The organism is Cupriavidus oxalaticus (assembly GCF_004768545.1).
GTDB lineage: Bacteria > Pseudomonadota > Gammaproteobacteria > Burkholderiales > Burkholderiaceae > Cupriavidus > Cupriavidus oxalaticus_A.
Genome location: NZ_CP038635.1, coordinates 1,473,392 through 1,529,195, shown reverse-complemented (window position 1 = coordinate 1,529,195; position 55,804 = coordinate 1,473,392). Strand labels below are relative to the sequence as shown.

At 67.2% G+C, this 55,804-nt stretch carries 51 protein-coding genes and 1 pseudogene (2 of these 52 cut by a window edge); 26 read left to right on the top strand and 26 right to left on the bottom strand.

Annotated features, from left to right (window positions below; translation table 11 throughout):
• The 5 genes from E0W60_RS17910 to E0W60_RS17890 form a co-directional block, all read right to left on the bottom strand.
• Window positions 1-1,201 carry the 5' portion of a PQQ-dependent methanol/ethanol family dehydrogenase gene (locus tag E0W60_RS17910; RefSeq protein WP_135705112.1) on the bottom strand. The gene continues 551 nt to the left of window position 1, outside the view, so only the first 1,201 of its 1,752 coding nucleotides appear in the window; the start codon lies at window positions 1,199-1,201; its stop codon lies beyond the left edge, outside the window.
• A 208-nt stretch (window positions 1,202-1,409) separates the two neighbouring features.
• Window positions 1,410-2,219 carry an ABC transporter permease gene (locus tag E0W60_RS17905; RefSeq protein WP_133098317.1) on the bottom strand — a complete coding sequence of 270 codons (810 nt, stop codon included), beginning with the start codon at window positions 2,217-2,219 and terminating at the stop codon, window positions 1,410-1,412.
• Between the two features lie 10 nt (window positions 2,220-2,229).
• On the bottom strand, window positions 2,230-3,420 hold the full coding sequence (locus tag E0W60_RS17900; RefSeq protein ID WP_135705111.1) for an ABC transporter substrate-binding protein: 1,191 nt from the start codon (window positions 3,418-3,420) through the stop codon (window positions 2,230-2,232).
• Window positions 3,413-4,417 (bottom strand): PQQ-dependent catabolism-associated beta-propeller protein, encoded by a 1,005-nt coding sequence (locus tag E0W60_RS17895; RefSeq protein ID WP_135705110.1) that lies wholly within the window; start codon window positions 4,415-4,417, stop codon window positions 3,413-3,415. The genes E0W60_RS17900 and E0W60_RS17895 overlap by 8 nt, the downstream gene beginning before the upstream one ends.
• Window positions 4,414-5,226: an ATP-binding cassette domain-containing protein gene (locus tag E0W60_RS17890; RefSeq protein ID WP_135705109.1), complete on the bottom strand. Its 813-nt coding sequence runs from the start codon at window positions 5,224-5,226 to the stop codon at window positions 4,414-4,416. The genes E0W60_RS17895 and E0W60_RS17890 overlap by 4 nt, the downstream gene beginning before the upstream one ends.
• A 159-nt stretch (window positions 5,227-5,385) precedes the next feature.
• Between E0W60_RS17890 and E0W60_RS17885 the strand changes: the two genes are divergently transcribed.
• Window positions 5,386-7,815: a TonB-dependent receptor gene (locus E0W60_RS17885; RefSeq protein WP_135705108.1), complete on the top strand. Its 2,430-nt coding sequence runs from the start codon at window positions 5,386-5,388 to the stop codon at window positions 7,813-7,815.
• A gap of 180 nt (window positions 7,816-7,995) precedes the next feature.
• Here the strand turns inward: E0W60_RS17885 and E0W60_RS17880 are convergent, their stop codons facing one another.
• From E0W60_RS17880 to E0W60_RS17865, 4 genes are all read right to left on the bottom strand, one after another.
• Complete coding sequence (locus E0W60_RS17880; protein ID WP_135705107.1) at window positions 7,996-9,156, bottom strand: acyl-CoA dehydrogenase family protein; 1,161 nt, start codon at window positions 9,154-9,156, stop codon at window positions 7,996-7,998.
• 24 nt (window positions 9,157-9,180) lie between these two features.
• Complete coding sequence (locus tag E0W60_RS17875) at window positions 9,181-10,029, bottom strand: FAS1-like dehydratase domain-containing protein (protein ID WP_135705106.1); 849 nt, start codon at window positions 10,027-10,029, stop codon at window positions 9,181-9,183.
• Between the two features lie 106 nt (window positions 10,030-10,135).
• Window positions 10,136-10,951: an HpcH/HpaI aldolase/citrate lyase family protein gene (locus tag E0W60_RS17870; RefSeq protein ID WP_135705105.1), complete on the bottom strand. Its 816-nt coding sequence runs from the start codon at window positions 10,949-10,951 to the stop codon at window positions 10,136-10,138.
• A gap of 62 nt (window positions 10,952-11,013) precedes the next feature.
• Window positions 11,014-12,192 carry a CaiB/BaiF CoA transferase family protein gene (locus E0W60_RS17865; RefSeq protein ID WP_135705104.1) on the bottom strand — a complete coding sequence of 393 codons (1,179 nt, stop codon included), beginning with the start codon at window positions 12,190-12,192 and terminating at the stop codon, window positions 11,014-11,016.
• A gap of 249 nt (window positions 12,193-12,441) precedes the next feature.
• On the opposite strand from E0W60_RS17865, the gene E0W60_RS17860 reads away from it, so the two are divergent.
• The 6 genes from E0W60_RS17860 (at window position 12,442) to E0W60_RS17835 (ending at window position 18,918) form a co-directional block, all read left to right on the top strand.
• Window positions 12,442-13,368 (top strand): LysR family transcriptional regulator, encoded by a 927-nt coding sequence (locus tag E0W60_RS17860; protein ID WP_133098308.1) that lies wholly within the window; start codon window positions 12,442-12,444, stop codon window positions 13,366-13,368.
• A gap of 747 nt (window positions 13,369-14,115) precedes the next feature.
• On the top strand, window positions 14,116-15,339 hold the full coding sequence (locus E0W60_RS17855) for a polyhydroxyalkanoate depolymerase (RefSeq protein ID WP_135705103.1): 1,224 nt from the start codon (window positions 14,116-14,118) through the stop codon (window positions 15,337-15,339).
• A 331-nt stretch (window positions 15,340-15,670) separates the two neighbouring features.
• Complete coding sequence (locus E0W60_RS17850; RefSeq protein WP_133098306.1) at window positions 15,671-15,922, top strand: DUF1488 domain-containing protein; 252 nt, start codon at window positions 15,671-15,673, stop codon at window positions 15,920-15,922.
• Window positions 15,923-15,933: 11 nt separating this feature from the next.
• Window positions 15,934-16,728 (top strand): hypothetical protein, encoded by a 795-nt coding sequence (locus E0W60_RS17845; protein WP_135705102.1) that lies wholly within the window; start codon window positions 15,934-15,936, stop codon window positions 16,726-16,728.
• Window positions 16,725-17,867, top strand: a complete 1,143-nt coding sequence (amrS, locus tag E0W60_RS17840) for an AmmeMemoRadiSam system radical SAM enzyme (protein ID WP_240745952.1) — start codon at window positions 16,725-16,727, stop codon at window positions 17,865-17,867. The genes E0W60_RS17845 and amrS overlap by 4 nt, the downstream gene beginning before the upstream one ends.
• A 25-nt stretch (window positions 17,868-17,892) precedes the next feature.
• The gene (locus tag E0W60_RS17835) at window positions 17,893-18,918 is read left to right on the top strand and encodes a TGS domain-containing protein (RefSeq protein ID WP_135705101.1); all 1,026 of its coding nucleotides are present in this window, start codon (window positions 17,893-17,895) and stop codon (window positions 18,916-18,918) included.
• A gap of 335 nt (window positions 18,919-19,253) precedes the next feature.
• On the opposite strand, the gene E0W60_RS17830 is transcribed toward E0W60_RS17835, so the two are convergent.
• The 3 genes and pseudogenes from E0W60_RS17830 to E0W60_RS17820 form a co-directional block, all read right to left on the bottom strand.
• The gene (locus E0W60_RS17830) at window positions 19,254-19,556 is read right to left on the bottom strand and encodes a hypothetical protein (protein ID WP_133098303.1); all 303 of its coding nucleotides are present in this window, start codon (window positions 19,554-19,556) and stop codon (window positions 19,254-19,256) included.
• A 165-nt stretch (window positions 19,557-19,721) separates the two neighbouring features.
• Window positions 19,722-20,679 (bottom strand): annotated as a pseudogene (locus E0W60_RS17825) (tripartite tricarboxylate transporter substrate-binding protein).
• Window positions 20,680-20,902: 223 nt separating this feature from the next.
• Window positions 20,903-21,145 (bottom strand): hypothetical protein, encoded by a 243-nt coding sequence (locus tag E0W60_RS17820; protein ID WP_218959717.1) that lies wholly within the window; start codon window positions 21,143-21,145, stop codon window positions 20,903-20,905.
• A gap of 332 nt (window positions 21,146-21,477) precedes the next feature.
• Between E0W60_RS17820 and E0W60_RS17815 the strand changes: the two genes are divergently transcribed.
• The 6 genes from E0W60_RS17815 to E0W60_RS17790 all read left to right on the top strand — a co-directional run bounded on the left by E0W60_RS17815 (window position 21,478) and on the right by E0W60_RS17790 (window position 26,023).
• Window positions 21,478-22,128: a DUF1345 domain-containing protein gene (locus E0W60_RS17815; RefSeq protein WP_135705100.1), complete on the top strand. Its 651-nt coding sequence runs from the start codon at window positions 21,478-21,480 to the stop codon at window positions 22,126-22,128.
• A 78-nt stretch (window positions 22,129-22,206) separates the two neighbouring features.
• Window positions 22,207-23,055, top strand: a complete 849-nt coding sequence (gene phnC / locus E0W60_RS17810) for a phosphonate ABC transporter ATP-binding protein (RefSeq protein ID WP_135705099.1) — start codon at window positions 22,207-22,209, stop codon at window positions 23,053-23,055.
• Window positions 23,056-23,116: 61 nt separating this feature from the next.
• A complete protein-coding gene (gene phnD, locus E0W60_RS17805) occupies window positions 23,117-24,115 on the top strand; it encodes a phosphonate ABC transporter substrate-binding protein (RefSeq protein WP_135705098.1) in 999 nt (332 codons plus the stop codon).
• A gap of 74 nt (window positions 24,116-24,189) precedes the next feature.
• Complete coding sequence (gene phnE, locus E0W60_RS17800; protein ID WP_133098298.1) at window positions 24,190-25,002, top strand: phosphonate ABC transporter, permease protein PhnE; 813 nt, start codon at window positions 24,190-24,192, stop codon at window positions 25,000-25,002.
• A gap of 5 nt (window positions 25,003-25,007) precedes the next feature.
• Entirely contained in the window at window positions 25,008-25,544 is a 537-nt protein-coding gene (locus tag E0W60_RS17795) for a phosphonate degradation HD-domain oxygenase (protein WP_135705097.1), read from the top strand.
• A 5-nt stretch (window positions 25,545-25,549) separates the two neighbouring features.
• Window positions 25,550-26,023, top strand: a complete 474-nt coding sequence (locus E0W60_RS17790) for a GNAT family N-acetyltransferase (protein ID WP_135705096.1) — start codon at window positions 25,550-25,552, stop codon at window positions 26,021-26,023.
• A 1,263-nt stretch (window positions 26,024-27,286) separates the two neighbouring features.
• Here the strand turns inward: E0W60_RS17790 and phnN are convergent.
• From phnN to phnF, 4 genes are all read right to left on the bottom strand, one after another.
• Window positions 27,287-27,862, bottom strand: coding sequence for a phosphonate metabolism protein/1,5-bisphosphokinase (PRPP-forming) PhnN (gene phnN / locus E0W60_RS17785; RefSeq protein ID WP_135705095.1), 576 nt, complete (start codon window positions 27,860-27,862; stop codon window positions 27,287-27,289).
• Complete coding sequence (locus E0W60_RS17780; RefSeq protein ID WP_135705094.1) at window positions 27,859-28,581, bottom strand: DUF1045 domain-containing protein; 723 nt, start codon at window positions 28,579-28,581, stop codon at window positions 27,859-27,861. The genes phnN and E0W60_RS17780 overlap by 4 nt, the downstream gene beginning before the upstream one ends.
• Window positions 28,578-29,780 (bottom strand): alpha-D-ribose 1-methylphosphonate 5-triphosphate diphosphatase, encoded by a 1,203-nt coding sequence (locus E0W60_RS17775; RefSeq protein WP_135705093.1) that lies wholly within the window; start codon window positions 29,778-29,780, stop codon window positions 28,578-28,580. Before E0W60_RS17775 ends, E0W60_RS17780 begins: the two co-directional genes overlap by 4 nt.
• A 69-nt stretch (window positions 29,781-29,849) precedes the next feature.
• Window positions 29,850-30,584, bottom strand: coding sequence for a phosphonate metabolism transcriptional regulator PhnF (phnF, locus tag E0W60_RS17770; RefSeq protein WP_135705092.1), 735 nt, complete (start codon window positions 30,582-30,584; stop codon window positions 29,850-29,852).
• Between the two features lie 173 nt (window positions 30,585-30,757).
• On the opposite strand from phnF, the gene phnG reads away from it, so the two are divergent.
• Genes phnG through E0W60_RS17735 form a run of 7 tightly spaced genes read left to right on the top strand, consistent with a single transcriptional unit; the run spans window position 30,758 to window position 36,687 of the window.
• Window positions 30,758-31,258, top strand: a complete 501-nt coding sequence (gene phnG / locus E0W60_RS17765) for a phosphonate C-P lyase system protein PhnG (RefSeq protein WP_135705091.1) — start codon at window positions 30,758-30,760, stop codon at window positions 31,256-31,258.
• A 1-nt stretch (window position 31,259) separates the two neighbouring features.
• On the top strand, window positions 31,260-31,874 hold the full coding sequence (phnH, locus tag E0W60_RS17760; RefSeq protein WP_135705090.1) for a phosphonate C-P lyase system protein PhnH: 615 nt from the start codon (window positions 31,260-31,262) through the stop codon (window positions 31,872-31,874).
• 1 nt (window position 31,875) lies between these two features.
• A complete protein-coding gene (locus E0W60_RS17755; RefSeq protein ID WP_135705089.1) occupies window positions 31,876-33,039 on the top strand; it encodes a carbon-phosphorus lyase complex subunit PhnI in 1,164 nt (387 codons plus the stop codon).
• Complete coding sequence (locus E0W60_RS17750; protein ID WP_135705088.1) at window positions 33,036-33,938, top strand: alpha-D-ribose 1-methylphosphonate 5-phosphate C-P-lyase PhnJ; 903 nt, start codon at window positions 33,036-33,038, stop codon at window positions 33,936-33,938. The genes E0W60_RS17755 and E0W60_RS17750 overlap by 4 nt, the downstream gene beginning before the upstream one ends.
• A complete protein-coding gene (phnK, locus tag E0W60_RS17745; RefSeq protein ID WP_133098234.1) occupies window positions 33,935-34,711 on the top strand; it encodes a phosphonate C-P lyase system protein PhnK in 777 nt (258 codons plus the stop codon). The genes E0W60_RS17750 and phnK overlap by 4 nt, the downstream gene beginning before the upstream one ends.
• Window positions 34,712-34,716: 5 nt before the next feature.
• Window positions 34,717-35,454 carry a phosphonate C-P lyase system protein PhnL gene (gene phnL, locus E0W60_RS17740; RefSeq protein ID WP_135705087.1) on the top strand — a complete coding sequence of 246 codons (738 nt, stop codon included), beginning with the start codon at window positions 34,717-34,719 and terminating at the stop codon, window positions 35,452-35,454.
• A gap of 24 nt (window positions 35,455-35,478) precedes the next feature.
• Window positions 35,479-36,687, top strand: a complete 1,209-nt coding sequence (locus tag E0W60_RS17735; protein ID WP_135705086.1) for an alpha-D-ribose 1-methylphosphonate 5-triphosphate diphosphatase — start codon at window positions 35,479-35,481, stop codon at window positions 36,685-36,687.
• A gap of 19 nt (window positions 36,688-36,706) precedes the next feature.
• On the opposite strand, the gene E0W60_RS17730 is transcribed toward E0W60_RS17735, so the two are convergent.
• From E0W60_RS17730 to E0W60_RS17715, 4 genes are all read right to left on the bottom strand, one after another.
• Entirely contained in the window at window positions 36,707-37,942 is a 1,236-nt protein-coding gene (locus E0W60_RS17730) for a T6SS immunity protein Tli4 family protein (RefSeq protein WP_240745951.1), read from the bottom strand.
• Window positions 37,927-39,768, bottom strand: a complete 1,842-nt coding sequence (locus E0W60_RS17725) for an esterase/lipase family protein (protein ID WP_135705085.1) — start codon at window positions 39,766-39,768, stop codon at window positions 37,927-37,929. Before E0W60_RS17725 ends, E0W60_RS17730 begins: the two co-directional genes overlap by 16 nt.
• Complete coding sequence (locus E0W60_RS17720; RefSeq protein WP_135705084.1) at window positions 39,758-42,367, bottom strand: type VI secretion system Vgr family protein; 2,610 nt, start codon at window positions 42,365-42,367, stop codon at window positions 39,758-39,760. Before E0W60_RS17720 ends, E0W60_RS17725 begins: the two co-directional genes overlap by 11 nt.
• Window positions 42,368-42,604: 237 nt before the next feature.
• Window positions 42,605-42,988, bottom strand: coding sequence for a hypothetical protein (locus E0W60_RS17715; protein ID WP_133098347.1), 384 nt, complete (start codon window positions 42,986-42,988; stop codon window positions 42,605-42,607).
• Between the two features lie 379 nt (window positions 42,989-43,367).
• On the opposite strand from E0W60_RS17715, the gene E0W60_RS17710 reads away from it, so the two are divergent.
• A complete protein-coding gene (locus E0W60_RS17710) occupies window positions 43,368-44,270 on the top strand; it encodes an acyltransferase (protein WP_135706253.1) in 903 nt (300 codons plus the stop codon).
• A 28-nt stretch (window positions 44,271-44,298) separates the two neighbouring features.
• Here E0W60_RS17710 and E0W60_RS17705 read toward each other — a convergent pair whose 3' ends face one another.
• Genes E0W60_RS17705 through E0W60_RS17695 form a run of 3 tightly spaced genes read right to left on the bottom strand, consistent with a single transcriptional unit; the run spans window position 44,299 to window position 47,798 of the window.
• Window positions 44,299-46,146, bottom strand: a complete 1,848-nt coding sequence (locus tag E0W60_RS17705) for an NAD(P)-binding protein (RefSeq protein ID WP_135705083.1) — start codon at window positions 46,144-46,146, stop codon at window positions 44,299-44,301.
• 42 nt (window positions 46,147-46,188) lie between these two features.
• The gene (locus E0W60_RS17700; protein WP_135705082.1) at window positions 46,189-47,523 is read right to left on the bottom strand and encodes a cytochrome c; all 1,335 of its coding nucleotides are present in this window, start codon (window positions 47,521-47,523) and stop codon (window positions 46,189-46,191) included.
• Between the two features lie 50 nt (window positions 47,524-47,573).
• Window positions 47,574-47,798 carry a DUF2970 domain-containing protein gene (locus tag E0W60_RS17695; RefSeq protein ID WP_133098345.1) on the bottom strand — a complete coding sequence of 75 codons (225 nt, stop codon included), beginning with the start codon at window positions 47,796-47,798 and terminating at the stop codon, window positions 47,574-47,576.
• A gap of 164 nt (window positions 47,799-47,962) precedes the next feature.
• Between E0W60_RS17695 and E0W60_RS17690 the strand changes: the two genes are divergently transcribed.
• Window positions 47,963-49,378, top strand: a complete 1,416-nt coding sequence (locus E0W60_RS17690) for a PLP-dependent aminotransferase family protein (protein WP_135705081.1) — start codon at window positions 47,963-47,965, stop codon at window positions 49,376-49,378.
• 78 nt (window positions 49,379-49,456) lie between these two features.
• Here E0W60_RS17690 and E0W60_RS17680 read toward each other — a convergent pair whose 3' ends face one another.
• A complete protein-coding gene (locus tag E0W60_RS17680; RefSeq protein WP_135706252.1) occupies window positions 49,457-50,974 on the bottom strand; it encodes a glycine betaine ABC transporter substrate-binding protein in 1,518 nt (505 codons plus the stop codon).
• 207 nt (window positions 50,975-51,181) lie between these two features.
• Between E0W60_RS17680 and E0W60_RS17675 the strand changes: the two genes are divergently transcribed.
• Genes E0W60_RS17675 through E0W60_RS17660 form a run of 4 tightly spaced genes read left to right on the top strand, consistent with a single transcriptional unit; the run spans window position 51,182 to window position 54,828 of the window.
• Window positions 51,182-52,192, top strand: coding sequence for a LysR family transcriptional regulator (locus E0W60_RS17675; protein WP_133098343.1), 1,011 nt, complete (start codon window positions 51,182-51,184; stop codon window positions 52,190-52,192).
• Entirely contained in the window at window positions 52,185-53,651 is a 1,467-nt protein-coding gene (locus tag E0W60_RS17670; protein ID WP_135705079.1) for an FAD-dependent oxidoreductase, read from the top strand. Before E0W60_RS17675 ends, E0W60_RS17670 begins: the two co-directional genes overlap by 8 nt.
• Before the next feature lie 50 nt (window positions 53,652-53,701).
• Window positions 53,702-54,235: a CMD domain protein gene (locus E0W60_RS17665; protein ID WP_240745950.1), complete on the top strand. Its 534-nt coding sequence runs from the start codon at window positions 53,702-53,704 to the stop codon at window positions 54,233-54,235.
• Window positions 54,232-54,828: a peroxidase-related enzyme gene (locus E0W60_RS17660; protein WP_133098340.1), complete on the top strand. Its 597-nt coding sequence runs from the start codon at window positions 54,232-54,234 to the stop codon at window positions 54,826-54,828. Before E0W60_RS17665 ends, E0W60_RS17660 begins: the two co-directional genes overlap by 4 nt.
• A gap of 57 nt (window positions 54,829-54,885) precedes the next feature.
• On the opposite strand, the gene E0W60_RS17655 is transcribed toward E0W60_RS17660, so the two are convergent.
• Both E0W60_RS17655 and E0W60_RS17650 read right to left on the bottom strand, forming a co-directional pair.
• The gene (locus tag E0W60_RS17655) at window positions 54,886-55,227 is read right to left on the bottom strand and encodes a cupin domain-containing protein (RefSeq protein WP_133098349.1); all 342 of its coding nucleotides are present in this window, start codon (window positions 55,225-55,227) and stop codon (window positions 54,886-54,888) included.
• A 26-nt stretch (window positions 55,228-55,253) separates the two neighbouring features.
• Window positions 55,254-55,804 carry the 3' end of an FtsK/SpoIIIE family DNA translocase gene (locus E0W60_RS17650; RefSeq protein ID WP_135706251.1) on the bottom strand. It continues 2,956 nt past the right edge of the window, so 551 of the gene's 3,507 nt are visible here — the last part of the coding sequence; its start codon lies off the right edge, out of view; the stop codon is at window positions 55,254-55,256.

Here is a 55,804-nt window from a genome sequence, read left to right as displayed (position 1 = left end):
TGCCCTTTTTCGCGTCGGCGACGGCGGCCGGGTCGCCGGGACGGCCTTCGCTGATAAAGTCGGGCCGGCCGGTCTTCAGGTCGATGCCGCTGGCCCAGGTGATCTTCCTGACGAAGGGAAAGGCGTTGACCAGCTTGCCGCTGCGCGCGTCGTTGACATAGAAGAAGCCATTGCGGTCGGCCTTGCCGCCCATGCGCTTGCCATCGAGGTCGAAGGTCACGAACTCATTGACGCCGTCGAAGTCCCAGCCATCGTTCGGCGTGTTCTGGTAGTGCCAGACGATCTTGCCGGTGGCCGGATCGATCGCCACCGTCGACGCCGAGTAGAGATTGTCGCCCTTGCGGATATGGCTGTTCCACGGCCCCGGGTTGCCCGTGCCGAAGTACACCAGCCCGGTGGCCGGATCATAGGTGCCGCCCAGCCAGGTGGCAGCGCCGCCGGTCTTCCAGGTCTCGCCAGGCCAGCTGGCGTTCTCGGCGCCGGTCACGCCGATCTCGGTCTTGTTGCCGTCCTTGTCGTACTTGTAGCCCATGTGGCCTTCCACGACCGGGCGCGACCACACCAGTTGGCCGGTTTTGGCATCGCGCGCATCGACGCGGCCGACCACGCCGAATTCGCCGCCCGAGATGCCGGTCAGCACCATGCCCTTGACGATCAGCGGCGCGGCCGTGTACGAGTAGCCGGCCGCGTAGTCCTCCAGCTTTTCCTTCCACACCACCTTGCCGGTCTTCTGGTCCAGCGCCACCAGCTGCGCATCCAGCGTACCGAAGATGACCAGGTTGTCGTAGAGTGCCGCGCCGCGGTTCACCACGTCGCAGCACGGCATGATGCCTTCGGGCAGGCGGTGCTCGTACTTCCACAGCTTGGCGCCGGTCTTCAGGTCGAGCGCGTAGATGCGCGAATACGATGCCGTCACGAACATCTTGCCGTCGTGGATCAGCGGCTGCGCTTCCTGGCCGCGCTGCTTCTCGCCGCCAAACGAGAACGACCACGCCGGCACGAGGTTGCCGACGTTTTTCGTATTGATGCGCGCCAGCGTGGAGTAGCGCTGCCCTTGCGGGCCCATGCCCCACGACAGCACGTCGCCGGGGGTCTTTGCGTCGTTCTCGATCATGGCGTCGGTCACCGCCGCCTGCGCGGCCACGCTGGCCGTAGCGGCCGCGACTGCCGTGGCAACCATCACTGCTCGTAACGTCCTCATTGCCTTCTCCTCTCTTTGTTTTGGTTTCCCACCGGTGCGCCAATGCACCACACACCAGACACGAACACGGCAATTCCCATGCCAATCGGATTGCCGCGCGAGCACGCCGGATGCGGCCGCATTGCGTGCCGGCGGCCGTGTCACCACGCAACACTGCGTTGCACCTGCTCCAGATCTGAACAGCCATCCATGCCGGGCGCGGCACGGTTCAAGCCTGCCCCCGGCGGGCCATGCCGCGCTGCGGGTCGTAGCCGTGCAGCGCCAGTGCAAAGAACACCGCCGCGCAGCCTGCCACCACCGCCAGGCTTACCGGAGCCACCTGCCCGTACAGCGCGAAGCGGATGGCCTCGACCGCATGCGTGAAGGGGTTGAAGCGCGCGAGCTGATAGACGATCTCCGCCCCCGATTCCTGCAGCTTCCACAGCGGATACAGCGCCGAGCTGACAAAGAACATCGGAAAGATCACGAAATTCATGGTGCCGGCAAAGTTCTCGAGCTGGCGCACATGGACCGACAGCAGCAGTCCCAGCGCGCCCAGCATCAGCGCAGCCAGCGCCATGGCGCCGCTTGCAAGCAGCAGGTGCAGCGGCTCGAAGCGGATGCCGAACATCATCGCCACCAGCAGGAACCCGGCCATCTGCAGCAGCGACAGCACCGTGCCCGCCACCAGCTTGCAGCCGAGCAGCCAGCCGCGCGGCAACGGTGCGGTCAGCAGCAGGCGCATCACGCCCATCTCGCGGTCGTACACCATCGCCAGCGACGACTGCATGCCGTTGAACAACGCGATCATGCCGAGCAGCCCGGGCGCCACGTAGACCTTGTATTCGATGTAGGTCTCATACGGCGGCGCGATCGCGACGCCGAGCGCATTCTGGAAGCCGGCCGCGAACACCAGCAGCCACAGCAGCGGCCGCACCAGCGACGACAGCAGGCGCCCGGGCTGGCGCAGGTACTTGCGCAGCTCGCGCCCGCAGACGGCGCGCAGCGCGCGCCAGCGATGGATCAGCACGGTGGCCATGGGTTGCGCCTTACGAGGACGGGGCGCGGCACGGGGTGTCGGCCTCGTCCGCGCCCAGGGTGTCGAGGTTGTTCTTCGGGTGCAGCACGCCTTCCACCGGTGCCACGGCAACGACGCCGTCGGGGTGCGCCAGCATGACCGGCTGGCGCAACTGGCGGTCCCAGTGCCGGAACGACAGCGGCGGGCCCTTGAAGCCGTCCACCACCACCTTGCCGGTGACCAGCGCCTGTGCCTGCGCGGCAAAGCCGGCCTTCGGCTGCCTTGCCACGCTTTCCGCGATCGCCTTGATGGCCACCCATGCGGCCCAGTCGTAGCCCGTCATCGGGCGCCCCGCCGCGCGCGTGAAGCGCCGGTTGAGCTGCGGCCCGCCATTGCGCTCCCAGGCCCAGTGCCAGGCCTGGGCGCCGAGGCCGCTGGCACCCGCCACGGGGCGCGGCAGCTGCGTGGCATAGGGCACGCCGCGGGCAAACTCGCCGTCGGCATCGGCGACCACCACCACGTCGTAGTCGGTGCCGCTGGTCAGCAGGTTCAGGTTGGCCTGATCGCGTTCGTGCGGATCGTTGGACAGCCTGAACGTCCGTTGCGCCGACCACGCGATGCCGAAGCGGCGCGCGGACTGGACCAGCGCGTCGCGCTGCGCCGCGTCGCCCGCCGACGGGCCGCTCAGCAGCAGCGCGCGGCGCCACTTGCGCTGCGCCAGGTACTGCATCAGGGCGTCGGCGCGCATGCGCAGGCTGGGCAGCGTGTGCAGCAGCACGGGCGAACAGGCGGCGCCGCGCAGGTCGTCGTCATGGGCCGAGACGTTGAACAGCAGGGCTTCGCCCGGCCTGACGGCGGCCGCCGCCTGCCGCACCGACGCGGCCGGCAGGTCGAGCAGGATAAAGCGCGTGCCCTGCCGCGCCAGTGCCGCGACCATAGTCCCGACTTCGGCTTCGCTGCGCGCTTCCTGCGCATCGAGCCTGAGCGACTGGCCCATCGCCTCCAAGGCGAAACGCGCCTCCGACGCCGCCACCTGTGCGCCGTCGAGTGCCCGGCCTTGCGGCTGGCCCGGATAGCGCTGCGCGAGGCGGCGGGGTTCATGGCGTGGATCGCCGGCCAGCGACACCACCGCCACGCGCACCTCTGCGGCCTGCACGGTAGCCGCGAGCAGGCCAAATGCGGCGGCAACCGCCTGGCAGCGCGAGCGCAGGCGTTCAGTCATCGATCGCTACCGAGTGCGGCACCCGGCCCGCCCTGAGGGTTGCGATCGCCTTGCCGCTGGCGGCATCCACCACGCTGACATCGTCCGACAGGCCGTTGGCGACATAGAGCCTGGCGTTGTCGCGGCTCAGCGCCAGCCCCCAAGCGCGCCGGCCGACCAGCACATAGTCCAGCACCCGGCGCGACGCCACGTCCACCACCGCCACGTGATTGGCACGCCCGAGCCCGACATAGGCACGCGTGCCGTCGCTGCTGGCCGCCATCCCCACCGGGGTCACATCCCCGGCGCGGAAGCCCCGCGGCGTGAAGTGGATGGTATGGGCCACCTCCAGCGTATCGGTGCGGATCACGCTGACGCTGGCGGACAGCTCGTTCGAGACCCACAACTCCTTGCCGTCGCGCAACAGCAGCAGCCGGCGCGGCCGGTTGCCGACCTGGATATTGCTCACCACCTTGCGCGTGGCCACGTCGATCACGTGGACCAGGTTGGCCACCTCCGAGGTCACGTAGACCCGCTTGCCGTCCGCGCTGACCTTGACGCCCTCCGGCTCCTCGCCCACCTTGACCGCGAACACGCGCCTGCCCGAAGCGGTGTCGTAGGCCGAGAGCAGGCCATCCTCTTCGTTCGAGACATAGAGCATGCGGCCGTCCAGGCTCAGGTCGAACAGCTCAGGGTCGTCGCCCACCGGCAGCGAAGCCAGCGTCTTGCGGCTGGCCACGTCGACCACGTCGACGCGGTGGTCGTCGCTGCAGGCTACATACAGGCGCGCACGATCGGGCGAGAGCTGCAGGTGGCGCGGCCGCTTGCACTGGCGCCACACGGCCAGCTGCTGCCGGCTGCGCGCATCGAAGGCGGCAATGGCATCGTCCTTCTCGCTCGACACGAACACCTGGCCAGTGGCCACGCGCGCCGCTTCGGCCAGCCCGGCGGCCACCAGCAATGCCGTCACCAGCAGCAGCGTGATGGCGAACCACTTGGGCGATGGCATCTTGTTCATGCCGGGACGCTCCTTTCCGTGTTGTTGGCAGAAGTGGCCGGTGCCCGCGTCATGGCCAGGAACGCGCTCTCAACGTCGTCGCGCCCGGCCACGCCGCGCAGCGCCGCCGGCGTGCCGTCGAAGCGCACGGTGCCGCGGTCCAGCACGATCACGCGGTCGGCGTGCTCCACCTCCTGCACCAGGTGCGTGGCCCACAGCACACCGGCTTGCGCCTGCGCGGCGAGCCGCCTGGCAATGCCGACCAGCTGCGCCCGCGAAGCCGGATCGAGGCCCACGGTAGGCTCATCCAGCAGCAGCAGCGCCGGTTCGTGCAGCAACGCTCGCGCCAGCTCCACCTTGCGCCGGTTACCGCCGGATAGCTCGCGCACCGGCGCGCGCGCCCGCGCGGCGAGGCCGAAGTCATCGAGCAGCCGTGCGATGCGCTGCGTGGCGACGCGGCGCGGCAGTCCGTGCAGGTCCGCGTGGAAGCGCAGGTTGGCCAGCACGGGCAGGTCCAGGTCGATGGCCGGCTGCTGGAACACGATGCCCAGGCGCGCCAGCGCGCGCACCGGATCGCGCCGCATGTCGTGATCTTGCCTATCGCTGCCCAGCACCGTCACGCGCCCGGCATCGGCGACGAACAGGCCGGTGAGGACCTGGAACAGCGTGGTCTTGCCCGCCCCGTTGGGCCCGAGCAGCGCCACGAACTCGCCGCGCCGCACTGTGAGCGAGACCCCCTCGAGCGCCACGCGGGCGCCGAAGGCCTTGCGCACGGACTCACAACGCAGCGCCTGCGGTGACTGGGTGGCGGTGATGTCAGCCAATGCCATGCTCCTGGGGATGGTGGTCGGCGTTGGTGGGCGGAGTTCCGGGCCCAGGCCGGAGTGTTTCCCGATACCCGAGGTACAGAACCTGCTCACTCCTCAGCCAGTTCGATTTCAGGTGCCGCCCGATGCAGGCGGCGCCGTGTACGCCCGAGGAGATGCAAGATGCCAGCCAGCCCGTTCCCTGCCGCGCGAAAGCAGGCTTTCCGCCATGCCGCAGCCCGCCGCCGCTGCGCTGCCACGGCCATCGCCATGGCCGCGGGGCTGCTGCTCCAGCGTCCCGCTGTTGCACAACTGGACAGCGCTGCTCAAAAACAGGACAGCGCGGTGCTGCCCGAAGTACTGGTGGTCGCCGCGGCGCCGCTGCCCGGTATCGGCGTCGCCAGCGACCTGGTGCCCTACACCGTGCAGACCGTGCGCGGCGACGAACTGGACGGCACCCGCGCGGGCAACCTGGCCGACTACCTGGCGCGCAACCTGGCCGGCGTCAACGTCAACGACATCCAGGGCAGCCCGTTCCAGAGCGACATCACCTACCGGGGCTTCCGCGCCTCATCGATCCCCGGCGTGCCGCAGGGGCTCTCTGTCTATCTCGACGGCATTCGCGTCAACGAGCCCTTTGGCGACGTGGTCAGCTGGGACATGATCCCGGAGGCCGCGCTCGCCAGCGTATCGCTGGTATCCAGCGGCAATCCGGCCTATGGCCTGAACAGCCTGGGCGGCGCACTGGCCATGACCACCCGCTCCGGGCTGGACTCGCCGGGCTTTACCGCCGACCTGTCCTATGGCAGCGGCAGCCGCAAGCGCGCGGACCTGTCGGGCGGCGTGCGCAACGACAGTGGCTGGCACGCCTTCGCCGCCGGCACGCTGTTCCAGGAGCACGGCTGGCGCGACCAGTCGTCGGGGCGGCTCGGCAACGTGTTCGCCAAGGCCGGTTATGCGGGCGATACGGACAGCGTCGACGTCTCGCTGCTGCACGGCCGCAGCACGCTGACCGGCAACGGGCTGGTGCCGTCCTACCGGGCCGACGGCAGCGCGACGCTGCCCGATATTTATCAATCGAACCGCCGCGCCGTGTATACCTACCCGGACCAGACCCGCAACCAGGTGACCCAGGTTGCCGTCAACGGCCGCCACTGGTTCGACGACAAGACCAGCGCCGCCGCCCTCGCCTACGTGCGCAACAGCCGCCGCGACACCACCAATGGCGACGTCAATCCCGATTACGAGGAATATGCGGAAGCCTGCGAGGACGGCTTCAATGCCGACGGCAGCCCGCGCAGCGGCGACTGCGGCGTGACCCGCGCCGAAGGCGCCGCGCTGCATCCCGCCGTGGTCAACACCACCCATATGCGGCAGCAGACCGTCGGCGTGGCGCTCAGCCTCTCCCGGGAAACCGATCGCCACGTGCTCAACGCCGGCGTCAGCCTGGACCGCAGCCGCCTGACCTATTCCCAGTTCGAGCAGCCCGGCACGTTTACCGCGGACCGCGGCGCCGTGGCCGACCCGGCGGAGCCGAATGCGCTGTTCTCCGGCGTCAGCGGCAACGCGCGCACCTTCGGCGCCTACCTGGCCGACACCTGGTCGCTGACACCCAGCACCTTCCTGACGGCGTCGGCGCGGTGGAATCTCGCCACCGTCAGCAATACGCTGCGCAACAGCGACGGCAGCGAGCAGCCGCGCGAGAACTTTACTTACCGCCGCCTCAATCCCGCGCTGGGGCTGGTGCAGAAGCTGGGCGGCGGCGTCACGGTTTTCGGCGGCTACGCGCAGAACAACCGCGTGCCCACGGTGCTCGAACTCGGCTGCGCCGACCCCGCGCGCCCGTGCCGCCTGCCGGCCGGGCTGCAGGCCGATCCCTACCTGAAGCAGGTGGTCTCGCACGCCTATGAAGCCGGCGTGCGCTGGCGCCCCGGCAAGGACACCGAGGTCACCGCCACGCTCTACCGCATCGACAACCACGACGACATCCTCTTCCTGCGCGCGCCCGACACCCGGCTCGGCTATTTCGCCAACTTCGACCGCACCCGCAACCAGGGGCTCGACCTGAGCGCGCGCCAGCGGGTTGGCGACGTTACGCTGCGGCTGGCCTACAGCTACCTGCAGGCCACCTACCAGGCGGCAGGCCAGCTGGCGGTCGGCGAACGCACCATCGAGATCCAGCCCGGCATGCGCATGGCCGGCCTGCCGCGCCATACGCTCAAGCTTGGCGCCGACTGGCAGCCGCTGGCCGGGCTGACGCTGGGCGCCGACCTGGTCGCCGTGTCCGGCAGCGTCGCCAGCGGCAACGAGGACGGCCTGCGCGGGGATACGCAACCAGGCCAGCCGCCCAAAACCGCCGACTGGCATGTGCCTGGCTACGCCACCGTCAACCTGCGCGCCGCCTACAAGGTGAACAAGCGCTTCGAGGTCTATGCGCGCGTGGCCAACCTGTTTGACCGGCGCTACGAGACCTATGGGCAAGTGGCGAACAACGTCTTTCCCGGCGGCAGCCTGGTGCAGCCGCATGTGGCGCCCGGCGATGCCGCGACGGCGTTGTTCGTGGCGCCGGGGGCGCCGCGCAGCGTCTGGGTGGGGCTGGTGTACCGGATGTAGATGGCCTTCAGGAGGCCGCCTGCAAGCTGCGCCGCCCCCCAGTTTTCGGCCTGCCGTTCGAGGTGCAGGCAGATGAAATCCATCAGCGTGCGAGCGCCGGCCCAGCGAGGCCCCGCGCGCGGGAGAAGGGAGCGTTTGCGCCGGGGTGGTGGCAAGCACCAGCGCTCGCGCGTAATCGCCTCAGAACGAGCGCGGCATCCCCAGGATATGCTCGCCCACGTACGAAAGAATCAGGTTCGTCGAAATCGGCGCCACCTGGTACAGGCGCGTCTCGCGGAACTTGCGCTCGACGTCATACTCCGCCGCGAAGCCAAAGCCGCCGTGGTACTGCAGGCAGGCATTAGCCGCTTCCCACGACGCATCCGCCGCCAGCATCTTGGCCATATTGGCTTCGGCACCGCACGGCTGGTGCGCGTCGAACAACTTTGCCGCCTTGAAGCGCATCAGGTTGGCAGCCTCGACGTTGACGAAGGCCCTGGCGATCGGGAACTGCACGCCCTGGTTCTGCCCGATCGGGCGGCCGAACACCACGCGCTCGTTGACGTACTTGGTCACCTTGTCGATAAACCAGTAGCCGTCGCCGATGCACTCGGCAGCGATCAGTGTGCGCTCGGCGTTAAGGCCGTCGAGAATGTACTTGAAGCCCTTGCCTTCCTCGCCGATCAGGTTCTCGGCCGGAATTTCAAGATTGTCGAAGAACAGCTCGTTGGTTTCGTGGTTGACCATGTTGAGGATCGGCTGGACGGTCAGGCCCTTGCCGATCGCTTCGCGCAGGTCGACGACGAAGATCGACATGCCTTCCGACTTCTTTGTGCACTCGGCCAGCGGCGTGGTGCGCGCCAGCAGGATCATCAGGTCCGAATGCTGCACGCGCGAGATCCACACCTTCTGGCCGTTGACGACGTACTTGTCGCCCTTGCGCACGGCGGTGGTCTTGATCTTTGTCGTGTCGGTGCCCGTGGTCGGCTCGGTCACGGCCATCGACTGCAGGCGCAGTTCGCCGCTGGCGATCCTGGGCAGGTACAGCTTCTTCTGCTCGGCCGAGCCGTGGCGCAGCAGCGTGCCCATGTTGTACATCTGGCCGTGGCAGGCGCCCGAGTTGCCGCCGGCACGGTTGATTTCCTCCATGATCACGGAGGCCTGCGTCAGGCCCAGGCCCGAACCGCCATACTCTTCCGGGATCAGCGCGGCCAGCCAGCCGGCCGCGGTCAGTGCATTGACGAATTCCTCGGGATAGCCCCGCACTTCGTCAACCTTGCGGAAGTACTCCGACGAGAACTGCCCGCACAGGTCGCGCACGGCTTCACGGATTTCCTGGTATTCATCGATTCGGTTCTGCACAGCCTTGTCTCCAACTTGCCGGGGTTAGTTCAGTTCTGCCGACGCGCTCATCGCGAGGGCGCCATCTTCATGGCGGATCCACAGCTCGACGGACTTGCCGTCCGCGCTGCGCTTGCCGCAGACGTATATGCGTTGCGGCACGAAGGTGGGGCGGACACCGCGGAAAGAGAAACTCCTGACCACCGCATCCGGCAGGTTGTTGCGCACCAGTTCCATCAGCAGCATCGCCTGCAGCGGGCCGTGGACGATCAGGTCCGGGTAGTGCTCGACCGCCGTCACGTATTGCTTGTCGTAGTGGATGCGATGGCCGTTAAAGGTCAGCGCGGAGAAGCGGAACAGCAGCACGGGGTCGGTCGCCACCTCCTGGACCCACTCCTCGTCCGTCGGCGCCGGGACCGGTTCCGGTGCGGGCGCGTTGGGCGAGGCGTTCTCGCGGTAGACGATGTCATGCTCTTCCGTGACCGCCAGGCCATCGGGGCCCGAGTACTTGTGCTCGACCGTGACAAAGGCGAGCGACCCGGTGCGGCCGGTCTTGGCGCTCACATCGAGAATGCGCGACACCTTGGAGACCGCATCGCCGACGCGCAGCGGCTGGTGGAACCAGAGCCGGCCACCAGCCCACATGCGGCGCGGCAGCGGCACCGGCGGCAGGAAGCCGCCGCGGCTCGCATGGCCGTCCGCACCCAGCTCGGACTGGCGGTGCAGCGGCAGGAAGTACAGCCAGTGCCAGAGCGGCGCGATGGCCGTGCCGCGGACCGTTACGGGGTTCTCATAGTCCAGCGTTGCCGCCAGGGCCTTGACGGGATAGGCAGTGATCTCGTCATGGCTTTCCGTGGTCCTGCCGATCCATTCCTTCAACTTCACAACGTCCATCACATCTCTCTGGTGTTGATTGCGTGGGTTCCACTATGCGCGCTGCGGCGCTGCGTTCCAATTCGAAAGTTCGGAACGAGCCATTCGCCCGCGCGGAAAGCAGTCTTCAGCCGGCGCGGCCCGCCTGGCGCAGCAGGTCGGCCGCGCGCGCGATCACAGGCGCGTCGACCATCTCGCCATCGAGCTGGAAGGCACCGGGACTCGACTTTGCGCCCTCGATCACACGCGCGGCCCATGCCAGCTGCGCTTCCGACGGGCGATATGCCGTGTTCACCGCCTCGACCTGCGACGGATGGATGCAGAGCTTGGCGCCGAATCCCAGCCGCCGGCCGCGTGTGCTGGCGGCGCGGAGCTCATCGGCATCGGCAATGGAGACCGTCACCCCGTCCACCGGCGGTGCAATGCCCGCGGTCCTTGAAGCCAGCACGAGCATGGAGCGGAAGAACAGTAGCTCCTGGTCGTCGCCCTCGATGCCCAGCTCCGTGCGGAAGTCCACGGTGCCGAAGATCAGGCGCTCCACACCCGGCGCCGCCGCGATCTCCGCCACGCTGGTCATGCCGGCGGCCGTCTCGATCAGGGGCAGCACCTTGATCGCCGGTGGCAGGTGCCGGGTCACCTGCGCGACCTGCGCGGCACTCTCCGCCTTCGGCAACACCACGCCCTGCACGCCAGGTTTCAGGCAGGCGCGCACGTCGTCCTCGAACCAGCGTGTCTGCGTAGCGTTGATGCGTACCAGGCCGGTACCGCCTGCCGCCAGGTAATCGGCGAGCAAGTGCCGGGCGCGGTCCTTGTCTTCTTCCGATACGGCATCCTCGAGATCGAGGATGACCCGGTCGGCGCCCGAGGCGTGAGCCTTGGCAAAGCGCTCCGGGCGGTTGGCCGGGACGAAAAGATAGGAGCGGGCGATAGCGGTGGTTGTCATGGAAACTCTGCTGGCGGGAAGATGGCAAAAACAGAAAAACAGGCGGAAGGAACCGGCGCGGACTAGATCGCGCCCTCCGCATGCAGCCGCGCAACGTCATCGCCGCTGTAGCCGAGCTCGCGCAGGATCGCTTCGCTGTGCTCGCCCAGCGCTGGGATGGCATCCATGCGCGGCTCGAAAGCATTCGACAGGCCAGGCGGCAGCATCGCGGGGATCATGCCCACCGGGGACCGGACCGAGGTCCAGCGCTCGCGTGCCTTGAGTTGCGGATGGTTCCACAGGTCGCGCATGTCGTTCATGCGCGCGTTGGCGATCTGCGCGCGCTCCAGCCGCTCGACCACGTCGTCGATCGTCAGTGCGGCGAAGACCTCGGTAATCACCTGCGTCAGCTCGACCCGGCTCTTCGAGCGCAGGGAGTTGGTGACGAAGCGCTCGTCGCTGGTGAGTTCCGGCCGCTCCAGCACGACACGGCAGAAGGCCTCCCATTCGCGCTGGTTCTGCAGGCCCAGGATGATGGTCTTGCCGTCGCCGGCGGTGAACGGCCCATACGGGAAGATGGTGGCATGCGAGGCGCCGGCGCGCGGCGGCGGCGTGGCGCCGTCGAAGGCGTAGTACAGCGGGAAGCTCATCCACTCGGCCATGCTTTCCAGCATCGACACATCGATATGGGCGCCCTTCCCCGTCTTGCCGCGCTGCAGCAGCGCCGCCAGGATATTGGTGTAGGCATACATGCCGGCCGCGATATCCGCGATCGAGCAGCCCGCCTTGGACGGGCTCTCCGGCGTGCCGGTGATCGAGACGAAACCGGACTCGGCCTGGATCAGCAGGTCATAGGCCTTCTTGTCGCGGTACGGACCGTCGTTGCCATAGCCGGAGATGTCGCAGACGACGATGCCGGGATAGCGCTGCGACAGCGCTTCGTAGGACAGGCCCAGCCGGTCGGCGGCACCCGGTGCCAGGTTCTGCACCAGCACATCGGCCTGGTCCAGGATCTTCTGCAGGATTGCCGGCGCTTCCGGATGCTTCAGGTCCAGCGCCAGGCTTTCCTTCGAGCGGTTGGTCCAGGCGAAGTGCGACGACATGCCGTCGACGCGCTCGTCGTAGCCGCGCGCGAAGTCGCCGACCTTCGGCCGCTCGATCTTGATGACGCGCGCACCCAGGTCTGCCAGCTGGCGGGTACAGAACGGCGCAGCAATCGCATGCTCCAGGGAAACCACGGTAATGCCATCAAGGGGACGCATAGCAGCCTTTTCGTGAAGATTGCGCTCGCACTGCCATCGCGGCACGAACGGCGGGGATCCGGTCGGCGGCCCGCTTCGCTAGTCGCATCGCCAGCCGCTTCGCTGCAAGTCTCGCAGCCCCGGCATGGCCCGTAAATCTCGTTTTCTCGAAGCAGCCGTTCACCCACGCCGAAAGCACCGCCCTGGCGTGCCCGGCAACGGTTTACGCTCCATGCGGCACCTTGATAAAGTTACGCCCAAGGAGCCCCCATGCATTTTGATTTTGCCGACCTGAGGCTGTTTGCGCGCATCGCCGAAGAAGAGAACCTGTCGCGCGGGGCGAGAAAGGCATTTCTGTCGCCCGCGGCGGCCAGCGCGCGACTCAAGGCGCTGGAAGACCAGCTCGGCACCCGGCTTTTCTACCGCGAAAGCAAGGGCCTGGCCCTGACCCCGGCCGGCGAGCGCCTGCTGCGGCATACACGCGTGATCGAACGCCAGTTCGAGCACGTGCGCAGCGAGTTCGAGGAATATTCGAAAGACTCGGTCGGCCATATCCGCATCTTTGCCAACACGACGGCGGTCACCGAGTTCATGCCCGAGGTGCTGGCCCGCTTCATGGCGGAGCGCCCTGCCGTCACCGTTGACCTGCAGGAACGCCTGACGCGGGACATCATCCGCGGGATACTGGACGGCAGCGCGGACCTTGGCATCATCTCCGGACCGCTCAATGCGGAAGGGCTGGAGGTCATCCACTTCAGCACCGACAAGCTGGTGCTGGCCACGCCGGTGGGACATCCGCTGACGCGGAAGAAGAACGTCACCTTCGACGACACGCTCGAATACGAGCATGTCAGCCTGCATGAAGGCAGCACGCTGCATGCGTTCCTGACCGAACTCGTGCGCGACCAGCGCCGCAAGCTGCAGATCCGCATCCAGATCCGCAGCTTCGAAGCGATGTGCCGGATGATCGAAGCCGGCGTCGGCATCGGCGTGGTGCCGTTGTCGGCCGCATTGCGGCATCGCCAGACCATGAAGATCGACATCATCGAGTTGCCCGAGGCCTGGGCGGTACGCGAGCGCGCGGTGATCGTGCGCGAGCTGGACGGCTTGCCCGGGTGCGCGAAGGCGCTGATCGATGAACTGATCGAAGTGGCGCAGGCCGCGGGCGGGAGCCCGGAAGGCGCGCTTTCAAGATGACCCACACCAGGCAGCCTTCTCGCGCCTGGCGGATCGCGAAAGGATTGCCCGAAGCGGCTGGTGCTCGAGGGCGCCTGGCCCGGGGGCAACATGGATCATGTGTGACTGCTCCGGCGACAGCACGCCCGCCGCTTGCAAAGATTTACAAATTGCTCTGGTGCCGGTGCCTTTTGCAGCGGCGCGCCGGTAATCAAGCATCACTTCGCAAGTGCCCTGGCACGGACGGCTTCGACAAACCATGCCACGTCAGTCACTTTCGGCGAAAAACCGTATGCAAGGCGTTGCAGTAGGGTTTCATCGAATGTGTTACTGAATGTAAATGAAGTAACTTGATTGCATGTTGTTCCGCCGACTTTGCAAGGTCGGTAGCCCTGAGCAGTGGGGACGTCATGCAGCATTCCAATCGATTCGCGTGCGGCCTGAGCGGCACGCTCGCATCCGGCCACAGCAGCCGGAACAGCCGTCCCGGCAAGACGCCCGCTATCCGCGCTCAGGCAATTCGTCACCGACGGCACTTCGGCCGTGCCCAGCGCCTCACCACGGCGCTTCAACGCCCGCCTACCGCCTGCCGACCTGCGTTACAAGCCTGCCGTCCGCCGCTTTGCCTTGAGCGAAGTCGCTCCTGCAGCTGTCCGGCGCACCCTGTGCGCTGAAGCGATCGCGGCATCGCGCCAGCAAGAGGCCCGGTTTGCCGGACCCGGCCTTGGATCAACGCGGCAACCATATTTTCGGAAGGCAGGGATTGCCATGGCGCTCTATGCTCTGCGTGAACTCACGCTGCAGTCGGTCGGGCCGCTCGGGGCCATGATCGAAGCGGGTCAGCGTGCCGTCGATTTCTGGGGCGAGTCCATCGCGTGGCTGCCCGGGATGCGCGAGGCCGGTGCCGCGCTTGATTTGTTTACCCGGCTGACCAGGTCCTACGGGAAGCCTCGCTTCGCCATCGACGAGGTCATCGTGTGCGGTCAACAGGTGCCGGTTACCGATACCGTGCTGATCGAGGCGCCCTTCTGCCGGCTGCTGCATTTCAGGAAGGACATGCCAAGCCCCGGTCCCCGCGTGCTGCTGGTGGCGCCGCTCTCGGGCCACTACGCCACGCTGCTGCGCCCGACGGTCGAAGCCTTGCTGCCCGGGCATGATGTCTACATTACCGACTGGGCCGACGCGCGCCTGGTCCCGCTCGATGCGGGCGGCTTTGACCTTGGCAATTACGTCGATTACCTCAAGCAGTTCATGCGATACCTCGGCGCCGGCACGCATATCGTGGCGGTATGCCAGCCAGGGGTTCCGGTGCTCTGTGCGGCCGCCCAGATGGCGGAGGACAACGAGCACGCCCAACCGTGCTCCATGACGCTGATCGCCGCGCCGATCGACACCCGCGTCAGCCCGACGGCGGTCAACCGGTTCGCGCAAAGATATTCGCTGCCATGGTTCGAGTCGAATGTCATCGAACGCGTACCCGACAGTTACCCGGGACGGGGGCGCAAGGTTTATCCCGGCTTCCTGCAGCTTGCTGGCTTCGTCTCGATGAACGTCGCACGCCACGCCGGCGCGCACCTTGACTATTACCGCCACCTGGTCGATGGCAGGCAGCACGAGGCCGCCAGGCATCGCCAGTTCTATGACGAGTACAACGCCGTGCTCGACGTGCCGGCCGAGTACTACCTGGAAACCATCCGGAAGGTTTTCCTGGAGCATCACCTGTGCCGCGGCTGCATGGAGGTTGGCCAGCGCCGCGTCTGCCCCGAGGCCATCACGAACGTGTCACTGCTGACCATCGAAGGCAGCGAGGACGACATCACCGGCCGGGGCCAGACCGAAGCGGCCCACGCACTCTGCACAGGCATTGCCAATGACCGCAGAGCGCACCTGGTCGTTGACGGCGTGGGTCACTACGGGACGTTCGCCGGCCAGGGATTCCGGCAATCCATCCTGCCGGCCATTTCGCAGTTCATCCAGCGGTGTGCGGACTGAGCGCAATGTCACAGCCTGGAAGCGAGGTGCGGACCTCTAACCTTTGCCCGCATGCCTTTTTCGTGCGGCCGTGATGAAAATCATTTGGTTAGAGCTTCTGCGCGCGTATGCTGGAACTGCCATCTTGGCAAGCAACGCACCAGGAGCAATCATGGCAAAGAGTCAACTACGCAGCACTCGCGAACCGAAAAAACCCAAGCAGCCCAAGAAGCCGCCAGTGCCGGCAACCCCGTTCAGCATGGTTCATTCGAGGGTCGGAAACGAAGGTGTCGCCAAGAAGAAGACATAAATCGGTTGGCCGCACAGACGCGGCACATGACACGCAACTTGTATGGCACTTGCCTTCCCCAACCCCAGCCGCAGCTATGATGCATCCAGGCATGGCGTGTGGTTCTGGGGTTATGACAACGCACGCGAAATTAGCTTCCTTGTGGACGACCGCGTACTGCTGAGTTTCGACTCCGCGCCCTGTTCCGACGAAGCCGGGGTGCTGGCCTCCTTTGACCGGCATCGCGATGAGATTCTGAAGATCGCCATGGCGCTCTATGCCGAGGGGCAGCAGACTCTCTACGTGCTGCACTGAGGAGCCTGCTAATGCGCGCCTGCCGGCAAGCCCCCGCTGCCGCCAGGGCTGCCGCGGTCTGGCTGCTGGTGGCGGCCATGGCCGCCGGGGCCTGGCTGCTGCCGCGCATCGCGCAGCCGCCGCAGTATCATCGTTTTGCCGATCCTTACGCCTGCTTCGGCACGCCCCACTGCCTCGACATTGGCTCGAACCTGCTGTTCCTGCTCGCGGGCGCGGCCGGCCTGCGCTATCTCGGTGCGAGCGCCTCCAGCCGAGCTTTTATCGCACCCGTTGAGGCCTGGCCTTACCGGGTGCTTTTTCTCGCCGTCTTCCTCGTGGGGCTGGGCTCGGGTTACTACCACCTGGCCCCGGACAACCAGCGGCTGGTGTGGGACCGGGCACCGCTGGCGCTCGCGCTGATGGCCTGGCTGGGCGCCAACGTGTGCGAGCGCGCCAGCCTGAAGGCCGGCTTGCGGCTGCTGCCGCTGCTGCTGATCGCGGGGCCGGCCAGCGTCGGCTACTGGGCATGGAGCGAAGCCCGCGGCAGCGGAGACCTGCGCCCTTACCTCCTGGTCCAGGCCTGCGCCATGCTGGTGGTGCCGCTACTGCTCTGCCTCTATGCACCGCGCTACACTGGCGACCGGGATGTGCTGGCCATCACCGGCGGCTATGCGCTGGCCCTGGCTTGCGATGTACTGGACCACCAGATCGCCGCGCTGACGGGACTGGTCAGCGGGCACACGCTCAAGCACGTGATCGCAGCGCTGGCCGTGTATGGCGTCTTGCTTAGGCTGAAGCGGCGCCGCATCCTGGAGGAAGGGACATGACGGTACCCGAACCGCCTGAAAGCGCGCTTCAGGAGAAACATGCCATGACGGCAAGCGAAAACCCCTCTCCGGCAACATATCCTGGTCGCTACTGGCATTTCCTGGACGACGGCCGCATGCAATGCGACCTGTGTCCGCGCCATTGCCGCCTGCATGACGAGCAGCGCGGCGCCTGCTTCGTGCGTCAGCGGGTTGGCGGCCGGATGCTGCTGACCGCCTATGGCCGCTCATCCGGCTTCTGCATCGACCCGATCGAAAAGAAGCCGCTCCACCACTTCTACCCAGGCAGCGCCGTCCTGTCGTTCGGCACGGCAGGCTGCAACCTGGCCTGCAAGTTCTGCCAGAACTGGGACATCAGCAAATCGCGTGAAATGGAGACACTGGCCGTGGCAGCCATGCCCGAAGCCATTGCCGAAGCGGCGGCGGCCCATGACTGCAAGAGCGTGGCTTTCACCTATAACGACCCGGTGATTTTCGCCGAATACGCGATGGACGTTGCCGATGCCTGCCGCGAACTGGGCATCATGGCGGTGGCGGTAACCGCCGGGTATATCGGCGAGCAGGCACGACGCGATTTCTATGGCCGGATGGACGCGGCAAACGTCGACCTGAAGGGCTTTACCGACGCGTTCTATGTTGCATTCACGGGCGCACATCTGCAGCCTGTGCTGGATACGCTCCTGTACCTGAAGCACGCGACCAAAGTCTGGTTCGAGATCACAACCCTGCTGATTCCCGGCAAGAACGACAGCGATGAGGAAATCCGCGCGGAGGCCCGGTGGATCGCGAGGGAACTTGGCACCGACGTCCCGCTGCACTTTACGGGGTTTCATCCCGACTACAAGATGCGCGACGTGCCGCCGACGCCGTTCTCCACGCTGGCGCATGCCCGCAAGCTCGCGATCGATGAGGGGCTGCGTTACGTGTACACCGGCAACGTCCACGACAGGGAAGGCGCAACCACCTACTGCCCCGCCTGCCGCGCACCGCTGATCGTGCGCGACTGGCATGCGATCGAGAGCTATCGCCTCACGCCAACCGGAACCTGCCCCGACTGCTTTGAGCCGGTTGCCGGTTGCTTCGGGCATTTCGAGCATCACTTCGGGCGGCGCCGGATTCCCGTGCACATCGGAACGTAGCCCAGTGGTGCAGCGCTGACGGCCCATGCCAGCAAACCTCTCTCCCGAGTACAAACAGGCCGAGCAGGCCTATCGGCTGGCGCGCCAGCCGCGTGAGCAGCTCGAGTGCCTGAAGGAGATGCTCCGTGTCATTCCCAAGCACAAGGGGACGGAGCGCCTGCAAGCCGATATCAAATCGCGGATCAGGGAACTGACCCACGAATCCGCGGGCCACGGGAAGGCGGCTCGCAAGGGGCCGTCACATGCGGTGCATGCCGAAGGCGCGGCCCAGCTCTGCCTGATCGGCCCGTCCGGCGCGGGAAAATCCAGCCTGCATGCGCAGCTGACAGGATCGGGCAGCGAGGCCGGGCCCTATCCTCACCCAACCCAGTTTCCGGTCCCCGCCATGTTGCCGTTCGAGGACATTGCATTCCAGCTCGTGGACCTGCCACCTGTCTCAGCCGAATTCATGCAACCCGGGATCACCGACATGGTGCGGGTGACAGACGGCGTGCTGCTCGTGGTCGACCTGAGTGCGCCCGACTGTACGGAACAGCTGGCGCTGATTCTCCGGCGACTCGCCGAAGCCAGGATCAACCTGTCGGAGCGCTGGCCAGGCGAGGCGGACAGCCCTGCCGCATCGGCCGCATCGCCGGCGTCGGCGCCTGACCCGTTCAGTGTCCACCTCCCTGCACTGCTGCTGGCCAACAAGGCCGATCTCGCCAGCCCCGACGACGCGGCCGTGCTCGAAGACCTGCTCGGCGTACATTTTCCGGCGCTCGCAACCTCGGCAACCCGCGGACAAGGACTGGCCGAAATCGGTCCGTTTCTTTTCAGGGCCCTGGGCATTGTGCGTGTTTACACCAAGGCCCCCGGGAAACCCGTCGAGCAGAGTCGGCCGTTTACGATGCGCCGCGGCGACACCGTACTGGATGTCGCCCTGCGGGTGCACCCGGATCTCGCGCGTACGTTCAAATTCGCCCGCATCTGGGGGAGCGGCAAGTTCAGCGGGCAGCAGGTGGGCGCCGATCATCCGGTCGCCGATCGGGACGTCGTGGAACTGCATGCATAGGCGCATCGCCGGCCAAAAGCCTGCGCCCCTTGGCAGAGTGGATCAGGCTGCGCGCGGCGGCACAGCCGGATTCACGTTGACCTGTTCGTCGGCCGCCCTATAATCAACCTGCTGGCTGAGAGGCGCTTTGACAAGGCGAAGGCAGGTCAGCGAAACGATCATGTTTCCTGGATGGTTTGCTGGTTGAAGCGTGATCGTGCAGGCGAAATACGCCTGCAGGTCCGAGCCGGATCATGAGTTGCTGACCCGGTTCGGACGCCCCCTGGTGGCTGAAAAGGCTGAAAGGGCGGAAAGCGCCGAGCACCTGCAGAAGGTGCTTTTTTGTTGGGTGTTCCCTAGATATCGGGAGCCAGCAGCACTCCGCTTTTCACGGTGTGGATCAGCGCAAGGCGATCTTCGACAGCCTTGCGCAGGACTTCCCGTCCCCTGAACGGATCCGTCAGGTAACTGGCGTACTGGCTTGCCCGGATCTGCACCTTGAGGCTCATCATCGTCGATCCGCTCTCCGGCCATGTCACCATGAATGCCGGATGTCCGTCCGCGCATTCAACGAAAGCCGTGTCAGGAGACGCAAAACAGGAGTCAGCACCCTGGGCCAGGAACTGGAGATCCTTGTCCTTGAACTCGTAAGTTGCCATGTCTTTCTCCCATCGCGCGGAAGACCGTGGCGTGGACGTCATCAGCGCGGGCAGCAGCCGCCTCCGCTCATTCCCATGTTAATACGCCTGGAGCATCCCGGGAGGCGTGCCGGCGCGCGCGGCCGGCACTGCCCCCCGTCAGTCGAGTTCGATGTTCGCGCGCGCTCAGTCGGCCTCGACCTTCATGGTCTTCAGCAGCGGCTGCCACTTGTCGCTTTCGGCCTTGAGCCAGGTCTTCAGCCCCTCCGGCGTCTGCTTGTCTGCGGGCACGATCTCGGCGCCCAGGTCATCGAGGCGCTTGGCCACCACCGGATCCTTCAGCGCCTGCTGCAATGCCTTGGTCAGCCGCGCCACCACGGTCGGCGGCGTGCCCTTGGGCGCGTACACGCCATGCCAGACCTTCATCGAAAAGCCCTTCAACCCGCCCTCCTGCAGCGTCGGCGCATTAGGCAGCGCCTTGATGCGGTTGGGTGTGGTCACGCCATACAGCTTGACGCGGTTGGCGTTGATATGCGGCAGCGTCGAGGTGGTCTGGTCGCACAGCAGGTCGACCTGGCCGCCCAGCAGGGCAGTCATCGCGGGACCCGTTCCCTGGTAAGGGACAGCCGTCATCTTGACGTGCACCGCTTCCTCGAACAACAGGCCGCACAACTGCGACACCGCGCCGAGGCCGGCATTGGCCAGCGACACCTTGTCCTTGTTCTGCGCTACGTACTTCACCAGTTCAGCCGCGTTGGCGGGCGGCAGGTCCTTGCGGCCGAGCAACGTCATCGGCACATCGGCAACCTGGCCGATATATTCGAAATCCTTCAGCGGACTGTAGGACAGCTTCTTGTACAGCGCCGGCGCGGTGGCCATGCCGTTGTGATGGATCAGGATGGTGTAGCCATCAGGCTGCGCGCGCCACGAACGCCGCCGCGACGGTCCCGCCGGCGCCCAGGCGGTTTTCCACCACCACGCTCTGGCCCAGGTCCCTGGCCATCGCCTGGCCGAGTGCCCGCGACACGACATCGGTGGGTCCGCCTGCGGAGAACGGCACCACCAGCGTGATCGGCTTCGACGGAAAGGCATCCGCAGCCTGCGTCCCGCCGGCGAGCGCCAGGCCCAGCGCTCCGACCACCATCCATTGCCAACCCTTGCCCTGCACTGCTTGCGTCACCATCGTTGCCGTCTCCATGCTGCCGGCACCTGTGCGCCGGTCGGTTATCGATCGGCGCCAGATTGCAGCACAAGGCTACGGCTGGCTATCCGGATTTCCCGAACGGACCATATGGCAAAACCGAATGCAGGGATGACTTCGAGGGACTGGCAGGCACGCAGCGGCGGCAAGCCGCGCATGGCAGAGCTTACCGGCAGGCGCGCGGCTCTTTCGCCCGGATGCGCCCAAGCGCCTTGAGGAAACGGTAACCCTGGAGCGTGACCTGCGGCCGGCTGACACTGGGCCCGACCCGTTCGAGCGTTATCAGCTGGTGCGCGAGCAGCGCTTCCACATCGGTCCGGTCCAGCTCGGGCGGGTCGCTGCTGTCGTTGACAAGGACCAGGGTGGCAAACTCGTGATGACTCAGCACAGGCGTCTCCTCGGCAAACATGGGTAGTGTGTTGCAACGGGACTGCGCTAGCGCCCTCTGTGGTCCGGTCTGGTGGTGCAGACCCTGTTTTCCGGGGCGCCTAGATTGGCTGGCGACGCTTACCGTTCGCGCCGCGAAAGTCCATGTTAGTCGGTCACCCGGGACTGTTCAATGCCGGATGCAGAACGAAGAGCCGCTGCATTATCCTCACATTGCCCTGCCAGTCGGCGCTCGCGCCGCGGTGCAACATGGAGATGCGGCGGCAATGTCCGACCGGTTAGTCGGTATGCGAATTCCCGCCGCGCCCGCGCAGCGCCGGCAGCCTGCGCCAATGAAAGACAGTAGCCTCAGCCATGCACACGACACCCTTCATTGCCATCGGCAAACGACTTGCGCCGCCGCGCTTCCTGGTGTGCGGCGCGATCCTGATCGTCGCGACCGGCGCGGCGGCAGCACTCGGCGCGCAGCTGCGCATCGCGCTGCTGATCGGCTTCGATTTCGCCGCGCTGGTCTTCCTTGGCGCCGCGCTGCCGCTGTTGCGCGCCGATGCCGCTACGATGCGGAGCACCGCAGAACACAACGACGCCAACCGGCCCGCATTGCTGGCAATCACCGTGCTGCTGTCGATGGTCATCCTGGTGGCGATCGGCACGCTGGTCGCGCGCCCCGGGACGCCGCACTGGCTCGACGTCGCGCTGATCGTCGCCACGCTGGTCCTGTCCTGGCTCTTCGCCAATACTGTCTTCACGCTGCACTATGCGCATCTCTTCTACCTGCAGTCGCCCACCGGCGACCGGCGCGGACTGGAAGTGCCCGGCGTGCGGGAACCCGGCTACTGGGACTTCCTGTATTTCAGTTTCACGCTGGGCATGACGTTCCAGACGTCGGACATCACCATTCACGGCGCGCATATGCGCAGGGTGGTGCTGGCGCACTGCATGGCCGCGTTCCTGTTCAACATGGGGATCCTGGCGTTCACCGTGAACGCCCTCGGCGGCTTGTAGCACGGGTGGTCCGGCGTTCATCTGTCTGACATATACGCCCGCCAGAATCCGTGACGTCATTCAAGCCACGGAGTCGTCATGACCCACACAATTGAAGTCCGCGGGCTTTCCAAATCGTTCCGCGCGGACCGCAAGGCGCTTGACGAGGTCACGCTTAGCGTTGCCCCCGGCGAAATGGTTGCACTGCTGGGCGCCTCGGGATCGGGCAAGTCTACGCTGCTGCGCCACATGGCCGGCTTTGTCACCGCCGATGCCGGCGAGATCCTGGTCAACGGCCGCCCGGTGCAGCGCAATGGCCGCCTGGCCCGCAACGTGCGCCAGGTGCGCGGCGAAATCGGCTTCGTCTTCCAGCAGTTCAACCTGGTGGGCCGGTTGCCGGTGATCACCAATGTGCTGGTCGGCATGCTGGCCCGCATCCCGAAATGGCGCAGCCTGTTCCGCATCTTCAAGGCCGATGAACTGCGTGCCGGGCTCGATGCACTCGCCCAGGTTGGTATAGACGACTATGCGTTTCAGCGCGCCTCGACGCTGTCGGGCGGCCAGCAGCAACGCGCGGCGATTGCACGCACGCTGGTGCAGAACGCGCGCGTGATCCTGGCCGACGAACCGATCGCCTCGCTCGACCCGGAGTCGTCGCGCCGCGTGATGTCGCTGCTCACCCAGATCAACCGCACGCGCAAGGTGGCGGTGGTGGTATCGCTGCACCAGGTGGACGTGGCCATGCGCTACTGCCCGCGCGTGGTGGCGCTGCGCCACGGCAAGGTGGTCTATGACGGTCCCTCGGCGGCGCTGACGTCGGCCATGCTGCGCGACCTGTACGGCACCGAGGCCGACGAGCTGCTGCACGATGCCGCAACGGATGCCGACGAACCCGCCGCGGCAATGCCCGCGCCCGCGATGGTCACCATGAACCTGGCGGCCGCCTGAGCGCCGCCCCTTCCCGCCCCTTCCCGCAGTCTTTCCCAAGCTTTCCCAATCGGAGTTGTCCATGCTTCGCAGAACCTTTGTCGCCGTCGTCGCTTCCGGCCTGGTCGCCCTGCCGTCCCTGTCCGCATTTGCCCAGGACGCCAAGAGCCTGAACATCGGCTTTATCTCGACGGAGTCGTCGTCAAACCTGAAGGCAGCCTGGCAGCCGCTGATCGACGATCTCAGCAAGACGCTGGGCGTGACGGTCAAGCCGTTCTTCGCCTCGGACTATGCCGGCATCATCGAAGGCATGCGCTTCAACAAGGTCCAGATCGCCTGGTTCGGCAACAAGTCCGCGATGGAAGCCGTGGACCGCGCCAATGGCGAGGTCTTTGCCTCGGTGATCGACAAGGACGGCAACCCGGGTTACTGGTCGCTGCTGATCGTCAACAAGGACAGCGACCTGAAGAGCGTCGAGGACGTGATCAAGCGCGGCAAGGAGCTGAGCTACGGCGCCGGCGACCCCAACTCGACCTCGGGCACCGCGGTGCCGGGCTACTACCTGTGGACCGCCAACAAGGTCGACCCGAAGACGCTGTTCAAGGCCGTGCGCATCGGCAACCACGAAGCCAACCTGCTGTCGGTGCTGAACAAGCAGGTCGACGTGGCGGTGAACAACACCGAAAACATGGAGCGCTACCGCATCAACACGGGCAAGAATCCGTTTGACCAGGTACGCGTGCTGTGGAAGTCGCCGCTGATCCCGGCCGATCCGATGGTCTACCGCAAGGACCTGTCGCCCGAGCTGAAGAAGAAGATCCAGACCTTCTTCGTCAACTACGGCAAGGGCACCGACGCGGCACGCGAGAAGCAGGTGCTGGCCGCGCTGACGTACCAGGGTTTCCGCCCCTCCACCGACGCGCAGCTGGTGCCGATCCGCCAGATCGAGCTGGCCCGGGAGAAGGCCAAGATCGAGACCGACACCACGCTGGCCGCTGCCGACAAGGACAAGCGCCTGGCCGACGTCTCGCGCCGACTGGCCGAGCTGGACAAGGCCGCCGCGGCCACCTCCGCGCAGTAAGCTGCGCCTTGCAGGGCCGGCCTGGCGCCGGCCCTGTGCCGTCCCCACATTCCCTGCTTCAAACCGGATTGCCCATGACCGCCACCGCCACGCCCGGCCTGCCCCCGTCGTCCCGAAACCCCGCCAGGCCGCCGCGCACGTCCCTTGCCATGACGCTGACCTGGGCGGTCGTGCTGGCCTTGCTCGGCCTGTCCTGGCAAGGCGCCGACATGCGCCCGCTGGACCTGCTGCGCGATTCCGACAACATGGCGAAATTCGCCGCCGAATTCTTCCCGCCCGATTTCCGCGACTGGCGCCACTACCTGGACGAGATGCTCGTCACCGTGCAGATCGCGCTGTGGGGTACCGCCATGGCAGTCGCGATGGCGGTGCCGCTGGGGCTGCTGTGCTCGGCCAATATCGTGCCCGCGTGGGTCTACCAGCCGGCGCGCCGCGTCATGGATGCCTGCCGGGCCATCAACGAGATGGTGTTCGCGATGCTGTTCATCGTCGCCGTCGGCCTGGGACCGTTCGCTGGCGTGCTGGCAATCTGGATCCACACTACCGGCGTATTGGCCAAGCTGTTTGCGGAAGCGGTCGAGGCGATCGACCCGCGCCCGGTCGAAGGCGTGCGCGCCACCGGCGCCGGCCCGGTCGAAGAGATCGTCTACGGCGTGATTCCGCAGGTGCTGCCGCTGTGGCTGTCGTTTGCGCTGTACCGCTTCGAGTCGAACGTGCGTTCGGCTTCGGTGGTGGGCATTGTCGGCGCCGGCGGCATCGGCTCCGTGCTGTGGGAAATCATCCGCAGCTTCCAGTATGGGCAGACCTGCGCGGTGATGATCATCATCATCCTGTTTGTGTCGAGCATCGACATTATTTCGGCGCAGATTCGCAAGGTGCTGGTGTGAGCGACATGCTGACGATCGAACGCATCGAAGCCCTCTTCGCCAGCCATGGCACCGAATGGTATGGCGGCGAGTCCATCAGCCAGACCGCCCATGCGCTGCAGTGCGCGCAACTGGCCGAACAGGCCGGCGAGCCCGATACGCTGGTCGTAGCGGCCCTGCTGCACGACATCGGCCACCTGATGCTCGCCGAAAGCACCACCACCGACATGCGCCACCAGGAGGCCGCCGCCGACGCGCTTGCGGCGCTGTTTGGCGAGCATGTTACCGAGCCCGTGCGGCTGCACGTCGCCGCCAAGCGCTACCTGTGCGCGGTCGATCGCGCCTACTTCGACACCCTGTCGCCCGCCTCAGTGCAGAGCCTGGCGCTGCAGGGCGGGCCCTATGACGCGGCCGGCGCCGAGGCGTTCGCCGCCAGCGCCCATGCCGACGCCGCGGTGCGCCTGCGCCGCTACGACGACCTGGCCAAGGTTGTCGACCTGGCCACGCCGCCGCTGGCACACTACCTCGCTATCGCCGCGCGCTGCGCGCACGCCCCCTCGTGAATGGTATGAACGGATTGCAGGACACGGCCGAAGCCGTGCTGGCGCTGCGCGAGGTGCGCGGTTCCGATGCCGAGCTGCGGCACCTGTCGGCGCTGCTCGCCGCCATGGATGGCGAGCCACCGTTGTCGCTGGAGACGATGCGCGAGCGGTATGCGACCATGCGGCGCTATCCGGATTATCGTTGCTACATGATGGTGGGGGCTGACGGGATACCGCTTGGCACGTTCAGCCTGCTGGTGTTTCCTGTGATGGTTCATGATGGACGGCCCGAGGCGATCGTCGAAGCCGTCGTGGTCGCGCCGCATGCGCGCGGCATGGGCGTTGGCAAGGCGATGATGCGGGAGGCCATGCGGCTGGCGCGGGAGGCTGGGGCTGCGAAGCTGGCGTTGTCATCGAATGCGCGGAGGCTGCAGGCGCATCGGTTTTATCGGGGGCTTGGGTTTATTGAGCATGGGGTTAGTTTTAGTGTTGGGCTTTGAGGCGGGGCTGTCGCTGTTGGTGACATGCTGTCGGGCTTTGACGCTTAGGTGTCGCTGTTGATGACATGCTGTCGGCCGTTGAAGCTTAGGTGTCGCTGCTGATGACATGCTGTCGGCCGTTGAAGCTTAGGTGTCGCGGCTGGTGACATGCTGTCGGCCGTTGAAGCTTAGGTGTCGCGGCTGGTGACATGATGTCGGCCGTTGAAGCGCCTGGTTCCGCCCTGCTGGGCGGGTCACTTTTTGGCCGAGCGCCAAAAAGTAACCAAAAAACGCGTCGCCTGAGCGGCTGGCTATCAATTCATCGGCGTGGGTCGTTCGGGCGGTGGTGATTTCCGGCCGATGTGGGTAGTGGTTCGAACCTGCTACGCCAGGTGAGTTTGGGATAGTGGCTGCGTCGACCCACTATTGAACGATCCCCATGCCGGGCGTAGGCCGCCTGCTGCATGCCATATCGGTGGGACGCCTTCGGCTGCGCTATGCGCGGGCCCAAGGTGACAGAGCGGCCGATTTGGATTTGGTCACCAACAGCGCCCCTGCGAGCGCAGCGACGCAGGTCCGTGCCAGGGCACCTCACCCGCGAGACTGAGCCGCGCGCAGCGCAGCCGAAGGCGTCCCCGCGTTGACGCCGGCAGCAGGCGGCCTACGCCCGTCCTGGGGATGGTTCAATAGTCGGGATTCGTCAGGGATAGTGGCTGCGTCGACCCACTATTGGACGATCCCCATGCCGGCCGTAGGCCGCCTGCTGCATGCCGTATCGGTGGGACGCCTTCGGCTGCGCTACGCGCGGGCCCTAAGGTGGCTGAGCGCCGATCTCGCCCTGGCCATTGCCGTCGCCGCCCAGCGAGCGAAGCGATGCGGGTTCGTGCCAGGGCACCCCACCCGCGAGACTGAGCCGCGCGCAGCGCAGCCGTAGGCGATGATGCGATGCCGCAGGTAGCAGGCGGCCTACGCCCGTCCTGGGGATGGTTCAAAAGTGGGGATTCGTCAGGCACCGACATTCACTCACCTGGCGTAGCAGGCTGGCATCGCGACCACGCCTCACTGAGACCAACGCCGCCCATATAACCGGAAGCGCCAAATTGGCTCAGCCAGCCGCAGGCGACGCGCTTTTTGGTTACTTTTTGGCGCTCGGCCAAAAAGTGACCCGCCCAGCAGGGCGGAACCAGGCGCTTCAACGGCCGACAGCATGTCACCAGCCGCGACCCCAACGCTTCAACGGCCAACAGCATGTCACCAACAGCGACCCCAGTCCCAAAACCCCTGCTAATCCCCCCCAACCCCCACCACCCGCGCCAAAACCTCCGCCGATGCCCCCAACGCCCCACTGTTATCAATCTCCACCAACGAACACCCATCCGGAACATCAAACGCCTGCCCCGCACGCACCAGCCGCCGCGCGATGGCGTCTTCTGACTCGCGCCCACGCTGACGCAGCCGCGCAGCCAGCACCTCTGGCTTGACCCGTACATGGATCGCGCAAAGCTTCGGATAGCGCGCCACCGCCTGCGGCAGGTACTCCCGCGATCCATTGACGATCACCGTCAGCCCTGCGGCGAGCCACTGCTCGATCTCGACGCCAATGCCATAGTGCAGCCCATGGCTGTGCCAGTTCAGCGCCAGGCACCCAAGCGCCTGGCGGCGCCGGAACTCATCGGGACTAAGGGCCACCGACGCTTCGTTGGCATCGGCCTCGCGCGTGATATAGCGATGCGCCACCACGACGCGATCCTCTGGACCCAAGCGCTCGCGCAGCGCGCGCAGCAGCGAATCCTTGCCGCTGCCGGACGGCCCCATTACGTAGAACAGGCCACTGCCGTCAGTCTTGATTCCCGTATTCATGCGTCCAGGTACGCCGCACCGGCGCCATCATCGATACCGCCATCGAAGCCATAGTGGCGCCCGACGATAAAGGCGTCGCCCGCCTGCGGCTGCACGAACACACTGATGCCATCGACATGCAGCGGCGTTTCCAGCAGCTTGCCGCTATCCGCCGACAGCCGTGCCAGCGCGGCGGCCTCGCTGGCGGCATCGAGCATGCCCGTCAGCGTGATGTGGAAGACAAAGGTCTCGAACACATACGGATAGCCCCACGCATCGAGCATCTTGCGCTGTGCCGCGCTCAGCTGCTCCGGCACGCGTCGGGCCAGTTCGGCCGGGGCCGGCGGCGCCCGGAAGCGCTCGAATGCCACCACGCTGGCATCGGCCAACGCCTGCATCGGCGGCGACGCTTCGGCCAGGCACCATGCGACAAAGCCCCGCAGCGAGCGCAACGCCAGCGGCGTGTCGAACGCTGCGCGGCCGCGCGCAAAAGCACGGGCGGCGGCGTCGAGCTGCGCGGCGTCGGTGCCCTCGGCAAGCCGGAACGGCGGCTTCAGCGTGGCATGCAGGCCATAGTGGGCCGGCGCCCGCACCCACTCGGACGGCGGCGCTGTGAAGCCGGGCGGCATGGGCGCGGCGGCGCCGGAATCGGCATTGCGGCCGAGCCACTGGCTGCCGAAGGTACGGAACGGCTCGCCCGGCGCCAGGTAGATCGCGTAACGGTGTGCGTGCATGGTCATGCCGCCAGTGTGCCGGCGTCGGCAAGATCGACCAGCGGCGGCATCGCTGCGGCATGCTTCAGTTCGCCATTGACGATGGTGGCGCAGACGCGCGGCGCGCCGGGCTGCCGGTCGTCGACCAGGATCGCGTCGGCACGCAGGCCCGCGGCGAGCGTGCCGCGGTCGCGCAGTCCGGCGGCGCGCGCAGGGTTGCGCGACACGAGGTGCCACGCACACTGCAATTCGAGCACGCACAGTTGCGCCAGGCGCAGCGCCGCCTGCAGCGGCGCCGGGTAGTAATAGTCGGAAGCGAGCACCGTGCACAGGCCGGCGGCGACCATCTCGGTCGCGTTGGGTGCGCCGGTGTGGCTGGTGCCGCGCACCACGTTGGGCGCGCCGAACACGATGTCGTCGCCCAGCTGGCGCGCCAGCGTGGCGGCGTCGACGGTCAGCGGAAACTCGGCGATACGGCAGCCGCGGCTGTGGTAGTGCTGGCGCGTGGCCACGTCCGGGTCGTCATGCGAAGCCACCGGCAGCCCTGCCGCGCGCGCCGCGGCGATCAGGCGCGCCATCGCCTCCGGCACTTCCTGCGCATTGGCGCTGGCCGCACGCAGGCGCCGGCGGAAGGTCTCGACGTCGCACTCGGCGCGTTCGGCGTATTGGCGCAGCTTGCCTTCGTCGGCCATGCGGCGCGCCATCATCGGCAAGTGGTCGTTGATGGCGAGCAGACCAATGCGCCTGTCGGCGATCCAGGCCAGCGCCGTATCGATGCCGGCGAGGTGGAATGCCTCGAAGCGCAGATGCACCTTGTGCTCGGCGCCCAGCACGGGGCGTAGCTGCGCGAGCGCTTCGAACATGCGCAGCGCATATGCTTCGCCGCGCAGCCCGCCCTCCCATGACAGGGTCACCCCATGGAACTCGGTGGTGATGCCGTTTGCCAGCAGCTGGCGGTCCACGTCGAGCAGCGCACCCGCGTAAGGGAAACTGACGCCCGGTCGCGGCATGACCGCGCGCTCGAAAGCGTCGCCATGGATATCGACGATGCCAGGCAGCACCAGCAGGTCGCCCGCGTCGATCCATAAGCCGGATGCAGGCGCATGCTGGACCACCGTGCCATCGCGCCAGCCTAGTGTAGCCGGCCCCAGGCCCGCTGCACCGAGCACGCGGCGCCCCGTGATGCCGCTCAGTTGCGGCGCTTGGGTTGGAATGATCGTATGCATGGACGGGACGTTAGCGCCGGCAAATGACAAGCAGATGTCTAGACCAATGCGCGCGGCGTCCGGGCAACGTCAGTCGGTGTCCGAAACCGTCAGCTGCACCCAATCCCCGGCAAAGCGCGTCACGCTGTACTGCACCGGCGCGCCGTCGATATCGACGTTGAGCGCCTCCACCTGCAGCACCGGGCGCGTCTTGGGCTGGTTCAGCAGCCGTGCCACCGGGGCGCTCGGCATCGCGGCGGTAATGCGCGACCACTTGCGGGTGTAGTCCGCGATGCCGAACTGCGCGAGCGCGCGCGACACCGATTGCTGCGCGCGCAACACCTCGTCGATGCCGGGGAAGCGCTTCGGATCGAAATAGTGCTCGGCAACGTCGATGGTGCGGGCCTCGGCCCGCCCGAGCATCTGCACGTGCAGCACCGTCGCAGTACGCGCCAGGCCCAGGTGGCGTGCGATCTCCGGCGCGCGCAGCTCCTGGCAGCCGATGATCTCCGTATGCCCGCGCATGCCCTGCGCGGCCAGGTTCTGCGAAAAGCGCGTGCGCCGGCCGATCGCATAGTCGATCGCATGCTCCTGCACGAAGGTGCCGCGGCCCTGCTCGATGCGCACCAGTCCGCTCAGCTCCAGCTCACCCATGGCGCGCCGGATGGTGTGCCGGTTCACGGCGAATCGTGTCGCCAGCTCCGGCTCCGGCGGCAGCTGCTCGCCGGGCTGGTACAGCTTGTTGCGAATGTCCTCCGCCAGCGCCTCGCCGATCTGGCGCCACACCGCCACGCCGGAACCCCGTTCTACTTCCCGATCAGACATCCTGCCCTCTTGTCATCAAGCGTTCATTGTTGCCATGCGATTGTGCCCGAGTTACTCCGGCATGGCACGGAGTCCGACTAATGCCGGGCAGCGTCACGAAACGTTCATCTGCCTGTGGTCTAGTAGCGGCGTGTTCACGTTGTGACATCTAAACGTATAGACGTATAGGGGTGATGATGCAAAGCGAAACCGCCGGTCCGGCAACGACCGATGCGAACCCGGCCCGCGCTGCGTGGCTGCGGGTATTGGCGATGGCGCCAACCGAGGCGCTCGACGCGGCCTATGCCCGGCTGGGCCAGGCAGCGGCCCTGCCCGCGTGGCGCCTGCTGCGCAAGCCGGAGTCCGGCATGGCGATGGTGCGCGCGCGTGCCGGCGGCACCGGAGCGCAGTTCAACCTCGGCGAAATCACGGTCACGCGCTGCGCGGTCGTGCTGGATGACGACGGTGCCGGCGGCACCGTAGGCGTTGCCTATGTACAGGGCCGCAGCACGCAACACGCGCAGCAGGCGGCGGTGCTGGACGCGCTGCTGCAGCGGCCGGCCTGGCACCAGCGCGTGCACGACGCGGTGCTGGCGCCGCTGGCCGACGCCCATGCCGCACGCGCGGCCCGGCAGGCCGCTACCGCCGCGCAAACACGCGTGGAGTTCTTCACCATGGTCCGGGGAGAGGACTGACATGATTTCAACCCAACCCATGCTGTCCGCCGCCACTTCGCTGGTGCCGGGCTTCGACAACCCGGTCGACGACGCCCAGCAGGTGTTCCGCGCCACGCTGCATGCCTTTGCCCATCCCGGACAAGTCCAGTCCCTGCCGGCGACCACCGGCCTGCCCGAGGGCCTGTCGCCGGCGCTCGCCGCGCTGCTGCTGACACTGGCCGATCCCGACACCCCGGTGTGGCTGCCGGCGGGCGTTCCCCTCGCCGCACGCGCATTCCTGCGCTTCCATTGCGGCTGCCCGCTGACCGACGACCTCCGCGCCGCCACCTTCGTGTGCGTGCCCGCCGGCCACGCCATGCCGGCGCTGGCGGACTGCACGCAGGGCGAGTCCGCGTTCCCGGACCGTTCGGCCACGCTGCTGGTGGAAGTCGCCTCGCTCGACGACGGCGACCTCTTCACGCTGCGCGGCCCCGGTATCGAACACACGCAAGCACTGCGCGTAGCCGGCCTGCCGGCCGGCTTCCGCGGCGCCTGGCGCGCCAACAACGCCGGCTTTCCGCTCGGCGTCGACCTGCTGCTCGCCAGCGGCGACCGGTTCTGCGCGCTGACGCGCACCACGCAGATGGAGGCCTGACATGTATGTAGCCGTCAAGGGTGGCGAACGCGCCATCCTGAATTCCTACCAGATGCTCGACGCCTACCGCCGCGGCGACACGGCGTTGCCCGAGCTGACGCTGGCGCAGATCCGCGAGCAGATGCCGCTGGCCGTGTCGCGCGTGATGGCCGAGGGCTCGCTGTACGACCCGCAGCTGGCCGCGCTGGCGCTGAAGCAGGCCGCCGGCGACCAGATCGAAGCGGTGTTCCTGCTGCGCGCGTACCGGACCACGCTGGCGCGTTTCGGCTATACCGTGCCGGTCGATACCGGCGCGATGCGCCTGCAGCGCCGGATTTCATCGACCTTCAAGGACGTGCCCGGCGGGCAGGTCCTCGGGCCGACCTACGACTACACGCAGCGCCTGCTGGACTTTTCGCTCGAAGCCGGCCGCGATCCCGCACCGCTGCCGCCTTCGGCCGAGCTGCTGCCCGCCAGCATGCCGCGCGTGACCGGGCTGCTCGAGGCGGAACAACTGGTCGAAGCCGACGAGATCCCCGCCGGCGACCCCCCCCCGCCCGACCTGACGCGCGAGCCGCTGACCTTCCCCGCCAGCCGCGCCGCGCGCCTGCAGAACCTGGCGCGCGCCGATGAAGGCTTCCTGCTGTCGATGGGCTATTCGACGCAGCGTGGCTACGGCAACTCGCACCCGTTCGCCGCAGAAATCCGCTACGGCACCGCCGAGGTCGAGTTGTTCGTCGAAGAACTCGGCTTCGCCGTGACGATCGGCGAAATCGAGCTGACCGAATGCCAGATGGTCAGCCAGTTCACCGGCAACGCCGACGAAGCGCCGCGCTTCACGCGCGGCTACGGGCTGGTGTTCGGCTACAACGAGCGCAAGGCCATGTCGATGGCACTGACCGACCGCGCGATGCGCGCCGCCGAACTCGGCGAGGCCGCCGACGCCCCGGCCAACGATATCGAATTCATGCTGTACCACAGCGACAACGTCGAGGCCTCCGGCTTCGTGCAGCACCTGAAGCTGCCGCACTACGTGGACTTCCAGGCCAACCTGGAACTGCTGCGCCGCCTGCGCGCCGAGCAGGAAGGCACGGACGCCGCCGCGCAGGCCGAACCGCAAGCCACGCAAGCCGCGCACCCCGAACCGCATCCCCAGCCCCAGCCGCAAGAGGAGACGCTGGCATGACCGCCGCGAACGCATCCGCCGCCACGGGCATCGCCCGCGACGAGCACTACAACTTCGGTTACCTCGACGAATCGACCAAGCGCATGCTGCGCCGCGCTCTGCTCAAGGCCGTGGCGATCCCCGGCTACCAGGTCCCGTTCGGCAGCCGCGAAATGCCGCTGCCCTATGGCTGGGGCACGGGCGGCATCCAGGTCACCGCGGCCATCATCGGCAAGCCCGACATGCTCAAGGTGATCGACCAGGGTTCGGACGACACCACCAACGCCATCAATATCCGCCGCTTCTTCGGCCGCGTGACCGGCGTGCAGACCACCGAGCGTACCGCCGAGGCGACCATCATCCAGACCCGCCACCGCATTCCGGAAACGCCGCTGCGCGCGGGCCAGACCATGGTGTTCCAGGTGCCGATCCCCGAGCCGCTGCGCTGGCTGGAGCCGAGCGAGACCGAGACCCGCACCATGCACGCGCTGTCGGAGTATGGTGCGATGCACGTGAAGCTCTATGAAGACATTGCCCATCACGGGCATATCGCCACCACCTACGACTATCCCGTGATCGTCAACCAGCGCTACATGATGCGGCCGTCGCCGATTCCCAAGTTCGACAATCCCAAGCTCGACCGCAGCCCCGCGCTGATGCTGTTCGGCGCCGGGCGCGAGAAGCGCGTCTATGCCGTGCCGCCGTATACCTCGGTAAAGAGCCTGGATTTCGCCGACCATCCCTTCACGGTCGAGAAATGGACGAGCTGCTGCGCGCAATGCGGCGCCACCGACAGCTACCTGGACGAGATCGTCACCGACGATGCGGGCACGCGCATGTTCGTCTGCTCCGACACCGAGTACTGCGCCGACCGCCAGGCGGAACAGGCAGTCACGCAAGCCGCGGGAGGTGCACGATGAGCACGACCCCGCTGCTGTCGGTGCGCAACCTGACGCGCACCTGGGACGGCCTGCATGGCTGCCATGACGTCAGCTTCGACCTCTATCCCGGCGAAGTGCTGTGCGTGGTCGGCGAATCCGGCTCCGGCAAGAGCACGCTGCTGCAGGCCTTGTCGATGCAGGCGCCGCCGCAGCGCGGCAGCGTCAGCTATGACATGCGCGAATGCGGCCTGACCGACCTGGCCACGCTGTCGAGCGCACGCATGCGGCTGCTGGCACGCACCGACTGGGGCTTCGTGCGCCAGCATGCCCGCGACGGCCTGCGCATGCAGGTCAGCGCCGGCGCCAATATCGCCGAGCGCCTGATGGCCGTGGGCGAGCGCCACTACGGCAACCTGCGCGAAGTCGCCGGCAGCTGGCTGGAGAAAATGGAGATCGACCTGGCCCGACTCGACGACGTCCCCGGCACGTTCTCGGGCGGCATGCAGCAGCGCCTGCAGATCGCGCGCAACCTGGTCACGCATCCGCGGCTGGTGTTCATGGACGAGCCCACCGCGTCGCTCGATGTCTCGGTGCAGGCGCGCCTGCTCGACCTGTTGCGCCGGCTGGTCTCCGACCTTGGCCTGGCCGCCGTGCTGGTCACGCACGACCTCGCCGTCGCGCGCCTGCTGGCGCACCGCACGCTGGTGATGCAGGGCGGACGCGTGGTCGAGCAAGGCCTGACCGACCAGATCCTCGACGATCCGCAGCATCCCTACACGCAGCTGCTGGTCTCTTCCATCCTGCAAGGCTGACGACGATGCAAGCAGACAATGCACAGAAGCTGGTCGAGGTCCGCGGCCTCGGCAAGATGTTTACGCTGCACAACCAGGGCGGCATCCGCCTGCCGGTGCTGAACGCGATCGACTTCGACGCCGCGCGCGGCGAATGCCTGGTGCTGTCGGGTCCGTCCGGCACCGGCAAGAGCACGCTGCTGCGCTGCCTCTACGGCAACTACCTCGCCACCGAAGGCAGCATCCGCCTGCGCGACACCAGCGCCGACGGCGAACCGTGGGTCGAACTGAACCACGCCCCCGAACAGCGCGTGCTGAAGCTGCGCCGCGACGTGATCGGCTATGTCAGCCAGTTCCTGCGCGCGATCCCGCGCGTGTCGGCGCTGGACGTGGTGGCCGATCCGCTGCAGCAGCGCGGCACCAGCCATGAAGAAGCGCGCGCCCGCGCCGAGGTGCTGCTGGCACGGCTCAACCTGCCGCGCCGGCTGTGGGACCTGCCTCCTGCCACGTTCTCCGGCGGCGAGCAGCAGCGCGTCAACATCGCCCGCGGCCTGATCGGCGGGCACCCGATCCTGCTGCTCGACGAGCCGACCGCGTCGCTCGACGCCGACAACCGCGCGGTCGTGGTCGAACTGATCCGCGAGGCACTGGCCGACGGCCGCGCGCTGATCGGCATCTTCCACGACGAGGCGGTACGCGACGCCGTGGCCACGCGCCTGCTGCCGCTGCAGCCCGCCACCGCCCTCGCCCCCAACTGCCAGTAACTGTCCAGAACAACGGAGCCGGACATGACCGCGACCTACCTGACGCACGCCACCCTGGTACTGCCCGACCGCGTGCTGCACGACAGCGCGCTGCTGATCGAGGACGGCCATATCGCCGCCATCGAACCGGGCGCCGCGCCTGCAAATGCCGACGTGATCGACCTGCGCGGCCACACCGTGATGCCCGGGCTGATCGACGTGCATTGCGATGCCATCGAGAAAGAGGTGGAACCGCGCGCCAACGTGCTGTTCCCGCTGGATTTCGCCGTGGCGCAGGTCGACCGCCGCAATGCCGCGGCCGGCATCACCACGCCGTACCATGCGCTTTCCTTTGCCGGCAACCACTTCGGCGTGCGCAACGTCGACACCGCGGCCACGCTGGTGCGCGCCGTTGCGGCGTTCCGCGGCGATAGCCTGGTCGACAACCGCATCCATTGCCGCTATGAAGTGACCGATTCCAGCGCCGTGCCCGTACTGGAACTGCTGATGGCCGAGGGCGTAGTCGACCTGCTGTCGGTGATGGACCACTCGCCGGGCCAGGGCCAGTTCAAGACGCTGGACGCTTACCTCGCCTACATGATGGGCAACCACGGCATGACCCGCGAGGAAGCCGCCGACGCCGCCGACAAGAAGGCCGCCGCGCTGGACGGCGCGCATGAACGCGTCAACCGGCTGGTGGCTCAGGCGCACCGCCTCGGCATCCCGACCGCCAGCCATGACGACGATTCGCCGCAGCGCATCGCCGCCATGCAGGCGCTGGGCGTGCGCATGAGCGAGTTCCCGATCAACCTGGAGACCGCGCAAGCCGCGTGCGCACAGGCACTGCCGACCATCCTGGGCGCACCCAACGTGCTGCGCGGCAAGAGCCAGAGCGGCTCGATGCGCGCGATCGACGCCATCCATGCCGGCGTCGGCACCATCCTGTGCTCGGACTACCAGCCGTCAACGCTGATCGCCGCGGCCTATGCCGCCGCCCGGCAGGCCGAGCTGCCGCTGAACGAAGCGCTGGCCTTCGTGACGGCGAACCCCGCGGAAGCCTGCCTGCTGCGTGACCGTGGCCGGCTGGCGCCAGGGCTGCGCGCCGACGTGATCGCCGTGGCCAGCGTGGCCGGCCAGCCGATGGTCACCCATACATGGTCTGGGGGGCGCATGGTGTTCGCGGCGGGGTACCGTGGCGGCCAGCCCGAGGCTACGGGTACGTCCCGGCGGCCGCAAATCCACGCGCTGGCCTGACCATCGGCGCGGCATGCGTTCATGTGCTGGCCTCGCCCATCCACGTCCAGACCACCTGTGCTTCATCTGACGGCGATAGCCCGAAACTGATCATCGGCGTCCCAGCCTGCCGCACCACGCCGGACTTGCCGGCCACCCACGCCGCCAGGGGGTGGCCGGACGGCAGCGAGGCGCGCCACATGCCTGAGCGCGGTACGACCTGCCCCGAGCGCACCGTGACAGGCTTGCCGGTCTGCGTCGGCGGCGCATCGACACGGAAACGCAGCCCGCCCAGGAGCCGGTCCCACAGGGCCACGGCCTCATCGTCGCTCAGCGACGCCTCGTCCGCGGCGCCGATGCGGTTGGCTGCCACCTTTGTGTACATCTTTGCGCCAATGGATGACGGATGCAGGGTGGTGCGCTCCTTGCCGACCGCTTCCCACTCGAAATCGTGGGTACCGTCCGCGCGGCGGACCAGGGACTCCTCTCCTTGCCAGACGCCGACAATGCGCTTGCCTTCGCGCAGGGTAGTCAGCTTCGGATAGCGCTTGCCCAGGTCCGCTCTCTGCGCCGCGATGGAAGCAAGCAGCCCTTCGCCGTTTGCACCGTCCACGCTCGCCAGCTTGTTGGAGTCGACTGAAAAGCTGACGTCCGGCAGGCTGGGGATGGCGATGCCTGCCCGCATGATTTCCTGGTGTACGCCGCTGCTGTCCACGATGAAGCCGTGGTCGATGCAAACGCCGGGGTCCTTTGGTATTTCTGCGTTGTCGCGGGCGCGCAAGCCGCGAACGAGCGGCGCAATCTCTTCTCCGCCATAGAACCATTCGTACAAATGATTGCCCGCTGCGGCAAGGGTGTGTGCCCCCTCAAGACCGTATTTCACGGATAAGTCGTCTTCGTAGTAGCGGATTTCTATGCTTTCCACTTTGGCACTTCGACCGAAATAGGTGATCTTCGCTGTGTCATCCTTGTCCAGAATCTTCTTGCGGTAGGCGTCCGCCTTTTCAGTCAAGCGGTCTGCTGCAGCAACGTGCGTCACAATCTTCCCGGGAAAATCCTGCGGTCCGAATATCAATCTCGCTTCGGCTGGCACTTCCAGGACATATCTTCCGAAGCAGACCTGTCGGGTCTTGCCGAACAGGGCTTGCAGGCGTGGTGACAGTTCGACTTCGTTCGGCACACCGTTCTCCTTGTATGAATATGGCTGGCAAGAAACCAACAGCAGACATGCCAGCATGGCAACAAATTTTCCGCAGTCGCTCATGATTTCCACCATGGTGCGGTATTGGCGATCTTGACGAGCGAATACAACAATGATGCGAGAACCTTGTCGTTGTTGTAACTGTTCTGGTGCTCATAGCCGGATTGCCGGAAGACTAGTGTGCCGCGCACACGCGATGCTGATGCGTCGCTGGGAACAGTCTGATCGCCGGCATCAATGGGCGGCTCAAGTCTGAGTTGCAGGGTGTGACGATTCTCGGCGCGAACCATAATGCGCCCTTCCCCGTCTTCACTGATAAGCCTCCATGAAAGCGGATTGCCGAATCCTTTTAGGCCTGTTGCGTTCACCCGATACGTGACTGCACCGAAGGCTTTTTGATAAGGGTCCGCGCCATAGCTAGCGTAGGTGGTCGGATGGTACAGGTCCTGGATATCCCGGTGAAACCTCTGCGCTTCGGCAATTCTCTTCGTTGCCAACCCATACGGGTTGTAGCCTTCATATTTCTTGTTTGCAGGATTGACCCACTCCGGGTTCAACAGGCGCCACCACGCATCAGGTTCGCGGGCGTAGATGTCATACAAGGGATCGCCAACGGCTACTGGCGCGCCGGGCCTTGTTGTTCCCAAGGTCTTATGCAACTGCATTTCGCTACGATAAGTCTTGAGCGGCTCGTCCGAAGCAATCGGCAACGCCATCACCTGCCGGTACTCGCTGGTCTGGACACGAAGCCAACCCCGCGGATAAGAAGCGCTCGGCAACAACTCCAATGGCCCTGGTGCGTTGGCAAAGACCGCTGTGACTTCCTTGCCGGTCTTGCCGATCACCGCGCGTTCGATGGCGCCCATCAGGTTGCCTTTCGCATCCTCAAAGCCCGCACGTACCCGCTTGTAGGCCGCCGCTGCCCCGACGGGGGGCTGGACGTTGTGATAGATGCCAAGGATCTTCTTGCCGATACCGTTGCCGTACTTCGGATTCAACATCGCCCTGGCAACCAGCCCGCCCATCGAATGCGTCACGATGATGACCTTCTCGCAGCGGCGCCCATTGGCCTGGTACATCGCGATCACTTCGTCAATGCGCCTGGCAAGCTTGCCCGCCGATACGCCGTTGCTTTGCAGCCAGTTGTATCCCATGGCATAGACCGGATACCAGCAGTTCCCGACCCGCCGGATCTCATCCTCGGTCAATGGCTGGCCTGCACCACCGCCCCACTCCCTTGGGTCCACCCCCAGCACCGGTATGCTGTGCGGCATCTTCCAGGCAAGCGACACCTCTCCCGTCGGTGCCAGCAGATCGTTCATTCTCGCTTCCATCAGCTTGATGGCCGTGCCGTACGATTCGAACATGACCTCGCTCCAGCCGCGCCAGCGGGCCTTCTGTGCCGCGGTGGCCTCATGCCTGCCGCGCTTCGCCTTCCATTGCTCTGCTGCAGCGGGCATGGGGGCGCTCATCAGCAAGCCGATGTCGGGCAGGCCATCCGGAACATTGCGGTGCCGTTTGTCGGAAGTTGCGGTCGCCTCGCCCATCAGGTCGAACTTTCCCGCGTCTTCGGTCACCTCGTAGCGATCGACCTCGGTCTCGTCGGGATCGAAGTTCAGTTGCCGGCGTTTCGGTGAGTCTCTGCGGCGGGAAAGGCTGTCGATCTTCTCGTCCGGCCGCCACGCCCGGTTGTCAGTGCGCTCGAGCTCGGCCTGACGCTTCCGGCTCATGCGCAGATGGGATCCCATCACGCCGGGAATAAAGATGATCGGAATGACCCAGTCCGGAGGCACCGGCAAGCTGACGCGGCGCTTGTCGGTTGACGGTGTCAGGGCAACGGTGGCACCGGCGCGGCCGCCGATCTCTTCGCCGGTTTTCAGGTGGATGCGATCATTGGCCACTTGCTGCCTCCCCGATCTCGATCGTGACGTTTTCCGCGCCCTGGCTTTGCTGGAACGTGCTCAGCCCATCCATGTCGGTGACGCCCTCGATCACGCTGCCATCCGACTGCGTCAGGCGGAATCTCCGATTCCTGGCCGGTGAGCCGTCGGGCAGGTGCAAGTACACCTCCTGGTCGAAATCGCTGTGCGGCAATGCCAGCGAGCTTGGACTCATTCCATCCGGGCCATCGAGACAGAATCCGGCGGCGTGAATCTGCTTTGTCCCGCGCATGCCTTCCACAATCTGCGAAGGCGTCCAGCGCTGGTAGGTCTGCCCGACCTTGAGCACGATGCCCTGGTCGGCTTCAAGGACGATATCGCCGAGCGCCCGAAAGTGGATGTTGCGCCGAGCGGTGCCCTTGATGTCGCCGCCCTGCGCTTCCAGTGCAATGTGATCGGTCGCGGCCACCAGCCGAATCCCCAGGCTGTGCGCGAACAGCGCAATACGCCGGGCCGCGCTGGCGAAGAAGCCGCCGCTGCTGGCGAACGACGCATGCTTGCCGGTCGTGACGGCCAGATGCTCCCCGCTATGCAAGTGGGTGGACCGTGCAGCCGTCGCAGCCAGTGCTGCTGCGGACGCCATTACCAGATGGGGTGCGGTCAGTTCGCCGTTGACCTCGCCCGAGCCACAGATCTCTTCGTGTTGAGCCTTGAGGACCGTGGCGACGTCCTGCTGTTCGCTGTCCTGCGCCTGGTGGTGACGGGCGAGCTGTGCGGTGGTGTGATGGGCGTGCTGCGCGTGGTGCAGGCGGTCCAGCGTTTCGCCCATGTCCTTGTGATGCGCCCTGGCATCGGGCCGGGCCTCGGTGCTGACCAGCAGGCCGTTGGCGCCGCGTATGGCGCCGTGCCCATCGGTACGCAGCTCGAAGCCCTCGCCCCGATGGTCCTGCCGCCCCCGGTTGTCCTCGATACGGGTGAGGTAGCCCAGGCTGAGCTGGGACCGCTGATGATCGGAGGACAGCTGGGACTGGATCTCGCCCTTGGTATCGTCGAATACCAGATGGCCGCTGCCCGAGCCGTCCTGTTCCCGGCTACGAATGCCCGTCAATGCATGCTGGTCCGGCAACTGCCACGGCGGCATGTTCAGGCTGTTCGGCACCGCGCCCATGACAATAGGCTTGTCCGGATTGCCGCCATCCAGGAACATCACAAGCACTTCGCTGCCAATGCGGGGGATGCCGACCTGGCCATGCTGCGAGCCCGCCCATGGCGTTGCCACCCGGACCCAGCATGACATCCGGTTGAACCGGTCCCACGGAAACTGCACGCGTACACGCCCGAAGCGGTCTGGCCATACCGCATGGCCCTCCGGGCCGACCACTGTCGCGCTTTGCGGACCTGTCACCACGGGCCACGGCACGCTCAGGGCGGGACGGAACACCTCCTGTGCCGGATGGCATTCGAATGCCACCCTGCAGTGCCAACGCTGGCCTTCGCCGGCGGCTTCCGCCACGTCTTCGACCGTGAGGTGCGTGTCGAGCACCACGTACTCCCGGTTGGCGGCCAGCTGTGGATGCCCGCTGACGTGCATGGTGTGCCCGGGCACGACAGCGCGCAGGTTGCCCTTGCCGAAGCAGCGAAGCCCCCGGGAACGAATCTCTTCCATGCGGATGCGGGCGATCGTCTCGCCTTCATCCCAGGGGCGGTTGTCCGTCGCCGGCTGCGCGTGCTCGCCTGGAAATTCGTAGACCTCCTGGTGCAGCGCGCCGGTGTTCTGGCCGGTTTCGCGGGCATCGGCGCTGCCGGCGGTCAGGTTGCCGCGCGGCTGGGTGAAACTGTAGGCATTGGTCGTGTACCTGCCGGCGACCACGGCATCGACTACGGAAAAATCGTCCAGGTGTTCCTCGTCGATCCTGACGCCGGGCGGATGGACTGCAAGCACCTGATAGGCCTCGCTCGGCATCCTGGGATAGCCGCCGACATGGTCTACCAGGATGAGGCGGTGCTTTCCCTCCGAATGCGCGAAGAACCATGAGATGCCCCAGTGCTGCATGAGACGGGCGATGAAGGTGTAGTCGCTCTCGTCGCATTGGGTCCGGTAGGCCCGCGTTGGGTACTTCGCCACATCCAGCCTGCGCTCAACGCGAAAGGAGTAGGCGGACAGCACCTCCTCGATGATCTCGATGTCGGTTCGGTTCTCGAAGATCCGGCTGTTCCTGTTAAGCGTGGCAAGCCACAGCCACGGACGCAGGGTCAGGCCATAGACGAAGTGCCGCCCTTCGGCACGCAGGTAGCGGGCACGATCGACGATGCCGCTGATCTCGCGGGTGCCCGCGCCGATCCGGCCCGCCAGCCCGGTTCCCATGCCATCGAGCTGGATATGCACGGTCAACTCCCGACCGTTCATTTCGCGCAAATCGACATTGCCTTCCCGGCCGTGGAAGTTGAAGTCCTTGTCGGAAGTCTTGAGCTCGATCTCGTACTCGAACAGGCCGCAGAGTCCTTCCTTGCCCTGCAGGCGTACGAAGGCAAACGGTGCCTGCCCGCGGCCATGCGGCAATGCCGGGCCGGAGACTGTGACGGTGCGGACGGAGATCGGCAGATGGTCGCGGACATTCATGCGGGCACTCCTGGAATGAAGACAACCACAGGGTGCCCGGATGCACGTCGAGCACGTTCTGCGGAGGGAGTCGATGCTATCCGCAAAACATGCCTGAAGAGGCCCGACTATCGCGACATTTGATGGTACCGATGCAAGTTCAGATTCTTCCCAGCGGACACGCAGACAAAGCGCAAATTGAATTCACACGGCGGACGCTGATATTTCTCCGCAGCCGCGGGGAAATGTAAGACGGCCCTAAGGCAACGCATCCTCCGGCAACACACTCAACCCCGACGCGCTGGTCGACATGGTCCGGCGCTGGCTCCTGAGCACCCCGTTCTCGTCGAACTCGAGCAGCACCGTCGACGAGCGGATGGAGCCGCCGGCGAACAGCGGTCCGATGAACGGGATAAAGCTTTCGGGATTCGGCCGGGAACTCGCGAAGGAATAGACCAGGATGGTCGAGCCGTTGCTGAGGGTCGTCTGCGAGGTAGGCTGGCCCAGTTGCGTGGTGACGTCGTCGAGCGTGGAGAAATCGAGCAGGAAATTCTCCAATTGCTCCTGCCGGACATTGACGCCCGTCGAAACGCAGGCAGCCAGCATCGCGCTGGCTGCAATCAGGGCGTGAACACGTTTCATGTCGTCACCGCCGTACCATGGTGCGTGGCGGGGAGCGTGTGCAGGGCCGTGCTGCCAGCGGAGCCCCGCATTGCGTCCGGCATGCCCTGCTTCAAGCATAGACGCTCCGGGCGGCGTCGGCTTGCGTCCGGTTGACCTGACAATGCAGGTGCCTCCGGCGCCATCTGGTTCCGCTTGCTGTCGTACACTAGGCACTGGCGCCGCACTGACGCTTGCGGTTCCATGTTCGTAGTGCCCGTCTTGACTCTGCTCAAGCCTTTACTCGCCGAGCGCTAGCAAACTGTCATCCATGACTTGTCCTACCTCGCCATCCGGCACGCCCCGCGCCGCCAATGCTGGCCAAGCCAGCGCCTCGTCCAGGTCCCATCGCCCGCTGCCCTTGCCGCGCGGCCGTCTTGCATGGGTCACCGGCATCGTCAGCTGGATCCTGCTGGTTGCCAGCACCCTGTTCTGGTGCCTGCTGCTATTCCCGCTGGCGCTGCTGAAGCTGGTGCTGCCGTTCGCCGCGGTCCGCCGGCGCATCGATCCGGTACTCAACGGTATTGCCACGGCGTGGATTTCCTGGAATACCGGCTGGTTCGCGCGCATCCAGCAGGCGCCGTGGGATATCCAGGGCAATACCGGGCTGCGCTACGCGGACTGGTACCTGGTCAACTGCAACCATCAGTCGTGGGCCGATATCTTTGTGCTGCAGCGCTCGCTGAACCGGCGCATCCCGCTGCTGAAATTCTTCCTGAAGCAGCAGCTGATCTATGTGCCGGTGATCGGGCTGGCGTGGTGGGCGCTGGACTTTCCGTTCATGAAGCGCCATGGCAAGGCGGAACTGCGCCGCAATCCGGCGCTGCGGCGCCAGGACCAGGAAACGGCGCGGCGCGCATGCGAGAAATTCTCGCTGGTGCCAACCAGCGTGATGGTGTTTGCCGAGGGCACGCGCTTCAGCGAGGCCAAGCGCGTCGCGCAGGCGTCGCCGTACCGTCACCTGCTCAAGCCCAAGGCGGGCGGGCTGGCGGTGGCGCTGAATGCAATGGGAACGCGCTTTCGCTCGATGATCGACGTGACCATCGCCTATCCAGACGGCGTGCCAAGCTTCTGGGACCTTGCTTGCGGCCGCGCCGGCATGGTGGTGGTGCGCATGCACCAGTTGCCGGTGCCACCGGCATTCTGCGAGGCCGACTACGCCACCGACAAGGCGTTCCGCACGGAATTCCACCACTGGCTGGCGCATCAGTGGCAGTCCAAGGACGACGAGATCGACGCCCTGACGGCCCGGCGCGCCGACTGACCGCGCGCATCGGCCGGCCGCCGCCCGGCTAGCCCGGCAACCGCTCCACCGCCCGCTTGCCCTGGCTGACCGCCGCCGTCACCGACGGGCTGCCGGCATTGTCGCTGTTGGCAATGCTGATGTTGCCGACCCCGGCCAGGTCCGGCCAGGCCGCGTCGGCAGCCACGTTCTCGCCTGCCACGCTGTCCGGCATATAGCTGTAGCCGTGCGCCCAGCGGTTCACCGTGATGCCGCGGATCACCTTGCTGGCGCTGAAGCCGGCCTGCCCCAGCATCCGGTCCAGCTGCGCGCGGATGTCGCGCTCGAGCGCATCGAACGGGGTTCCCAAGAGGAAGGCGCGGCCAGCGCGGAAGCGGTCGCGCGCGCGCATGCCGCTGTCGGGCACGGTTGGCACATAAAGCATGTGCAGCACTGCCGGGTCGGACGGACGGGGGCCAGCGGGCGGCTCCAGCCACAGGTCGGTGTACGTCATGGCCGGCGCGTGGATGCGCCGCGCGCGCAGCGCGGCGAAGGCCTGCCAGTTGTCGAGCGCCACCTTGGTGTAGACCAGCGGGGCCTTGGCCTCGTCGCGCAGCACCGCCTTCTGTGCGGCCGGCAGCGACGGCAACAGATACGGGATCATCATGTTGTAGCCGGCCAGCACCACGTGGCGCGCTTCGACACGGTGCAGGTTGCCGCCCCAGCCGTAGGTCACGCGCGTGATGTTGCCATCGGGCTCGACCGCAATCGCGGTGCTGTTCAGCCGCAGCCGCACCGGCGCGCCGTCGCGGTCCAGCCGGTTGTAGTCGAAGGCGGCAGTGGCCACCTCTGCCGGCACGGCAATCGACGCCACGCCCGGAATCAGGCTATGCACCAGCAGCCGTGCCAGCGAGGCATTGCCATCCGGGAACCACAGGCGCGAGGCCGGCGACTTGCCCAGCCGGGGGTTCGGCGCCGGCGCGGGCATGTTGGCGCCGGCGGGCAGTCCGATGGCGATGGCATCGGCGACCGAGATGCCGTCGGCATCGAGCGCATAGGCATCGTTGCTGCGGCTGCGCAGGAAGCGCAGCGCCGGCAGGCCGAGGCCGGCCTTGTCGCGCAGGAAGGCGGCGTAGCGCATGGTGCGCAGCGCCGCGGCGCGTGCGGCGTTGTCGAGGCCGGGCAGGTAGTCGGTGGTGCCGGCCGCCAGGCGGGCCAGCGCGGCGCGATCCGCCGCGGGTAGCGGCGCCTGCTCGAGGAAGCGTTGCAAGGCAGCGGCATCGGGCCCCTGCGCGCGCAGGCCATTGCGCGCATCGGCCAGTTCGCCGAACGGATCGCCGCCGAGCCACTGGTCGCGGCCGAAATGCTCGGCATCGAAGAACACGGCGCGGCCCATGCCCAGCGCGGCATATGGGTCGGACGGCGGTGCAGCCGGCGGGCGCGCGGGATCGAGGCCGATGCCGGCCAGCAGCTCGCGCATGGCAGCGTCGCTGGCTGCGCCGGGCGGCATCTCGGCGCTGCCGCCATAGGTGACCAGCCGCTGGCCGCGGACGGTGAATTCGTTGCGCTTGGCATGGCCGCCGAAGTCGTCGTGATTGTCGAGGATCAGGATGCGCCGGGCGGCGCCGAAACGGCGCCGGTAGAACCATGCCGCCGCCAGTCCGCTCACCCCGCCGCCGACCACGACCAGGTCGAAGGCCTCGCGCGCCAGCACCACGGGATATTTGGCGCCCTCGCGCGCCAGGCCGTGGGCCAGCGTATACGTGCCGTCATGGTTGCCGCGCAGCCCGGTCAGGGCCGGCGGATAGCCGGCGCTTGCCGCCCCGCCCTGCTGCGCGTGCAGCCATTGCACCGGTGCCAGCCCGGCGGCAATGGTCAGCGCGGTGCCGTTGAGGAAGTCTCTGCGCGTGATCGTCATCGGATGCTCATCGGAAAGCGGTGCGTGCCGGAGCGCTTCGCCTCAGCGCTGTGCCGCCAGCGCCTTGCGCCGCGCGGCCACGTCGGCTTCGGTCACCGGACCGGCACGGTTGCCCCAGCCGCGCCGGATGAAAGTCAGCACGCTGGCCAGTTCCTGGTCATCCAGCGTCCAGCCATAGCCGGGCATGTGGTAGTCGGTGGCGGCGGTGCCGACACGCGCGGTCACGGCGCCATCGAGCAGCAGGTTGACCAGCGACGCCGGATCGGGATCGGCCACGGTCGGGTTGCCTGCCAGCGGCGGGAACACGCGCGCGAAGCCCTTGCCGTCGGCGCCATGGCACGGCATGCAGTACACCGCGTACTGGCGTGCGCCCGGCACGTCGAAGCGGCCCTGGTGCAGTTGCTGCGCGGTGGCGGGATCGGGGCGGAACGGCTTGTCCTCGCCGCGCGCGCCGGGCAGCGACTTGAGGTAGGCCGCCACGGCATCGAGGTCACCCGGACTCATGTATTGCGTGGCGGTGGAGATCACGACGGACATGGGCCCGAACGAGGTTGCGTGCCCATTGCGCCCGGTGCGCAGGAACTCGGCAATGTCCGCGCGCGACCATGCCCCGAGGCCGGTGACCTGGTCGCCGGTCAGGTTGGTCGCGGACCAGCCTTCCACGCTGGCGCCCGACAGGAAATGCCGGCTGCGCTCGTCCAGTCCTTGCTCGGCGAACAACCGGCCGCGGGGCGTGTGGCAGGCTCCGCAGTGGGCCACGGCCTGCACCAGGTAGGCGCCGCGGTTCCACGGGTCGCCGCGCGCGGGCTCGGTGCGAACCGGGTCGTCGTCGAGAAACAGCAGGTTCCAGACCGACAGCAGCGAGCGCATGCCGTACGGAAAGCGCAGCTGCGGCGCCGGGTTGCGCTGCGCCACGGGCGCGACTTCCGCGCGCAGGTAGGCATACAGCGCGGCCACGTCGTCGGCACGCATGCGGGCGTAGGACGGGTACGGCATGGCCGGATACAGGCGCTTGCCGTCGCGCGCCACGCCCTGGCGCAGTGCGCGGTCGAACTCCGCCAGCGTATAAGCGCCGATGCCGGTGGCGGCGTCGGGGGTGATATTGGTCGAGTGAAGGGTGCCGACGGCGGTGCGGATCGGCAACCCGCCGGCAAATGGCTTGCCGCCCTCGCGGGTATGGCATGCGGCGCAGTTGGCGATGCGCGCCAGATAGCGGCCGCGTTCGACCTGCTGCGCCTCGGCGGCGCCCGCGGCCAGTGCCGGACGGGCCGGCCAGGCAACCAGCAGCGCCAGGGACAGCCACAGCCAGGGTAGCCGGGACAGCCACTGCGCGGGCAGCAAAGCGGCGGCGCAATGCCGCCCGGTCGGGCGAGACATGGGGTCGATCAGATTGTTGTTGTGATGAGAATGTAACGCGACGCCGCGGCTCAGGCTATCGTCATGGCCGGTATGGCGCTTGCCGCTGCCGATGCGCCCGACACGGCCCAGTTGGCGGCCAGCACCAGGCAGGCTACCAGTCCGGCGGCCACGGCCACGCCGGTCAGGATCAGCGGCACGGGACGCAGGTTTTCCAGGTCGCGCTGGTGTTCCTGGCCCTTGCGCAGGCCAAAGAAGCCCCACAGCACGGTCCGCAACAGCCTCAACGGGTTCATTGTCTCTCCTTGCACGAAAGCCTTTGGCGACGACAACCGATTATGGCCGCCAGCCGCCGGCCATAACAGCATCAGATACCCGGAAAATTTACGTATCAGTTGCCGGACCCGGGGCGATAATGGCACCCTACACCCCGCCCCGCCCCCGCCCCCGACTGCGCCCCATGAAACGGTACGAAGCCCTCGCCGAAACCCTGGCCGCCGATATCCGCAACGGCAGCCTGCCGCCCGGCACCCGCCTGCCGTCGATCCGCAAGACCGTGGCGCAATACGGGGTCAGCCCGTCCACCGCGTTCCAGGCCTACTACCGGCTGGAAGAGCGCGGACTGGTGCGCGCGCGCGAGCGTTCCGGCTACTACGTGGCGGGGCCGGCCCGGCGCGACCTGCCGCAGCCGCAGGCGCGGCCGTCGCGGCAGGTGTCGACCCAGGTCGACATCTCCAAGCTGGTGTTCGCGGTGCTTGAAGGCGCGCGCGACCGCAAGCTGGTGCAGTTCGGCTCGGCCTTCCCCTCGCCTGAGCTGTTCCCGTGGGAGCGGCTGGGCAAGTCGCTGGCGCGGGCCGGCCGTGCGCTGGACCCGTGGCATTCGGTCAACGACCTGCCGCCCGGCAACGCGGCGCTGCGGCGGCAGATCGCGCTGCGCTACCTCGGCGCGGGCGCGCCGCAGCCGGCCGAAGACCTGGTCGTCACCAACGGCGCGCTGGAGGCGCTGAACCTGTGCCTGATGGCCGTGACCCAGCCGGGCGACGTGGTCGCGATCGAGTCTCCGGGCTTCTATGCCGCGCTGCAGGCGCTGGAACGGCTGCGACTCAAGGCGCTGGAGATCCCGGTCGATCCGGCGCAGGGCATCGACCTGGGCGCGCTCGACAACGCGCTGTCGCGTCACCCGGTCAAGGCCTGCTGGTTCATGACGCAGTTCCAGAATCCGCTCGGCGCCAGCATGTCGGAAGACAAGAAAAAGGCGCTGGTGGCCCTGCTCGCCCGTCACCAGGTGCCGCTGATCGAAGACGATGTCTATGGCGAGCTCTATTTCGGCAACCGCTGCCCGCTGCCGGCCAAGGCCTTCGATACGCAGGGGCTGGTGATGCATTGCAGTTCGTTCTCGAAGACGCTGTCGCCGGGCTTCCGCATCGGCTGGGTGGCGCCGGGCCGCTTCGGCGAGGCGATCCAGCGGCTCAAGCTGATGACCACGCTGTCGGCCGGCGTGCCCACCCAGGTAGCGCTGGCCGAGTACCTGCAGCACGGCGGCTATGACAAGCACCTGCGCCGCCTGCGCCATGTGCTGGAGATGCAGCAGGGCCAGATGCTCGATGCCATCGGCCGGCATTTCCCGGAGGGCGTGCGTGTATCGCGGCCGGAGGGCGGGTACTTCCTGTGGGTCGAGTTCGCGCCCGGCTTCGATGCGCTGGCGCTGCACCATGCCGCGCTGGAGGCCGGCATCGGGCTGGCGCCGGGGCCGATCTTCTCCGCGCGGCAGGGCTACCGCAACTGCATCCGGCTCAACTACGGGCACTTGTGGAACGACGAGGCCGAGACGGCGGTCGCCACGCTCGGCCGGCTGATCGCGCAACAGGCGACCTGAGCGACCTGAGCGGCCTGAGCGGCCTGAGCGGCCTGAGCGGTCTCAGCGGTCTCAGCGGTCTCAGCGGTCTCAGCGGTCTCAGCGCGCGTCGCGATGGCGGCGCAGCGCCCATTCCAGCGTCTCGAACGCGGCCTGCACGGCGAGCGCCAGCACCGCGGCCGGGATCGCGCCGGCCAGCAGCAGCGTGGTGTCGTTGAGCGCCAGCCCGGTGGCGATGCGCTCGCCAAAGCCGCCGGCGCCGACGAAGGCCGCGATCGTGGCCGTGCCCACGCTGATGATGGCGGCGGTCTTGACGCCGGCCAGCAGCACCGGCAGCGCCAGCGGCAGTTCCACGTAGCGCAGTACCTGGCCGCCGCGCAGCCCGAGCGCGCGGGCAGCGTCGCGCATGCCCGGCGGCACCTGCTCCAGTCCGGTGGCGGTGTTGCGCACGATCGGCAGCAACGCATACAGGAACAGCGCCACCAGCGCCGGCCACACGCCGATGCGGCCCAGCAGCGGGATCAGCATCGCCAGCAAGGCCAGCGACGGCACGGTCTGCAGCACGCTGACGGCGCCCAGCACCACCTGGCCGGTGCGCCGGCGGCGCGCAGCCAGGATGCCCAGCGGCACGCCGGCCAGCGTGGCGGCGCCGACGGCGCCTGCCACCAGGCCGACATGGCGCCGCGCCAGCCGGTTGGTGTCGGGTCCAAGCAGCGCGCCCAGCAGGCCGCGATCGCTGGTGCCTGCCACCGAGGCCGCGGACGCCGCGGACGCCGGTACTGCGGCCGGTTCGGCGCCGGGGTTCGGGCCATGCGCCGCGAACTCCCGCGCGACGAGATCGAACGGCTTGCGGTCGATCTCCGCCGCGGCGTTCATTGCCACCATGTCGGCCGCGCTGATGCGGCCCGACAAGCGCTGCAGCGCCTGCCACGCCTGCGGGAAGCGCTGCGGCACGTCCAGCCGGTACACCACCACGGCGTCATAGCGCGGGAAATAGCGGCGGTCGTCTTCGAGCACGCGCAGCCGGTACTTGAGGATCTTGGCGTCGGTCGAATAGATGTCGATCGCATCCACCTGCCCCGCCGCCAGCGCCTCGTAGGCAACGCCGTGGTCCAGCCCGACCGGCTGCTGCGGCAGGCGATAGCGGCTGGCAAGGCCGGGCCAGCCGTCCGCCCGGCCGAGGAATTCATGCGACAGGCCCAGCCGCAGCCGCGGCTGCGCGGCCAGGTCGCTGAGCCGGCGCAGGTTGGGCGGGCGGGTGTCGGAGACGGCCAGTGCGTAGGTGTTTTCAAAGCCGAGCGGGATCGCCGCACCCAATCCCAGCGGGGCCAGTGCCCGCTGGATGGCGTCCAGGCCGGCGCCGGGCGGCAGCTTCAGGATCTCCGCGGCGAGCGTGCCGGTGTAGTCGGGATAAAGGTCGATGCTGCCGGCCTTGAGCGCCTCGAACACGATCGCGGTATTGCCCAGCCCTTGCTGGTGCTGCGCGGTGCCCGGCGGACCGGCGGCCTGCGTCAGCAGTTCGCCAAGGATATAGGACTCGGTAAAGCGCTTGGAGCCAACGCGCAAGGGGTCGGCGGCCTGCGCGGGCGCCGCTCCCACGAGTGCTGTCGCGAGCACCCAGAGTGTCAAGCGCCACAGCGTGGTCCTTTCATTGACCTGCCGATAGCCACCGAGCCAGGCAAACACGTCCGTCCTTTTTGGGGGGCCGGTGTGCTCCCGGCATCTCTACATCATAGCCGCGGCATAGCCTTATCCCGAAATAGTATTTGGCATCTGCATGATAAGCACGTCAGAATCCGGATTGAACATACATCGCCAACACCAATGGAAATCCGGCAACTGGAAGCCTTCGCCGCCGTCGTGACCACCGGCAGCGTCACCGCCGCGGGCCGCCTGCTCGGCCGCTCGCAGCCGGCCATCACGCGCCTGATCCAGGAGCTGGAGGCCGAACTCGGCTTTGCGCTGTTCACCCGCAGCGGCCCGCGCGTCAGTCCGACGGAACAGGGCTTCCTGCTCTACGACGAGGTCGAGCAGACGCTGGCCGGCATGCAGCAGATCCGCAGCCGGGCCGCGGCGCTGGCACGCGGCGACGGCCGGCCGTTGCGCATCGCCGCCACGCCGGCACTGGCCGCCGGCCTGCTGCCGCCCGCGCTGGCGCTGGCGTTCGAGCGCGGCCAGTGCGCGCCGGAACGCGTGGCCGTGCAGGCCGTATCGCCGGAACAGGTGGTGCATGCCGTGCTGACCGGCGCCGCCGACATCGGGCTGAACAGCCTGCCGCTGGAACACCGCGGCGTAACCGTGCACTGGATCGGCCAGTCGGCTTGCGTGGCGGCGGTGCGCGGCGACGATCCGCTCGCGGCACAGGCAGCGATTTCACTGCAGGATTGCCGCGCGCGCCGCATCGTCACCATGCAGAACCCCTACCGGCTGCGCCGCCGCGTGGACCGGGCGCTGGCCAGTGCGGGCGTGCCGGCCGCCGGCGTGATTGACACCAACACCTCGATCAACGCGCTGACGCTGGTCCGCGCCGGGCTTGGCATTGCGCTGCTGGAGCCCGTGACCGCACGCGGGCTGCCGCTGACCGACATCGCGGTGCGCCCGATCGACGCGGATATCCCGTTCTACTTCGGCGTCATCACGCCGCAGGCGCGACCGGCCAGCACCGCCGTGCTGGCGCTGGTGCAGGCGGCGGCCGATGCCGCCGCCGCGCTGCTGCCGGACCTGCTGCTGCGCGATGCGGCCGAGCACGGCGCGCTGCTGCAATCGCTGTACGGCGACACCGGCGCCGGCACCGACTTGTTTTCACCGGACACCGATCTTCCCAGCCATGACTGACCCCACCACTACCACCCCCGCCGGCCTGCCCGCCCTCGAGGCACGCCTGCGCCAGGACCTGTCCTGGCTGGAACTGCCCGCAAAGCCGTGGACCATGCCGCGCACCCACGACGGCCGTGACGTGCTCGACGTCGCCGTGATCGGCGGCGGCATGGCCGGCCTGGCGGCCAGCGCCACGCTGGCGCACCTTGGCATCCGCGTGCGCGCCTTCGACCGCGCGCCGGCCGGCTTCGAGGGCCCATGGGCCACCACGGCGCGCATGGAAACGCTGCGTTCGCCCAAGCAGCTGACCGGCCCCGCGCTGGGGCTGCCGGCGCTGACCTTCCGCGCCTGGTTCGAGGCGCAGTTCGGTGAAGACGCATGGCAGGCGCTGGACAAGATCCCGCGGCTGCAATGGATGGACTACCTGCGCTGGTACCGGCAGGTGCTGGACCTCGATATCCGCAATGAGCACCGCGTCGAACAGATCGTGCCGCGCGCCGATGGCCTGGTGTCGCTGTCGATGCGGTCCCCCGCAGGCCCGCTGACCGTCCTCGCGCGCCGCGTGGTGCTGGCGACCGGCCGCGACGGCCTCGGCGGCGCCTACGTGCCTCCGCTGGCGGAGGCGCTGCCGCGCCACCTGTGGGCGCACTCGTCCGACGAGATGGACTACGCCACGCTGCGCGGCAAGCGCGTGGGGGTGGTTGGCGCCGGCGCGTCGGCGATGGACAGCGCCGCCACCGCGCTTGAAGCCGGCGCGGCCTCCGTCGAGATGCTGGTGCGGCGCCAGGACATCCCGCGTGTCAACAAGAGCAAGGGTGCCGGCAACCCGGGGCTGACCCACGGCCACTATGGCCTTCCGGATGCCTGGAAATGGCGGCTGCGAAACTACATCAACACCGAGCAGGTGCCGCCGCCGCGCGGCAGCACGCTGCGGGTTTCGCGCCATGCCAATGCGCATTTCAACCTGGGCGCGGCGCTGGAGTCGGTCGAAGTGCGTGGCGACGTGCTGCATGTCGCCACGCCGCGGGGCACCTTCGAGCTGGATTTCCTGATCTTCTCGACCGGCTTCCGCATCGACCTGGAAACCCGGGCGGAATTTGCCGCCTTTGCCCCGCATATCCGCTACTGGCGCGACCGCTACGTGCCGCCGGCAGGCCAGGAAGACCGCGAGCTGTCCGATTCGCCGGACCTGGGCGAATCGTTTGAATTCCAGGAAAAAAAACCGGGCGCGTGCCCTGGCCTGTCGCGCATCCACTGCTTCTGCTATCCGGCGGCGCTGTCGCACGGCACCATTTCCGGCGATATCCCGGCGATCAGCGACGGCGCGCGCCGGCTCGGCCAGGGCATCGCCGCGCTGCTGTACCGGGAAGACGTCGAACTGCACTATGCCGCGTTGCAGGCCTTTGCCGAGCCGGAAGTCTTCGGCGACGAATGGACCCCGGCGCTGCCGCCGGCTCTGCGCACCGCGCAGGCCTGAGCGCAAATACCTTGAACCTTGAACCGATACTTCCGAACCAACAGAGTCCGATGACCCAGACCTCCGCCCCCGCGGTCGACCTGATCGACCAGCTCACCGGCCTGGTGCCCGGCAGCGCCACTTACGCGCTGCGCCATCAGCGCGACAAGGTCGTGGCCGCCACCCAGGGCAGCCATGACGCCCTGTTCGACCCGGCCCTGCCCGGCCTTTCGCTCGAAGAACGCCTGCTGGTCGCGCTGTACGCGGCGCGCCTGACGCCCTCCGCGGCGCTGGCGGCGCACTACCGCGCGCGGCTGGAACAACTCGGCGCCGATGCCGCGCACGTGCGCGCCGCCGCCGAAGGCCAGCCTCAGGAGATCGCCGAGCCGCGCCTGCGCGCGATGCTCGCGTTCACCCGCACGCTGATCGAAAAACCCGTCGAAGGCGACAAGGCCGCGCTGCAGGCGCTGCCCGCAGCGGGCCTGAGCACGCCCGCCGTGGTCACGCTGGCGCAGCTGATTGCCTTCCTGTCGTACCAGGTTCGGCTGGTAGCCGGCCTGGACGCCTTGAAGGCATTGAACGACACTGCAGGAGCCCAGGCATGAGCGAGATCATCAAATCCCACGGCTTTACCAACGAAGTGCTGGACTGGAAGGCTTGGCTCGATATTGTCGAACTGGACCAGGCCACGCCCGAACAGGTTGCCGTGCTGGAAGAAAGCCATCCCAAGGCCAAGGTGCAGGACTACTACCGCTTCCTGGTGCACCAGCCCGAGATCCTGCGCCAGCGCTCCACCGCCTTCAACGCCATCATGTACGCACCCGGCGGCATGCCGCGCGCCGAGCGCGAGCTGGCGACCACGGTGGTGTCGCGCATCAATGGCTGCGTGTACTGCGCGTCGGTGCATGCGCAGCGCTTCGAGCAACTGGCCAAGCGCAATGACGTGATCCGGGAAGTGTTCGAGGACCCGCGCTCGGCGGGGACCACCGCGCGTGAGAAAGCGATCGCGCAGTTCTCAATCGAACTGACGGAGCGGCCGGCGGAGGTAACCGCGGCACTGCTCAAACCGCTGCGCGATGCGGGGGTGACGGATGCGGAGATCCTCGACCTGATCCACTCGGTCGCGATCTTTGCGTGGGCGAACCGGTTGATGCTGAATCTTGGCGAGCCGGTGTTTCCGGATCAGGCTGAGGGGTGAGGGGTGACTGAGGACCGGCCTCGATAGCCAGCAACATGCGCTGTCGCGGGACACGGTCTAGCTGTCACCGCCCCCGTAATGCACCGCCAACCAAACCGTCGGCTGCGTTTCGTCAGTCCATGCCACACGATGCCGGCAATGCGCCGGCAAGTGCAGCCAGTCGCCGGGCCGCATCACATGCTGAACTGCCTCACCTTCAATCTCCAGCGCAGCACTGCCGCTGACCAGCAGCACCCACTCGGCTTCCGCGCTGTCGTACCAGAACCCTGCCGGACTGGCCTGCCCGTTGGAGACGATCCGCTCGATCTTCAGGCCAGGCCGAGCCAGCAGCGGCTCGAACACTTCTTCCGCCAGGTTCACCGGCACAGCGGCCAGCAAGCTTCCATGCTCGAGCGCCATCATCGCCTCCGGAAGGTAACGTCGTGTCAGTCCGCCGGCCCCGGCGCCAGCACGTCGCGCGCGCCGTTGCGGCCCATTGGCGACACCAGCCCGGCGACTTCCATCTGCTCGATCAAACGCGCGGCGCGGTTGTAGCCGATGCGCAGCTGGCGCTGCACTGCCGAGATCGAGGCGCGCCGGCTGGTCAGCACGAAGGACGCGGCTTCGTCATACAGCGGATCGGCTTCGCCATCGCCGCTGCCTTCGCCGAACAGGTCGGCGCCGCCGGCCTCGGCCGGGTCGCCGGCCAGGATGGCTTCATCGTAATCCGGCTCGCCGAATTGCTTCCAGTGCTCTACCACGCGGTGCACTTCCTCGTCGGCGACGAAGGCGCCGTGCACGCGCTGCGGGTAGCCGGTGCCCGGCGGCAGGAACAGCATGTCGCCCTGGCCGAGCAGGCTCTCGGCGCCCATCTGGTCGAGGATGGTGCGCGAGTCGATCTTGGACGAGACCTGGAACGCCACCCGCGTCGGGATATTGGCCTTGATCAGCCCGGTGATCACGTCGACCGACGGTCGCTGCGTCGCCAGGATCAGGT

Coding starts and splice junctions, on each gene's coding strand:
- E0W60_RS17905 (WP_133098317.1), bottom strand. CDS start 2,219: ATGGCCACCGTGCTGATCCATCGCTGGCGCGCGCTGCGCGCCGTCTGC.
- E0W60_RS17900 (WP_135705111.1), bottom strand. CDS start 3,420: ATGACTGAACGCCTGCGCTCGCGCTGCCAGGCGGTTGCCGCCGCATTT.
- E0W60_RS17895 (WP_135705110.1), bottom strand. CDS start 4,417: ATGAACAAGATGCCATCGCCCAAGTGGTTCGCCATCACGCTGCTGCTG.
- E0W60_RS17890 (WP_135705109.1), bottom strand. CDS start 5,226: ATGGCATTGGCTGACATCACCGCCACCCAGTCACCGCAGGCGCTGCGT.
- E0W60_RS17885 (WP_135705108.1), top strand. CDS start 5,386: ATGCCAGCCAGCCCGTTCCCTGCCGCGCGAAAGCAGGCTTTCCGCCAT.
- E0W60_RS17875 (WP_135705106.1), bottom strand. CDS start 10,029: ATGGACGTTGTGAAGTTGAAGGAATGGATCGGCAGGACCACGGAAAGC.
- E0W60_RS17870 (WP_135705105.1), bottom strand. CDS start 10,951: ATGACAACCACCGCTATCGCCCGCTCCTATCTTTTCGTCCCGGCCAAC.
- E0W60_RS17865 (WP_135705104.1), bottom strand. CDS start 12,192: ATGCGTCCCCTTGATGGCATTACCGTGGTTTCCCTGGAGCATGCGATT.
- E0W60_RS17860 (WP_133098308.1), top strand. CDS start 12,442: ATGCATTTTGATTTTGCCGACCTGAGGCTGTTTGCGCGCATCGCCGAA.
- E0W60_RS17855 (WP_135705103.1), top strand. CDS start 14,116: ATGGCGCTCTATGCTCTGCGTGAACTCACGCTGCAGTCGGTCGGGCCG.
- E0W60_RS17850 (WP_133098306.1), top strand. CDS start 15,671: ATGGCACTTGCCTTCCCCAACCCCAGCCGCAGCTATGATGCATCCAGG.
- E0W60_RS17845 (WP_135705102.1), top strand. CDS start 15,934: ATGCGCGCCTGCCGGCAAGCCCCCGCTGCCGCCAGGGCTGCCGCGGTC.
- amrS (WP_240745952.1), top strand. CDS start 16,725: ATGACGGTACCCGAACCGCCTGAAAGCGCGCTTCAGGAGAAACATGCC.
- E0W60_RS17835 (WP_135705101.1), top strand. CDS start 17,893: ATGCCAGCAAACCTCTCTCCCGAGTACAAACAGGCCGAGCAGGCCTAT.
- E0W60_RS17830 (WP_133098303.1), bottom strand. CDS start 19,556: ATGGCAACTTACGAGTTCAAGGACAAGGATCTCCAGTTCCTGGCCCAG.
- E0W60_RS17820 (WP_218959717.1), bottom strand. CDS start 21,145: ATGTTTGCCGAGGAGACGCCTGTGCTGAGTCATCACGAGTTTGCCACC.
- E0W60_RS17815 (WP_135705100.1), top strand. CDS start 21,478: ATGCACACGACACCCTTCATTGCCATCGGCAAACGACTTGCGCCGCCG.
- phnC (WP_135705099.1), top strand. CDS start 22,207: ATGACCCACACAATTGAAGTCCGCGGGCTTTCCAAATCGTTCCGCGCG.
- phnD (WP_135705098.1), top strand. CDS start 23,117: ATGCTTCGCAGAACCTTTGTCGCCGTCGTCGCTTCCGGCCTGGTCGCC.
- phnE (WP_133098298.1), top strand. CDS start 24,190: ATGACCGCCACCGCCACGCCCGGCCTGCCCCCGTCGTCCCGAAACCCC.
- E0W60_RS17795 (WP_135705097.1), top strand. CDS start 25,008: ATGCTGACGATCGAACGCATCGAAGCCCTCTTCGCCAGCCATGGCACC.
- E0W60_RS17790 (WP_135705096.1), top strand. CDS start 25,550: ATGAACGGATTGCAGGACACGGCCGAAGCCGTGCTGGCGCTGCGCGAG.
- phnN (WP_135705095.1), bottom strand. CDS start 27,862: ATGAATACGGGAATCAAGACTGACGGCAGTGGCCTGTTCTACGTAATG.
- E0W60_RS17780 (WP_135705094.1), bottom strand. CDS start 28,581: ATGACCATGCACGCACACCGTTACGCGATCTACCTGGCGCCGGGCGAG.
- E0W60_RS17775 (WP_135705093.1), bottom strand. CDS start 29,780: ATGCATACGATCATTCCAACCCAAGCGCCGCAACTGAGCGGCATCACG.
- phnF (WP_135705092.1), bottom strand. CDS start 30,584: ATGTCTGATCGGGAAGTAGAACGGGGTTCCGGCGTGGCGGTGTGGCGC.
- phnG (WP_135705091.1), top strand. CDS start 30,758: ATGATGCAAAGCGAAACCGCCGGTCCGGCAACGACCGATGCGAACCCG.
- phnH (WP_135705090.1), top strand. CDS start 31,260: ATGATTTCAACCCAACCCATGCTGTCCGCCGCCACTTCGCTGGTGCCG.
- E0W60_RS17755 (WP_135705089.1), top strand. CDS start 31,876: ATGTATGTAGCCGTCAAGGGTGGCGAACGCGCCATCCTGAATTCCTAC.
- E0W60_RS17750 (WP_135705088.1), top strand. CDS start 33,036: ATGACCGCCGCGAACGCATCCGCCGCCACGGGCATCGCCCGCGACGAG.
- phnK (WP_133098234.1), top strand. CDS start 33,935: ATGAGCACGACCCCGCTGCTGTCGGTGCGCAACCTGACGCGCACCTGG.
- phnL (WP_135705087.1), top strand. CDS start 34,717: ATGCAAGCAGACAATGCACAGAAGCTGGTCGAGGTCCGCGGCCTCGGC.
- E0W60_RS17735 (WP_135705086.1), top strand. CDS start 35,479: ATGACCGCGACCTACCTGACGCACGCCACCCTGGTACTGCCCGACCGC.
- E0W60_RS17730 (WP_240745951.1), bottom strand. CDS start 37,942: ATGGTGGAAATCATGAGCGACTGCGGAAAATTTGTTGCCATGCTGGCA.
- E0W60_RS17720 (WP_135705084.1), bottom strand. CDS start 42,367: ATGAATGTCCGCGACCATCTGCCGATCTCCGTCCGCACCGTCACAGTC.
- E0W60_RS17715 (WP_133098347.1), bottom strand. CDS start 42,988: ATGAAACGTGTTCACGCCCTGATTGCAGCCAGCGCGATGCTGGCTGCC.
- E0W60_RS17705 (WP_135705083.1), bottom strand. CDS start 46,146: ATGACGATCACGCGCAGAGACTTCCTCAACGGCACCGCGCTGACCATT.
- E0W60_RS17700 (WP_135705082.1), bottom strand. CDS start 47,523: ATGTCTCGCCCGACCGGGCGGCATTGCGCCGCCGCTTTGCTGCCCGCG.
- E0W60_RS17695 (WP_133098345.1), bottom strand. CDS start 47,798: ATGAACCCGTTGAGGCTGTTGCGGACCGTGCTGTGGGGCTTCTTTGGC.
- E0W60_RS17690 (WP_135705081.1), top strand. CDS start 47,963: ATGAAACGGTACGAAGCCCTCGCCGAAACCCTGGCCGCCGATATCCGC.
- E0W60_RS17675 (WP_133098343.1), top strand. CDS start 51,182: ATGGAAATCCGGCAACTGGAAGCCTTCGCCGCCGTCGTGACCACCGGC.
- E0W60_RS17670 (WP_135705079.1), top strand. CDS start 52,185: ATGACTGACCCCACCACTACCACCCCCGCCGGCCTGCCCGCCCTCGAG.
- E0W60_RS17665 (WP_240745950.1), top strand. CDS start 53,702: ATGACCCAGACCTCCGCCCCCGCGGTCGACCTGATCGACCAGCTCACC.
- E0W60_RS17660 (WP_133098340.1), top strand. CDS start 54,232: ATGAGCGAGATCATCAAATCCCACGGCTTTACCAACGAAGTGCTGGAC.
- E0W60_RS17655 (WP_133098349.1), bottom strand. CDS start 55,227: ATGGCGCTCGAGCATGGAAGCTTGCTGGCCGCTGTGCCGGTGAACCTG.